Below are 57,120 nucleotides of genomic sequence, written 5' to 3' on the forward strand. Positions count from 1 at the left end.
ATGTCGTTGGTGACGACGGCGAGGGACAGTTCGTCGCGCAGGTCGCGGCAGAGCGCGGCGACGGTCGCGGTCTTGCCGGAACCGACCGGGCCGCCCAGCCCTATGCGCAGGGCGCGGCGGCTTCCGTCGGGACGGTGGGCGTCGGCGGATACGGCGGCGGGGCCGTCGTGGGAGTGGTCGAGGTGCATGCTTCTACTCCTTCAGGTGGTGCCGGTGTTGCCAGTCGTACGGGAGTGGATGAGTCGAGTCGTGTCGCCGCCAGGAAGCGCCGCAAGGACTCGCCGCCAAGACGCGCCGCTAGGACGCGAAGAGCCGCACGGGCCAGGCCGCATGTGCCTCCGCGCTGATCTCCAGGAGCGGCGCGGAGGCCGCGGGCAGCGCGTCGACGCCCTCGTCGACGGCGCGTCTCGCGGCCTCGGCCGCCCGGAGCGCCACGTGGTCGACGTCCGGGGCGAGCCGGGCCAGGACCGCCGTGGCGTCGAAGGGGTCGAGGCTGAGGAGCCGGACGGTGGCGGTCGCGGGGCCGCTGATCCCTTCGTACGCCGAGCAGTACGCGGCGTCCTCGGGACCGAGCCCGGCGGCGCGGGCGGCGAGTCCGAGGACGACGGGCTGGTGCGTCCCCTTGGGGAACTGCTTTGCCAGTGCGTCGAGTTCGGGGTGGGGCCAGGTGGCGCGGGCGGCCCGCGCCATCTGTCTGCCGAGGCGCCGCGCGGCATGGCGCAGCGCGGCCGATGGCGTGCGGGCGTCGGCCGCCGCGTCCAGGTCACCAGGGTCGATGCCCAGGGCGGCGGCCGCCGCCAGTGCGGCCGACACGAGGCCGGAGGTGTGCAGCCGACCCCGGCAGAAGGCCTCCAGGCTGGCCGCGCCGGTGATGCGGCCCGCCTTGACGGCCGCCTCGGCCCCGCCGGAGTGGGCGTGCCCACCGGCGGGGAAGCGGCCGTCGGCCAGGACGAGGAGTGCTGCTCGTGACATGTGATCGTCGCCAGGCTGTTCGGGGCCGTCAGAAGAGGAAGTACCGCTGCGCGAGCGGCAGTTCGGCGGCCGGTGACGGTTCGACGAGTTCACCGTCGATGGTGACGGCGAAGCTGTCGGCGGCGACCTCGACCCGGGGCAGCGCGTCGTTCTCGCGCATGTCGGCCTTGCTGCGGCCGCGGGTGGAGCGGATCGCGGCGAACGGCTTGTCGAGGCCGAGGCGCTCCGGCAGGCCGTCGTCCAGCGCCGACTGCGTCACGAAGTTGACCGAGTTCAGGGCCGGGGCCTTGCCGTATGCCCCGTACATCCGTCGGGGCAGGACGGGCTGCGGGGTCGGGATGGAGGCGTTGGCGTCGCCCATCTGTGCGTAGGCGATCTGGCCGCCCTTGAGGACGAGCTGCGGCTTGACGCCGAAGAACGCCGGTTCCCACAGCACCAGGTCGGCGAGCTTGCCCGACTCGACCGAGCCGAGCTCGTGGTCGATGCCCTGGGCGACGGCCGCGTTGATCGTGTATTTGGCGACATAGCGACGTGCGCGGCGGTTGTCGGCGCGGATGTCTCCCGGCAGAAGGCCGCGGCGCTTCTTCATGACGTGCGCGGTCTGCCACGTGCGCATGATCACTTCACCGATGCGCCCCATGGCCTGGGAGTCCGAGGACATGATCGAGATGGCGCCGAGGTCGTGGAGGATGTCCTCCGCCCCGATCGTGCTGGGCCGGATGCGGGACTCGGCGAAGGCGAGGTCCTCGGGGACCGCCGGGTTCAGGTGGTGGCAGACCATCAGCATGTCGAGGTGCTCCTCGACGGTGTTGACGGTGTGCGGCCGGGTGGGGTTGGTGGAGCTCGGCAGCATGTTGGGCAGCGAGACCGCCGTGATCATGTCGGGAGCGTGCCCGCCGCCCGCGCCCTCGACGTGGAAGGCGTGCAGGGTGCGGCCCGCGACGGCGTCGAACGTGGCGTCGATGAAGCCCGCCTCGTTCAGCGTGTCGGTGTGGACCGCGAGTTGGGCGCCGGTCTCCTCGCAGACGTTCAGACAGGCGTCGATGGTGGCGGGCGTCGCGCCCCAGTCCTCGTGGATCTTGAAGCTGACGGCGCCCGCGCGGAGCTGGGCGTGCATCGACTCGGCGTTGACCGTGTTGCCCTTGCCGAGGAAGCCGATGTTGACCGGGCTGGACTCCAGCGCCGCGAACATCCGGGACAGGTGCCAGGCGCCGGGCGTGATGGTCGTCGCCTTGCTGCCCTCGGCGGGTCCCGTGCCGCCGCCGAAGAGCGTGGTGACGCCGGAGGCCAGCGCCTCGTCGATGATGGTCGGCGAGATGAAGTGGATGTGGGTGTCGATGCCGCCCGCGGTGAGGATCTTGCCGTTGCCCGCGATGACCTCGGTCTCGGGGCCGATGACGAGATCGGGGTGGACGCCGTCCATGGTGTCCGGGTTGCCGGACTTGCCGATGCCGGTGATGCGGCCGTCGCGGATGCCTATGTCGGCCTTGACGATGCCCCAGTGGTCGATGATCACGGCGCCGGTGATGACGGTGTCGGGGGCGCCTTCGGCGCGGGTGGTGCGGGACTGGCCCATCGACTCGCGGATGACCTTGCCGCCGCCGAACACCGACTCGTCGCCGGAGCGTCCGGGGCCGCCCGAGCGGTCCTCCTCGATCTCGACCAGGAGGTCGGTGTCGGCGAGCCGGATCCGGTCGCCGGTCGTGGGGCCGAACAGATCGGCGTACGCGGCACGGGACAGCTCAGGCATCGAGGGCACCTCCGGTCTCGCCGCGCAGACCGGGCACGATGCGCTTGCCGGCCAGCGGGACGAGTTCGACGTCGACAGGGATTCCGGGCTCGAAGCGCACGGCGGTTCCGGCGGCGATGTTGAGCCGCTTTCCGTGCGCGGCGCCGCGGTCGAAGTCAAGCCCCGGGTTGGCCTCGGCGAAGTGGTAGTGGGAGCCGACCTGGACGGGCCGGTCGGCGGCGTTGAGGACGGTGAGGCGGGTGACCTCGCGGTTCTCGTTGAAGGGGACGGGCTCGTCCGCGAAGAGGATCTCTCCGGGGATCAGCCCTCGTCCGGTGCCGTGCGATGCGGCATGCATGAGGCGTGAACTCCCGTCAGACGATCGGCTCGTGGACGGTGACGAGCTTGGTGCCGTCCGGGAAGGTGGCCTCGACCTGTACGTCGTGGATCATCTCCGCGATGCCCTCCATGACGTCGTCACGGGTGAGGATCCGCCGCCCCGAGGACATCAGCTCGGCGACGGTACGGCCGTCGCGGGCGCCCTCGAGGATGTGGGAGGTGATGAGGGCGATCGCCTCGGGGTGATTGAGCAGCAGTCCCCGCGCCCTTCGCTTCTCGGCCACGTCAGCAGCCACATGAATGAGCAGTCTCTCCTGCTCGTGCGGGGTCAGTCGCACGCGTCCCACCTCACAGTCCTCGCTCCGAACCATGCGGGGTCCGGCTGCCGCGGCCACCGCGACGGATATAGATGTAACACACAGCGAATGCGCACGATCTTGCGCACCCCGGATAGAGAAACCGCTGGTGGCGTGGCACGGGAGGGTAGTTGGGAGGAGTTTCAACGAGGTTAACCAGTCATTGACCGTCGCATGACCGTCTACTGGCCTACGCCATACCTTTCGATGCCCTGGGCAACTTTCGATACCCTGGGTGCGGCGCGAGGCACCGACGGATCTCTTACGTGGCGTGGGGACCGCGGTGCTCGGCCGCGATGCCGAACCGCTGCCGCTCCGAAGAGGTGGGCGTCGCGGACCCGATGGAGGTGACCGTGCTGACCGTCCGCTCCTCCGAGGCGTCCGCGAGCGCTTCGAGGCGCTCCAGGTCGGCGGCGGAGACGAGCGCCACGAGCGGCTTGCCGTGCCGGGTGACGACGACGCGCTCGCCGCCGTAGACGACACGGTTGATCAGCTCGGCGAGCTCTGCACGGGCTTGCGTCACCGGAATCTCGTAGGCCATGGATTCAGCTTAAACGCCGCACCTCGCCCCGATCCGGTGGCCGGGGCCTCGCTGAGCAGTGAAGCTGTGCGGCGAACTCCGCGGGAGCGCGCGAGGCCGGGCGTCAACCGGGCGCCATGAAGTCCACCCTGACGAGTTCGGCGACCCGGGACGGAGCAGGGGCTCAGCGCACCGTCCAGATCCAGCCCAGCGGCGCGAGGCCCAGGGTGCGGGCCACCGAGCGGGAGGCGTGGTTGTCGGCCGTGGTGCTGTAGAAGAGCACCTGCTTGTCGCGGCGCGCACGGCGGGACCAGGCGGCGACCGCGGCGGGGGCGAGGCCGCGACCCCGGAAGTCCGCCCGGGTCCAGATTCCAGCCTCCGCCGCGCGGGCGTTGGCGGCCGGGGTGTGACAGATCGACACGGGCGAACCGTCGTGCACGGCCATCGCCCACTCCCCCGCCGCACCGGAGATCAGCTCCGCCCACTCGCCGGGCCGCCAGTTGTCCGGGCGGGTCAACTCCCTTGCGGCAGCGCGCCCTTCCGCATCCGAGAGCAGCAGGGGCAGCGGCGACGGAAAGTCCGCGGCGAGCCGTTCGGGGAAGGTGAAGCAGGGGCCGCCCCGGAGCGAGGCCCGGTCACCGGCGGCCGTACAGGCGGCGGAGATCCGCACCAGGACATCCGGCGGCTCACCCGGCGCGTACGCCTGCCCCATGTCACCAAGATCACCGAATCCGTCGGCAGCACGCAGGACGTCAGGGCCCTCCGCGCCCAGCGCCAGCACACGCGCACCCGGCGACCAGGCCACCACCGCCCGCACCGACGGGTCGGCCACCCTCAGCGCCCCGTCGCCCTCGCCCGGCCCGAGGCCGTGGACGACGTCCACTTCGAGGGCCAGTAACTCTCGCTCGCCGCTGCTCCGTTCCATGCCTCGGAGAGGGTACGCGGCGCCCCGGACGAGAACACATCCCGGCTCCACTCTCCTGACGGAACGTACGTCCTGTACATTTTTTACAGAGACCGGGCCGCACAGCGACCGGAGGAAGAGAGGCGTGCCATGAATCGTCCGTCTGCCCGTTACGTCCTGCCCGAGTTCACCGAACGCACCACGTCGGGGACGCGGACCATGGATCCGTACTCCAAGCTCCTCGAAGAGCGGATCGTCTTCCTCGGCACCCCCATCGACGCCACCTCGGCGAACGACGTGATGGCGCAGTTCATGCACCTCGAATACCAGGCGCCGGACCGCGACATCTCGCTGTACATCAACTCCCCCGGCGGCTCGTTCAGCGCGATGACCGCGATCTACGACACGATGCAGTTCGTCAGCTGTGACGTGGAGACGACCTGCCTGGGCCAGGCCGCCTCGACGGCCGCCGTCCTGCTCGCCGCAGGCACGCCGGGCAAGCGGTTCGCGCTGCCCGGCGCGCGCGTCCTGATCCACCAGCCCGCCATCGGCGAACCGGTCCGGGGCCAGGCCTCGGACCTCGCGATCCAGGCCGACGAACTGCTGCGCACACGGCGCCTCCTGGAAGAACTGCTCGCACGCCACACCGGGCAGAGCCAGGAGCGGATCACCGCGGACATCGAGCGGGACAAGATCCTCGACGCCCCGGCCGCCCTGGCGTACGGACTCGTGGACCGGATCATTCCGAGCCGCAAGACCTCGCTCGCCGCCCGGGACCCGAGGTGACCCGCCGATGCTGCCGCCCGAACTGCCGCCGCTGCCCGCGCTGACCCGCGCCGAGGCGGAGCTGATCGACCGCTATCTCGAAGTCGTCGACCTGCTCGGCCGGATCAATCCGGCCCGCGCCGAGCACACCTACGGCGGACTCCGCGCCGCCCAGGCCCTCGTCGGCCGGGCGAGTGCCCTGCGGGACGCGCTCGCCCTCATGCACCAGCGCGGCGAGAGCGAAGTGCACGCGCGGACCCTCGCCCAGGCGCTGCGCGTCCTCGACGGCGAGCGGCGGGCCGGGCGGATCACCGTGCCGCCCCCGCAGAGCGGCTGAGCCCCCGCCGACCCGCCCCGCCCCGCCCCGTCCCGGACACCGTGACGTCCGGGGCCACTTCGAAACGGACCAGTCGGGCTACCTCGGACGGCGTAGGAAGACGTCGTCGTCCGCACCGACGAAAGTTGCGTCGAGCGAGTAGAGCACCGGCGGAATTATGCATTCCGGTGCTGGTCGAACCGTCGTCGGACCACGTGCCAACGCGACGATTTCGGCAGTGTCCACCTGAACAGGTCAGTCGTGAGGAGCCTCACAAAACGCCGTTTCGGCTCGGTTTTTTGGCCCATGTCGGGTCAAGATCCCTTCCGACGACAAGCCCCCGCCACAGCGGCGGGGCGGTCCGGGCGGACGCCGAGTCCTGCCGCCACCCGGATGACCGGTCGACATCTGTGCAACGGCAGGAGTGGAGGACCCAGGTACGACGGGCCCGTCCGGACAGTCCGGACGACGCCCTTGGGGTGAAGCCGCAGAGCACGACGCGGCCGGGCATCTTCGCCTGCCCGAACCCGACAGGTCATCTTTCACAGGCGGCTGACGAAGGGTTGCGCATGACTGCGCTGAATCATGTTCCGTCGCTGCTCAGCAGGACCGGTGCCGCATCGGTCCTCACGCTCGCCGTCGTAGGCGGCACCGTCCTGGCCCCCGGGCTCGCGTCGGAGGCCCAGGCAGCCACTCACGGGACGAAGGCGCTCAAGATCGCGGCGTCCAAGAAGGGCTCCCCGTACGGCTACGGGTCGGCAGGGCCCAACCGGTTCGACTGCTCGGGGCTGACGCTCTACTCGTTCAAGAAGACGGGCAAGAAGCTGCCGCGCACCGCCGCCGCGCAGTACAACAAGACCAAGCACGTCTCCAGGTCCCAGCGGACCCGCGGCGACCTGGTGTTCTTCCACTCCGGCCGGAACGTGTACCACGTCGGGATCTACGCGGGTAACAACCGCATCTGGCACGCCCCCAAGAGGGGGACCGTGGTCCGCCTGGAGAAGATCTGGACCAAGAGCGTCTGGTACGGCAGGGTCCGCTGACCCACCGCGCCCGGTCCGGCGCGCTCCCCGCTCCGTCAGCTGCCGGTGCTTGGAGCGCGCCCTCGGGGACACCCGTGCGGGATGTCCGACGACTTCAGCCCGCGGTCTCCCTCGCTCGACGCGGTGCAGCGCGGCACCTATGCCACGACGCTGCCCCTAGCGCGGAGAGCGGCACCGCTGACGGTGTCGATTCCGATGGCCCGGCCGGGGCACACCCCGGTCAGTGCGTGGCGTCGCGGTCCTTGCGCCGGACCGGTGCGCGCCACGGCAGCGCGATCCACACGGTCTTGCCCCCCTCGTCGGTGGGACTGACCGAGAGCCTGCCGCCGCACTCGGCGGTCAGCCAGCGGATGATCACCATACCCCGGCCGTTGTCCTGCTGGACGGCCGCGGGGAGGCGCTTGGGGTAGCGCGGGTGGCTGTCGGTGACTCCGATCCTCAGGTGCTCGTCTCGTTCGAGTTCGACGTCGACCGTGAAGGTGGGCGACTGGCCCAAGGTGTGCTGCACGGCGTTGGTCGCGAGCTCGGAGACGATCAGTCTGATCGTGTCGGCCACCTCGGCGTCACCGGGCAGGCCCCATTCCACGAGCACGCGCGAGACGTATTTCCGGGCGGCGGGGACCGAGGCAGGATCGCTCGGCAGGGTGACGGAGGCTTCCTGGTGGTCTGCCATGGCGGCGCTGTCCCTTTCCCACCGGGACTGGTCTCCGACCCGCGGCGGATGACTCGAGGACAGTCCCGGACTGGTGCTTCGCGCCAGCCTGCCACTCCTTGGCCGGTCACGGGTGGCGATCCACCGAGATGTGCATATATCTGTCGCTCGAAGCGGTGAACTCTGCTACGGCAGACCGTATTTGGGCGTGGGACCGGTACTTCCTCTAATCTCGCCTACTGCCCCGCCCCGCCGCCGGGATATCCGACGGCTCCGTCCGGAAGGAGACGGGCATGCAGTACGGCCCCGCGGTGCGCCGTCGTCAGCTCGGTGCCGAACTGCGCGCGCTGCGCTTGAACGCCGGACTCACCAGCAGTGAGGCCGCCGCCAGGGCGGGCTGGCACCAGTCCAAGGTGAGCCGGATCGAGACAGGACGCAGCGGTGTGAAGGCCGCCGACGTGCGGCTGCTCCTGGACGTCTACCAGGTCGAGGACCCGCAGCTCAGCGAGCTCCTCATAGCCTTCACGGGCGCCGACGACCCGGGGGCGGGCCGCCACCACTGGTGGAAGGCGTACCGCGATCTGCTGCCTGCCACCTACCGCGACTTCATCAGCCTGGAGTCACAGGCACGCTGGGTGCGCACGCTCGAAACCACCGTGGTGCCGGGCCTGTTGCAGACGCCCGACTACGCGCGGGCGGTGACCCGGGCCGCGCTCGGCGGGCTGCCGGAGAAGCAGGTCGACGCGCTGGTGGAGGTCCGGCTCGCCCGTCAGGACGTGCTGCGCGCGGATCCGCCGCTGCGCCTGAGCGTGGTCATGGACGAGGCGGTGCTGCGGCGGCCGGTGGGCGGGGAGGAGGTGCTCGCCGAGCAGCTGATCCGGTTGCGACAGGCGACCCTCCTGCCTCATGTCCAGCTGCAGGTACTGCCGTTCGCCGCCGGTGAGCATGTAGGTCTGATCGGTTCTTTCGTTATTTTTTCGTTTCCGGACATTGCTGATCTGGATGTGGTTGTTCTCGACCATTTGACGAGTAGCCTCTACCTCGAACGGAAAGAAGACCTCCAGGCGTACTCGGAGGCCTTCACTTCCCTTCAGGTACAAGCGCTCTCACCCGAGGACTCAACGGAATTCATCGCCGGGCTATGTGACGGCGCGTAAGGAGGCACCATGACCGCAATGCCTCGGTACGTACCTTCCAGCACGAGACTTCAAGGTGCGCGGTGGCAGCGCAGCAGCTACAGCAACGGAATGAACAACTGTGTCGAGACCGCCACACTCGACTCGGGTCCGCTGACCGGCCTGTGCGCCGTGCGTGACTCGAAGAACACCGCAGGGCCCGCCCTGCTCATCTCCCCCGGCCCCTGGGAGTCGTTCCTCAACAGCATCCGGTAAGCGGTTTCCGGCCCTTTTAGGGGCCCGGCACGCTACCGGTGTGCACTGCGGCTGATCACCCGTACGGCACCGGCGATCTGTGCGTCGGTCAGATCCGCGCGGGCGGTCAGCCGCAGCCTTGAGATGCCGTCCGGCACCGACGGCGGCCTGAAGCAGCCCACGGCCAGGCCCGCGGCCCGGCAGTCGGCCGCCCACCGCACGGCCCGCTCCGGCGACGGCGCGCGCACGGAGACCACGGCCGCGTCAGGACGCACCGCCGCAAGCCCTTCTGCCGTGAGCTGCCGGTGCAGCTCGGCCGCGACCTCGCGGGCCCGCGCCGCACGTTCGGGCTCGCGGCGCAGCAGCCGCAGGGCCGCGAGCGCGGCGCCGACCGCGGCAGGAGCGAGACCCGTGTCGAAGATGAAGGTGCGGGCCGCGTTCACCAGGTGCTCGATGACCTTGGCGGGGCCGAGCACGGCACCACCCTGGCTGCCGAGGGACTTGGAGAGGGTGAGGGTGGCCACGGTGTCGTCCGACCCCGCGAGCCCCACGGCGTACGGCGCGCCCCGGCCGCCCTCGCCGAGCACCCCGAGTCCGTGGGCGTCGTCGACGATCAGCCCGGCGCCGAACTCCCGGCAGGCGGTGGCGAGTTCCGCGAGCGGCGCCATGTCGCCGTCCACCGAGAACACCGAGTCGGACACCAGCGCGGCGGGCCCGTCGTGGGCGTCCAGCGTCTTGCGCACCGCCTCGGGGTCGGCGTGCGGCACCACCTGGGTCGTCCCGCGTGCGAGACGGCACCCGTCGATCAGCGACGCGTGGTTGCCCGCGTCGGAGACGATGAGCGTGCCGTGCGGGGCGAGCGCGGTGACGGCGGCGAGGTTAGCCGCGTAACCGGAGGAGAAGACGAGGGCCGCCTCGAAGCCGCAGAACTCGGCCAGCTCGCGCTCGAGTTCGGCGTGCAGCTCCGTGGAGCCGGTGACGAGCCGCGAACCGGTGGCCCCGCCGCCCCAGCGCCGGGCCGCGGCCGCCGCACCCTCGGTGACCTCCGGGTGCCGGGTCAGGCCCAGGTAGTCGTTGCCCGCCAGATCGAGGAGGCCGTCCGGGTCCGCGGAGCGCGGGCGCAGGGTGCGGACGAGTCCGGCGTCCGCGCGCAGCCGCGCCTGCTCGTCGAGCCAGCCGAAGGCCGCGCTCGACGCGGTGTCCGGCGCGGTGGACGGGCCCGTCAGGGGGTGGCTGTTTGTAGACATTGCACAGACCTTAGCCGCCGGACCACCTGGCCAGGGTGTGGCAATACCCACACCTCAAACCGTTTCTGTTGTGCGAACTCTCCTTGGCCGGGGAGGCTGCCGTGCGTAAGGATCAGCGCCATGGACCTGCTGAACACGCTGGTGGAAAAGGGGCTTCGGCGCGAGCTGCCGACCCGCGAAGAGGCGCTGGCCGTACTGGCCACCTCCGACGACGATCTCCTGGACGTAGTGGCCGCCGCCGGGAAGGTGCGGCGGCACTGGTTCGGGCGACGGGTGAAACTCAACTATCTGGTCAACCTCAAGTCGGGCCTGTGCCCCGAGGACTGCTCGTACTGTTCGCAGCGCCTCGGCTCCAAGGCCGAGATCCTCAAGTACACCTGGCTGAAGCCCGACGAGGCCTCGCAGGCCGCGGCGGCCGGGGTCGCGGGCGGCGCAAAGCGGGTGTGCCTGGTCGCCAGCGGCCGCGGTCCGACGGACCGGGACGTCGACCGGGTGGCGCAGACCATCGCGGCGGTGAAGGAGCAGAACGAGGGCGTCGAGGTGTGCGCCTGCCTCGGACTCCTCTCGGACGGACAGGCGGAGCGCCTGCGGGGCGCGGGCGCGGACGCGTACAACCACAACCTCAACACGTCGGAAGCGACGTACGCGGACATCACCAAGACGCACACCTACGCCGACCGTGTCGACACCGTCAAGAAGGCGCACGCGGCGGGCCTCTCCGCCTGCTCGGGGCTGATCGCCGGGATGGGCGAGCGCGACGAGGACCTCGTCGACGTCGTCTTCTCGCTGCGCGAACTCGACCCGGACTCGGTGCCGGTGAACTTCCTGATCCCCTTCGAGGGCACCCCGCTGGCCAAGGAGTGGAACCTCACGCCCCAGCGCTGCCTGCGCATCCTCGCGATGGCCCGCTTCGTCTGCCCCGACATCGAGGTGCGCATCGCGGGCGGCCGCGAGGTGCATCTGCGCTCCCTGCAGCCGCTCGCCCTGAACATCGCCAACTCGATCTTCCTGGGCGACTACCTGACCAGCGAGGGCCAGGCGGGCAAGGACGATCTGGCGATGATCGCGGACGCCGGATTCGAGATCGAGGGCACGGACCAGGTGACGCTGCCGGAGCACCGTGTCGACGCCGCGGCCGCCGCCGCGGACGCCGGGGGCTGCGGCTCGCACGGGGGCGGCGGCTGCGGTCCCTGCGGGTCCGGTGAGCCCGCCGCGGAGCCCGTGGCCGAGGCCGTGCCGGATGCCAACGCGGCGCGTACGGACCTGGTGGCGGTACGCCGTCGGGGCGCGGGAACGGATCTGGCCCCCAATGCCTGACCTCTCCACGACGGATCTGCTCTCACTCGACCGGCAGCACGTCTGGCACCCCTACGGGCCGATGCCCGGCCGTCAGGAACCCCTGGTCGTCGAGTCGGCGAGCGGCGTCCGGATGCGTCTGGCGGGCGGCGGGGGCGAGCTGATCGACGGCATGTCGTCCTGGTGGTCGGCGATCCACGGCTACAACCACCCGGTCCTCAACGAGGCGGTGCGCGGCCAGCTGGACCGCGTGAGCCACGTGATGTTCGGCGGGCTCACGCACGAGCCCGCCGTCTCGCTCGCCAAGCGCCTCGTCGACATGACACCCGACGGTCTGGAGCACGTCTTCCTCTCCGACTCGGGTTCCGTCTCGGTCGAGGTCGCGGTCAAGATGTGCCTGCAGCACTGGCGCTCGCTCGGCCGCCCCGAGAAGCAGCGGATGCTGACCTGGCGCGGCGGTTACCACGGCGACACCTGGCAGCCGATGGCCGTGTGCGACCCCGAGGGGGGCATGCACGAGCTGTGGCAGGGCGTCCTGCCGCAGCAGGTGTTCGCGGACGCGCCGCCCAGCGGGTTCGACGCGTACGAGGAGTCGTACGCCGAGCACCTCCATGAGCTGATCGGGCGGCACGCCGACGAGCTGGCCGCGGTGATCGTCGAGCCGGTGGTGCAGGGCGCGGGCGGGATGCGCTTCCACTCCCCCGGCTACCTCCGCGCCCTGCGGGAGGCGTGCGACGCCCATGACGTCCTGCTCGTGTTCGACGAGATCGCGACGGGCTTCGGCCGCACGGGCGCGCTGTTCGCGGCCGACCATGCGGGCGTCACACCCGATGTCATGTGCGTCGGCAAGGCCCTGACCGGCGGCTATCTGTCGATGGCGGCGACGCTGTGCACGCCCCGCGTCGCCGACGGCATCTCGCAGGGCGAGGTGCCCGTCCTGGCGCACGGCCCGACGTTCATGGGGAACCCGCTGGCCGCCGCGGTGGCCGGTGCCTCGATCGACCTGCTGCTCGGGCAGGACTGGCAGACCGAGGTCAAGCGGATCGAGACGGGGCTGCGCAACGGCCTGGCCGAGGCGGCCGACCTTCCTTCGGTCCGGGAGGTCCGTGTCCTCGGGGCGATCGGCGTCGTACAGCTGGACCACCCGGTGGACATGGCCGCGGCGACCCGGGCGGCGGTGCGCGAGGGCGTGTGGGTGCGGCCGTTCCGCGACCTGATCTACACGATGCCGCCGTTCATCACGGGCGACGACGACGTGGCACGGATCGCGCGCGCGGTGTGCGCGGCGGCGAAGGAGGGCTGACGTGACGGTGATCGTGGTGTCCGGTACGGGCACGGAGATCGGCAAGACGGTGACGACGGCCGCCGTGGCCGCCGTAGCCCGTGCGGCGGGGCGCAGCGTCGCGGTGCTCAAACCGGCACAGACCGGGGTGGCCTCCGGCGACCCGGGCGACGTCCAGGAGGTGCTGCGGCTCGCGGGCGGCGACCTCACCACCCATGAGCTGGCCCGCTACCCCGAGCCGTTGGCGCCCGACGTGGCCGCGCGCCGGTCCGGCCGCGCCCAGGTCCACCCGCAGGAGGTGGCCGACGCGGCGACGGCGCTCGCGGCCGAGCACGACCTGGTCCTGGTCGAGGGGGCGGGCGGTCTGCTCGTGCGTCTCGATGACGAGGGCGGCACCCTCGCGGACGCCGCCCGGCTCCTCGGCGCGCCGGTTCTGGTGGTGGTGTCGGCGGGCCTCGGCTCGCTCAACACGACCGCCCTGACGGCGGAGGCGCTGCGGGCCCGCGGCGTGCGCCAACTGGGTCCGCTGGTCGGCAGCTGGCCTGCCGTCCCCGACCTGGCGTCCCGCTGCAACCTCGCGGACCTGCCGAAGGATGCGGGCACACCGCTGGTCGGCGCCATCCCCGAAGGGGCCGGGGCGCTCGACGGCTTCGACTTCCGTGCTGCGGCGAGGAGCTGGCTGGGGCCGGAGCTCGGCGGCACGTGGGACGCGACGTCCTTCGCCGAACGGGAGGCGCCAGGGACGCTGGTGCACTGACGGGGCGCACCGACGGAGTGCGCAGGACAGCGGGGCGGGCAGCCCAGGGGCGCGGCGGCGAGCCACGTCCGGCCTTCCGGGTCGCCCGCCCGCCGCCGGGGCACCATGACGGGTAACCGTCCGATCCGCCGAGGAGCTCCGCCGAGGAGGGCCCATGTCGCCGCGCTCCGCCAAGCCCGTGTCCCGGGACGTCGTGCACCACCCCGTTTTCGCCCGCTTCTACGCCCGGCAGAGCGTGGCCGCCGAGTCCGTGATCGGCGTCCATCGCCGGGAGCTGCTCGCCGGTCTCTCCGGCCGGGTCATCGAGGTCGGGGCGGGCAACGGGCTCAACTTCGCGCACTACCCGGGCGCGGTCTCCGAAGTGGTGGCGATCGAGCCGGAGCGGCTGCTGCGGCGGCTTGCGGTGTCCGCGGCCCTGCGTGCGGATGTGCCGGTGGACGTCGTGCCGGGCGCCGCAGAGGCGCTCCCCGTCAAGAGCGAGGCGTTCGACGCGGCGGTCGTCTCGCTGGTGCTGTGCAGTGTGCGGGATGTGCCGCGGGCGCTCGGCGAGCTCCGAAGAGTGCTCAGGCCCGGCGGTGAGCTGCGGTTCTTCGAGCACGGCAGGGCGCCGGGGAAGCTGATGGCGGGCGCCCAGCGCGTCCTGGACCGCACGGTGTGGCCTCCCCTGTTCGGCGGCTGTCACGTCGCGCGGGACACGGTCGGGGCGCTGCGCGAGGCGGGTTTCGAGCTCGGTGCGCACCGGCGGCTGCTGGTGCCCGCGAAGGGCCCGCGCCTGCCGACGTCGTACTGCGTGCTCGGTACGGCGTACAGCCCCGACGCTCCCTGACGTGCCGGTCTCAGCGCCAGGCCCGTGACGGGCTCACAGACTCCACTGGCGCAGTTGGTCGGCGATGGCGTGCACGCTCGCGCCGCCGTCCTTCACCAGCCGGGCGAGGTCACGCACCTGCTCGGGCGAGGTGACGACCTTCAGGCCGCTGGAGACGAGGTAGGCATAGGCGACGGAGGAGGCGAAGAGGGCGTTGGAGCGTTCGAGCGCCGGGATGTGGAGCAGGATCTGGAGGAGCGCGGCGGCGCGGTCGTGCGGCGTTTCGTAGACGGGCGCGCCGAATATCTCCGCCTCGTGTCTGCTCACGGCGGCGACGAGTGCGCCCCAGTCGGTGACCTGGGGGTCTCCGGGCGTCTTGTGTTCGGCGATCATCAGGAGCCAGGCAAGGTCGATTCTGAGGTTCAACGGCTCAGCGACGACCTTCACGCAGCGGGCGGCTGCCCTCGCGCTCGACGCCGAACTCCTCGGCGAAGACGGATTCGTACTGCTTCATGAAGTCGGCGGCGGACTCCACGAAGCTGTGTCCGATTTCGCCTGCGTCCTGTTTGACCAGTTCTTCAATGTAGCGATTGACGCTCATTCCTCGGGCCAGGGCGCGCTCCCGCGCGGCCCGGGCGGTGTCCTCGTCCACCCGCACGTTCAGCTGAGTCTTCGCCATACCGTCAAGCTAGCGCCGGAGTGCTAGCACGACAAGACCGCCAGGACCATGCCCCTTACATACGTTCCGGGGCCCGACCTCGGAGGGATACCGGACACCCGGGGAGCCCCACTACTCTCGGCGGCAATACGGGAGTTGGAACGGCCACAACCCAGGAGGCCGCCTTGTCCACACCTGCTTCGGCACCGTTCACGGACAGTTCGGAGCCCGCCGGGATCGCCGCGCGTGCTCGCGGCCTCACCAAGGCGTACGGCTCCGGCGAGACGACCGTCCTCGCCCTCGACTCGGTCGACGTGGACATCGCACGCGGGCGCTTCACGGCCGTCATGGGCCCTTCCGGGTCGGGGAAGTCCACCCTGATGCACTGCCTGGCCGGGCTCGACAGCGTGTCGGCGGGCCAGGTGTGGCTCGGCGACACCGAGATCACGGGCCTGAAGGAGCGCGAGCTGACCCGGCTGCGGCGCGACCGCATCGGCTTCATGTTCCAGTCCTTCAACCTCATCCCCACGCTCAACGCCCTGGAGAACATGACGCTCCCGATGGACATCGCGGGACAGCGGCCCGACCGCGACTGGCTGGAGCACGTCATCGACACGCTGGGCCTGCGGGACCGGCTGAAGCACCGCCCGGCGCAGCTGTCCGGCGGTCAGCAGCAGCGGGTGGCCTGCGCGCGGGCGCTCGCCGCGAAGCCCGAGCTGATCTTCGCCGACGAGCCGACGGGCAACCTCGACTCGCGGGCCGGTCTCGAGGTCCTGGGCTTCCTGCGCGACGCGGTGGACCAGCTCGGCCAGACCGTGGTGATGGTGACCCACGACCCGAGCGCGGCAGGCCACTCCGACCTGGTCCTCTTCCTCGGCGACGGGCGGATCGTGGACGACATGGCGCGGCCGACGGCGGATGCGGTCCTGGAGCGCATGAAGCGGTTCGACTCCTTGCACACGGCGGCGCCCGACGCACCCGAGAAACCAGCGCACGCACCCGCCGACCGCCCGTCCGAGCAGAGCTGAGCAGGGGGCCGCGGTGCTGAAGGCGACGCTCAGGAGTTTCCTCGCGCACAAGGGCAGGCTCGCGCTCTCGGCGCTTGCCGTCATCCTCTCGGTCGCGTTCGTCGCGGGCAGCCTGATCTTCTCGGACACGGTCACCCGCACCTTCGACCGCCTGTTCGCCTCCACCTCCGCCGATGTGACGGTGGAGCCGAAGGAGGACCTCGACGAAGCAGTGCCCTCCGGGCAGACACCGACGGTCCCGGCACGCCTCAAGGAGCAGGTGTCCGAGGTTCCCGGAGTCGCGGCGGCGCACATCGACGTGTCCGTCGACAACATCACCATCGTGGACCGCGACAACGAATCCGTGGGTTCCACGACGGGCGCTCCCACGATCGCCACGAACTGGTACCCCACCGACCGCAGCCCCGTGGAGCTCACCTCGGGCCATGCCCCGCGCGGCGGCGGCCAGGCGATGATCGACGCGGACACGGCCGACAAGAAGGACGTGGAGATCGGGGACACGCTCACCGTCCTCGCACGCCCCGGCTCGTTCAAGGTCGAGGTCGTCGGCATCGCCACCTTCACCACCACCAACCCCGGGGCCGCGCTCGTCTTCCTGGACACCGCGAGCGCCCAGCGCGAGCTGCTCGGCTCGAAGAGGGTGGCGACGAGCATCGACGTGACCGCCGCCGACGGCGTGAGCGACACGACGCTCAAGCGCCGCATCGGCGCCGAACTCGGCTCCGGTTACGACCTGAAGACCGCCGACGAGCAGGCCGAGTCCGCGGCGTCCGAGCTCGGCGGCTTCCTGGACGTCATCAAGTACGTGATGCTCGGCTTCGCCGGTGTCGCCGTGCTCGTGGGCATCTTCCTGATCGTCAACACCTTCTCGATGCTCATCGCGCAGCGCACCCGCGAACTGGGCCTGCTGCGCGCGCTCGGCGCCGACCGCAGGCAGGTGCGCCGGTCGGTGCTCATCGAGGCGCTCCTGCTGGGTCTCGTCGGCTCGACGCTGGGGCTCGCCGCCGGGATAGGGCTGGCCCTCGGCCTGATCAAGCTGATGGGCCTGCTCGGCATGAACCTGAAGTCCACGGAGATGGTCATCGGGTGGGCGACGCCTGTCGCCTCGTACGTCGTCGGGGTCGGCGTCACGTTCGTCGCGGCGTACCTCCCCGCCCGGCGGGCCGCGCACGTCTCGCCGATGGCCGCGCTCGCGGACGCCGAGATCGCCGGTGTGGGGCGGCCGTTGAAGGTACGGGCGGTCGCCGGCGCCCTCGTCGGGGCGGCCGGTGCCGCCGCGCTCGTGGGCTGCGCGAACGCGGAGAAGACCTCGTCCGCGGCGTCGCTCCTCGGCCTCGGCATCGTCCTGACCCTGATCGCCACGGTCATCGCGGGGCCGCTCCTGGTGCGCCCGGTGATCCGGGTCCTCGGCGGCGTCTTCCCCGCGGTCTTCGGCTCCGTCGGCCGGATGAGCCAGCGCAACGCGCTGCGCAACCCGCGCCGCACGGGCGCCACCGCGGCCGCGCTCATGGTGGGGCTCGCGCTGGTCGGAGGCCTCTCGGTGGCCAGCGCGTCGATGACGAAGTCGTTCGACCGGCAGATCGACAAGACGCTCGGCGCGGACTTCGTCGTGCAGAACAGCAACTTCATGCCGTTCTCGTCGGAGATCACCGGGAAGGTCGAGGACACCGAGGGCGCGGGGCTCGTCGTACGCCAGCGCTTCACCCCCATCGAACTGGCGCTGCCCGACGGCAAGAACGTCGAGTCGACCGCCGCGGGCTACGACCCGCAGCTCGACGAGGTGGCCAAGGTGACGTACGCGCAGGGCAGTTCACGGGCCGCGCTCGCCGCGGGGCGGATCGGCATGGACGTGGACTACGCGAAGAAGCACAAGGTGCGCATCGGTGACGTACTGGAGGCGACGTTCCCCGGCGGGCGCGGCACGAAGCTGACCGTCGGCGCGCTCACCGACCAGGACTCGCCCGAGGGCTTCGGCGTCGAGGGCGGGCTCTTCATGGGGTTCGGCACGGTCGAGAAGTACGTGCCGGGCGGCCAGGACTCCGCGCTGTACGTCAACGCGGCGTCCGGCACGGACGCGGACACCCTGCGCGCGCGCCTGGACAAGAGCCTCGACCCGTATCCGCAGGTGCAGGTGCGCGACCAGGCCGACTACAAGGAGCTGATCCGGCAGCAGATCGCCGTGATGCTCTACCTCGTCTACGCCCTGCTCGGTCTCGCGATCGTCATCGCGGTGCTGGGCGTCGTGAACACCCTGGCCCTGTCGGTCGTGGAGCGCACCCGGGAGATCGGACTGCTGCGCGCCATCGGGCTCGGGCGGCGTCAGCTGCGCCGGATGATCCGTCTGGAGTCGGTGGTGATCGCGGTGTTCGGGGCGCTGCTCGGGCTCGCGCTCGGGCTGGTCTGGGGCGTCGCCGTGCAGCAGGTGCTCGCGTTGCAGGGCATGAAGGAGCTGGCGTTCCCCTGGACGACGATCGTCGCGGTGGTGATCGGCTCGGTGGTCGTCGGCCTTGCTGCGGCGCTGCTGCCCGCGCTGCGCGCCTCGCGCATGAACGTACTGGCGGCCATCGCGCACGAGTGATGGACTGGCCCCTCGGAGCACCTCAAGTGCCGTACAGACAAGGGGAGTTCATGACCCGGCCGTTCCGCTTCGGCGTCAACATGGTCACTTCGGCGGGAGGAGAGGAGTGGGCCAAGAAGTGCCGCCGGGCGGAGGAGCTCGGTTACGACGTGATCCTGGTACCCGACCATCTGGGCGCACCCGCGCCGTTCCCTGCGCTCGTCGCGGCCGCCGGGGCCACCGAGCGGCCCAGGGTCGGCACCTTCGTGCTGAACGCGGGCTTCTGGAACCCCGCGCTCCTGGCGCGCGAGGTCGCCACGACGGACGCGCTCACGGGCGGCCGCCTCGAACTGGGGCTCGGCACCGGGTACGTCAAGCCGGAGCACGACGCGGCCGGTCTGCCGTGGGGCTCGCCCGGTGAGCGGGTGGATCATCTGCGGCGCACCATGGAGGAGTTGGACAAGCTCCTCGGCTCGGCGGAACACCAGCCGCAGCCGCTGCAGAAGCCCCGCCCGCCGCTCCTGGTCGGCGGCAACGGCGACCGCATGCTGAGGCTGACCGCCGAGCACGCCGACATCGCCGCGTTCACCGGAGCCAAGGCGGTTCCGGGCGACACGAGCGGGACGCTGCGCCACCTCACGGCCGAGGAGCTGGACGAGCGGGTCGCCGTCTACCACCGGTTCGCGGCGGACCGCGCCGAACCGGCCGAGCTGAATCTGCTGATCCAGCTGGTCGAGGTGACGGACGACCGGCGCGCCACGGCCCGGCCCCTCCTCCAGCACGTCCCGCACCTCACCGAGGAGACGGCGCTGCAGCTCCCGATCCTGCTCATCGGCACCGTCCGCCAGATGGCCGACCAGCTGCGCGCCCAGCGGGAGCGGTACGGCTTCTCGTACATCACGGTCCTGGAGTCCTCCTTCGAGGCGTTCGGCGCCGTCATCGAGGAGCTCGGCGGCAGCTGACGACCGGCCGCCAGGCCCTGCCCTCCACGTCCGCATGCTGGAAATTTCGCGCGCCGGGGCGACGGCCGGTGATGGGATGGCCGCATGAGCGATCTTCGAATACGGGCCGCGGCGGCCTCGGACCTGGATGCGGTGCTCGCCTTCTGGAAGGAGGCCGCCGAGGGCACGAGCATCAGCGACGACCGCTCCGGCGTGGAGCGGCTCGTCGCCCGCGATCCGGAGGCCCTGATCCTCGCCGAGCGCGACGGAGAGCTGGCGGGGACGGTGCTCGCGGGCTTCGACGGCTGGCGCTGCCACCTCTACCGGCTTGCGGTACACCCGGACCACCGCCGCCGGGGCGTGGGCTCGGCGCTGCTCGCCGCCGCGGAGGAGCGGTTCGTGCGGCTCGGCGGGCGCCGCGGTGACGCGATGGTCCTGGACGGCAATGATCTCGCCCACCACGCGTGGCGCGCGGCAGGCTACGCTCCGGAACCGCAGTGGAGCCGCTGGGTGAAGCCGCTGTCCGCGGGTACTCGGTAAATCCCGACAGAGGTTCGAGTGGCTTTGCTGATCCTTTACCATGGACGCACTACTCGTATCCAACTGAAAGGTGTGAGCGTCCGCCCATGGGCGAGCCTCCCAGTACCCGACATCGCGCATTCCTCCTGCCCCTGCCCGATCATGGGACGGAGGTGACCCGATGACCGAAGTGCTTCTGCTCCTCGTGGCGGTGCTGCTCTCGCTGGCGTGCGGTGTGTTCGTCGCCGCGGAGTTCTCCCTCACGACGGTCGAGCGCAGCGAGCTCGAGCGGGCAGTCGAGCGCGGCGAGCGCGGCGCCGCCGGTGCCCTCAAAGCCGTAAAGAACCTCACCTTCCAGCTCTCGGGCGCCCAGCTGGGCATCACCGTCACCAACCTGGTGGTCGGCATGCTCTCCGAACCGTCCATCGCCGCGCTGATCGCGGGTCCGCTGCGCGACCTCGGCATACCGCGGTCGGCGGCGTCCTCCGTCGCCCTGGTGATCGGGACGGCCCTGTCCACGGTCTTCCTGATGGTCATCGGCGAGCTGGTGCCCAAGAACTGGGCGATCTCCTCGCCGCTCGCGGTCGCCAAGCGCGTGGCCACGCCGCAGCGCCTGTTCAGCGCCGCGTTCCGGCCGTTCATCGCGCATCTCAACAACACCGCGAACCGTTCCGTACGCCGCTTCGGCATCGAGCCCGCCGAGGAGCTCGCCTCCGCGCGCGGCCCCAAGGAGCTGGTGGCCCTGGCCCGCCACTCCGCCAAGGCGGGCGCCCTGGAGGCGGACACGGCCGAGCTGTTCATGCGCACGCTGAACCTCGCCGACCTCACCGCGGAGAACGTGATGACGCCCCGCGTGCAGGTCATGGCCCTCGACGTGCACGCCACGTGCGAGGACGTCGCGAACGCCACCCGCGCCACCGGCCTCTCCCGCTTTCCCGTGTACCGCGGAAACCTGGACACGGTCGTCGGCGTCGCGCACATCAAGGACGTGCTCGCCGTGCCCGCGGAGCGCAGGCAGCGGGTGCCCGTCGCCGAGCTGATGCGCGAGCCCCTGCTCGTGCCGGAGACGCTCACCGTCGACCGGCTCCTGGACCGGCTTTCGGGCAAGCGCACGATGGCCGTGGTCATCGACGAGTACGGCGGCACCGCCGGGGTGGCCACCCTGGAGGACATCGTCGAGGAGGTCGTCGGCGAGGTGCGGGACGAGCACGACCCGCACGAGACGCCCGACATCGCCCACGCGGGCACCGATGACGACGGCAGGACGCTCTACTCCGCCGACGGCGCGGCACGCACCGACCAGCTCGCGCGGGTCGGCCTGCGGGCGCCCGACGGGCCGTACGAGACGCTCGCCGGACTCGTCGCCACGGAGCTCGGCCGCATTCCCGCCGTCGGCGACAGCGTCGAGGTGGGCGGCTGGCGGCTCGACGTCGTCGACGCGGCCGGGCGCCGCGCCGCCCGCGTCATGCTGCACGCTCCGCTCGCCGCCGACGACCACGAGGAGGATGTCCGATGATCGCCGTTCAGTTGCTGATCGGTCTGGCGACGCTCGTCGTCAACGCCTTCTTCGTGGGCGCCGAGTTCGCCCTGATCTCCGTGCGCCGCAGCCAGATCGAGCCGCACGCGGAGGAGGGGAACAAGCGCGCCAAGAGCGTGCTGTGGGGCCTGCAGCACGTGTCGGCGCTGCTCGCCGCGGCGCAGCTGGGCATCACGCTGTGCACCCTCGTCCTCGGTATCGTCGCGGAACCGGCGATCGCACATCTGCTGGAGCCCGCGTTCGACGCGGTGGGCGTGCCGCACGGCCTGGTCCACCCGATCTCGTTCGTCATCGCGCTGGCCCTGGCCACGTATCTGCACATGCTGCTCGGCGAGATGATCCCGAAGAACATCGCGCTCGCGGAGCCCGTGCGCTCCGCGCTGGTGCTCGGCCCGCCGCTGGTGGCGCTCGCGCGGGCGCTGCGCCCCGTGATCTTCGCGATCAACGCGTTCGCCAACGGGCTGCTGAAGCTGATGCACGTCGAGGCCAAGGACGAGGTGTCGGCGAGCTTCTCCGACGACGACCTCGCCCGCATGGTCAAGGACTCCGGGGACGCGGGTCTGATCGACAACCGTGCGCAGGAGCGGCTGCACGACGCGCTCGAACTGGGCCGCCGCCCGGTCAGGGACGTGGTCCTGCCCCTGGAGGACGTGGTCTACGCGCGCGTGGGCGTCACTCCGGAGCGGCTGGAGCAGCTCTCGGCCGAGTCCGGGTTCTCCCGCTTCCCCGTGGTCGACGACGGCCGCCGGATCGTCGGCTATCTGCACGTGAAGGACGCCCTGGACCGGGCGCCGCGCGATCTGCCGTTCCGGGTGCCGGACATGCGCAAGATCGCCCAGGTGCGCGAGGAGACACCGCTGGACGACGTCCTGACCGCCATGCGCGGCAGCCGCACCCATGTGGCGGCGGTGCTCGGCTCGGACGGGCGGCTCGCCGGGATGGTCACGATGGAGGACGTCCTGCAGAGGCTCTTCGGCCAGCCGGTGTGAGCCGGTAAGGGGTGGGACCGGGCCGGGGCGGCGTCTTCGTGGCCCCGGCCCGGTCCCACGCTCAGACCGCGGGCTCGCCCGCCGTCTTCGGCTTCTTCGGGGTCTTCGGCTTCTTTGCCTTCGTGGTCGGCTGCTCGGTGATGCCGGGTCCTGCCGCCCCGACCTCCGAGGTGCCGATCGCCGTCAGGACCGCAAGGACCGCGGCAAGACCCGCCGTCGCGAAGGCCGCGCCCCATTCGACGTCCAGCAGGCTGGTCGCCCCCGCCACCAGCACGGCGGCCAGCGCCTGCGCGAAGGTGCGGATCGCACGTTCCGTGGTGGCCTTCCAGAAGGCTGCGGTCCACATGGCGGCTCGCTCTCTCGTGACGATGGCGTGCCTATGACATACCGCCGTCGGGCCGCGCTGCCCAGATCCGCCGCACCGCCCCGCCGGACGCCCCGGCGGGTTACGATCACTTTCGCCATGCAGATGAATGTCAATTACACCAGTCTCGTCGCGGTGGGCGACTCCTTCACCGAGGGCATGTCGGATCTGCTGCCCGACGGCACCTACCGCGGGTGGGCCGACCTCCTCGCCGCCCGGATGGCCGCGCAGAGCCCCGGCTTCCGCTACGCGAACCTCGCCGTGCGCGGCAAGCTCATCGGCCAGATCGTCGCCGAGCAGGTGGACGTCGCGGCCGCGATGCAGGCCGACGTGGTCACCCTGGTGGGCGGCCTCAACGACACCCTGCGCCCCAAGTGCGACATGGGCCGGGTCCGCGGTCTGCTCGAGGAGGCCGTCGAACGGCTCGCCCCCTCCTGCAAGCAGCTCGTCCTGATGCGCAGCCCGGGGCGGAACGGCCCGGTGATGCAGCGGTTCCGCCCGCGCATGGAGGAGCTCTACTCGTACGTCGACGACCTGGCGTCCCGGCACGACGCGATCGTCGTGGACCTCTACGGCGCGGCCGTCCTCGGCGACCAGCGCATGTGGGACGTGGACCGGCTGCACCCCACCGCCGAGGGGCACCGCAGGATCGCCGAGGCGGTGTGGCAGGCGCTCGGCCACGCCCCGGAGGACGACTGGCGGACGCCGCTGCCCGCCGCCGTGCCGCCGGGCTGGGCCACGCGCCGCATCGCCGACGCCCGGTTCGCCAGGCAGTACCTCGGCCCCTGGATAGGCCGCCGCCTCACCGGCCGCTCGTCCGGCGACGGACGCGCGCCGAAGCGCCCCGACCTGCTCCCCTACGACGGCCCGCTCCCCTAGCCGCGACCGCGCGGCACCCGCGCGGCACCCGCGCGGCACCCGTCGAAAGGGCGCTCTAGAACACCGACCAGCCCGTCACCGTGGTGAAGTGGTCGAGCGCGGAGACGCCCGCCACGGAGTTGCCGTACGTGTCCAGGCCCGGGCTCCAGACGCACAGCGTGCAGCGCCCCGGGATCACCGCGACGATGCCACCGCCTACGCCGCTCTTGCCCGGCAGACCGACGCGGTAGGCGAAGCTGCCCGCCGCGTCGTACGTACCGCAGGTGAGCATGACCGCGTTGACCTGCTTCGCCTCGCGCGCGGGCAGCAGGCGGGTGCCGTCGCCGCGCAGTCCGTGCCGGGCCAGGAAGGCCCCCGCGAGGGCGAGGTCGCGGCAGCTCATGCGGATCGCGCACTGCCGGAAGTAGTGCTCAAGGACCGTGGAGACGGGGTTGTCGAGGTTGCCGTAGCTCGCCATGAAGTGCGCAAGGGCCGCGTTGCGGTCGCCGTGCTCGGCCTCGGAGGCCGCCACCACCGGGTCGAAGGCGACGTCCGGGTTGCCGCTCTCCGCGCGCAGGAACTCCAGCATCGTCGTGCCCGCGTCTCCGGTGAGGCTCTGCAGCCGGTCCGTGACGACCAGCGCACCGGCGTTGATGAACGGGTTGCGCGGGATGCCGCTCTCGTACTCGAGCTGGACGAGCGAGTTGAAGGGGTTGCCGGACGGCTCCGTGCCGACCCGGTCCCAGATCCGCTCGCCGCCCTCGGCGAGCACGAGCGCGAGGCTGAAGGCCTTGGAGATGGACTGGACGGAGAACGGCTCCTCCCAGTCCCCCACCCCGTGCACCTCGCCGTTGACGTCGGCGACCGCCATGCCGAAACGCTCGGCGTCCACGTCCGCGAGCGCCGGGATGTACTGGGCCACCTGGCCCCGGCCCACCAACGGCCGGGCATAGGCGGCGACTTCTTCGAGAACGGCCTGGTAGTCCACAATCTGAGCTTTCTGCCTGTATGACGCGACCGTTTCCTCCTGAAAAGCCGCTGGATACAGGGCTTTGTCATCGGTCGCGGCCACAGGATAACGCCTGGCCGAGATGGGCCCTCGTCCGGGATGTCGTGCGTGCCGGAAACTTGGTCGAGCGTCGGAGGCCAACGGGGGGAAGCCATGCTGCGCATCCATTTCACCGGCGACGACTTGGCGAACGTACGACTTGCCCGGCATCCGGATCCGCTGTGGGAGATCGTATGCAGCCTGTGCCGCTTACAGACACGCGAGGGCGCCCTCGCGTTCGCGCCATGGCGGCGGATGGCCGGTGGGCTGGTCCGGCAGGGGCGGGCGGGCCGAGGGGTGGCATCGGCGCTGTGCAGTCTGGTGCCGCGTGCGGCCTACTTCCCCGACTTCCTCACCCCGCCCGTCGAAGGCGGGCCCCATGAGCTGCGGGACGGCATCGACCGGGTGCTCGCGACGCCGCGCCGTCGGCTGCGGCACGAGCTGTCCCTGCTGTCGGCGGGCGGTGGACGCCCCTGGGCGGGTGCGGAGTTGGCGCGCGGTGACAGGGCGGCGATGACCGCGCTCGGCGGGAGCCTCCGCACCTACCACCGGGAGTTCATCGCACCGGTGTGGAAACGCATCGACACGGCCACGGCCACGGACCGGGCCCTGCGCACCCGCGCCCTCATGGACGGCGGGACGCGGGCCCTGTTGAACAGCCTGCGGCCGATGGCCGTGTGGGAGCCGCCGGTGCTGACGGTCGACTATCCGGTCGAGCGCGACCTGTACCTCCAGGGCCGGGGCCTGCTCCTGATCCCGTCGTACTTCTGCTGGCGACGCCCCATCACCCTGGCCGACACCCAACTGCGGCCGGTGCTGATCTACCCGGTCGACAAGACCCCGTCGTCGCCTGCCGCCTCCCCGGCGCCGCTGACCCGGCTGCTGGGGCCGACCCGCGCCGCGCTCCTGTACGAGACCGCCATGCGGACCTGCCCCACCACCTCCGAACTCGCCCATGCGACAGGGGTTTCCCTGCCGAGCGCGAGCCAGCAGCTCGCCGTGCTGCGGGAGGGAGGACTCATCGCGTCCCGACGCAACGGAAAGCGGGTCCTGCACACCGCGACCCCCTTGGGCCTCCGGCTGCTCGCCGGTCGCTGAGGCCACTCCCTTCCCGACGTTTCGGCCGGAGCCAAAACCACGGGCGCTCCTCTCCCCGGCCCGCCCAGGCTGTGCGCGAAAGGCACGCACCACGCCGGACGCAACCGAGGGAGTTCGAGCCCATGCCGATCAAACACTCCGTACTCGCCACAACCGTCGCCCTGGCCGCCCTGTCAGGGGCCCTGGTGGCCACCCAGGCCCAGGCCGGTGAGCCGGTGTCGCCGCTTCCGGTGTCACCGACGGTCTCCCCCGAGCCCAAGAGGATCTATCACACGACGGACGGACTGAGCTCCTGTCGGAGCGGCCGCTTCTGCACCGAGACCTGGGACAAGGTGGAGAAGAGCTGGAAGATCCACGTGTTCTGGAAGTGCGGCACCTACAAGCTGTCCAACTGGGAACAGGTCGGGGCCTACATCAACAACCAGGACGGCGCGAACGCCAAGGTGCTCAACGCGGACAAGAAGCTCGTGTGGCCGGAGATTCCACCGAACAACAAGAAGGGCTGGGGCAACTGGTCGGACGCCTGGTACATCCGTCCCTGCTGACGGGCCGCACGGTCCCGGGCACAGGTGTGCCCGGGACCGTGCTCTCTTGTGGCTCTCTTGTGGTTACTCAGGAACCATAGGAGAGTCAGCACCGACCTGGAAGAACGCGCTTTTCGGCGACTGGGGAACCTGATGGGGACCAAACTGCAGCTCAATGGCCTGCCCGAGGATGCCGACCTGCGGCGCGCGGACTCCCTCGCGCGGGAGATCTTCTCGGACGTCGCCAACAAGTGGGCGCTCCTGATCATCGAGGCGCTCGGCGAGGGCACCCTGCGCTTCAGCGAGCTGCGCAACGAGGTCGACGGCATCAGCCACAAGATGCTCACCCAGAACCTGCGCATGCTGGAGCGCAACGGCCTGGTCGACCGGAAGGTGCACCCCACCGTGCCGCCACGGGTCGAGTACACCCTCACCGAACCGGGCCGGGCCCTGCGCGCCGCGGTCGACGTCATCTGCGGCTGGACCCAGCAGCACCTCGGTCACATCGAGAACGCCCGAGGCCGTTTCGACTCCTGACGGGCCCGCCGTTCCCGCCGATTCCGCCGATTCCGCCGTTTCCGTCAGGCCACGAGCAGGCGGAGGCCGAGCTCGGCCGCGTCGAGGGCGACGAGGTCGCGGTTGCGCTCCGCCCACCGTCCCGAGGAGAGGTCGTCGCCGAGCCGGTCCACCGCGCGCTGTTCGGCCTCCGGGCCGACTCTGGTCCACACCGACACCGCGCGGCGCACATGCTCTTCCAGATACGCCTCGGGACGGCGCCAGTAGGCCTCGAAGAAGCCGTCGGCGCAGTCCCACGGGATGAGCACCGGTTCCGCGCGGCCCTCGATCGCACGGGCCAGGTCGGCCAGTGAGGGCCAGTCGGTGAGCAGGCCCGCGAACTCGGGCAGATAGTCGCGGGTGAGCCAGAAGCGCTGACGCCAGCCGGTGTCACTCGCGTCGTACGTGAACACGACCACGCGGCGGGCCACGCGCCGCATTTCACGCAGCCCGGCGACCGGATCCGGCCAGTGGTGAACAGTGCTCACCGCCATCGCGGCGTCGAAGGACTGATCCTCGAACGGGAGGCTCTCCGCTGCGGCGGCCACGCACGGCGCCGCGCCCGCCGGACGCTGCGCCCGCATGACGGCCGACGGCTCCACCGCCGTCACGTCGCGGTCCCGGGGCTCGTAGGAGCCGGTGCCCGCCCCGACGTTCAATACCGTTTGCGCGTCTCCGAGTGCGTCCCAGATCCGCTCGGCGATCCGCGGCTCGGTGCGCCGCGTCGCCGGATAGGCGGATCCGATGGTGTCGTACAACTGCGTTCCGAACACCTTCAACTGCTCCTCCGGCGTCGTCCTGATCCCCATGGCCCGTGCCTCCAGCTCGCGGTCGATGGCGGCCACCGTGGCGGCGGCGCGATCTCGTTGCTCAAGGAGCAGGCCGCGCATCCGGCGCAGGTGCGCGACCGCGTCGGTGGCCGGGTCGTCGACCAGGCCCGCGATCTCGCGCAGTCCGAAGCCGAGTCGGCGGTAGCCGAGCACTTCCCGCAGCCGCTCGACGTCGCCCGCGGAGTAGGCCCGGTACCCGGCCTCGGTCCGCGCGGACGGCCGCACGAGGCCTATCTCGTCGTAGTGGTGCAGCGTGCGGACGCTCACGTCGGCCAGCTCGGCCACACGCCCCACGGTCAGGTGCTCCTCCATGGCACGGACTATCCGGCATCACGTCACGTGAGGGTCAAGTGCGCCCGTTCGGGGCGGGACGCGCGGCGCCGGTGCCCGAAGGGCACACCTCGATGCCCGGGTTGCTGCCCGGACTGCCCAAACGGGCAGCAATCGGGGCACAGGCGCCCGTTGACACAGTGAAGAACCGGGACGAATGATGGTGGCTGGCCGGACCCCCTGACCCTCTGACCAGGTCTGACAACGGCCCGCGAGGCGACCCCGCCGCCCACACAGACCATGTCCAGTCGCCCGGGCCCCCGTCGGCATCGATCGTTCACCTCACGGCAGAAGGACCGCTCCTTGACGGCGATACGCACCCCCCTCCCCGTTTCCTCCTCCGCACCGGAATCCGGCACGCGGCCGCTCGCCTCCCTCGGCCAGCAGCGTCTGTGGGCGCTCGCGCAGACCGAGGGCTCCCACGCCGCGTACAGCGAGCAGTTGGCCCACCTCATCGAGGGAGACCTGGACCCGACCCTGGTCGCGCGCGCCCTCGACGCCGTCGCCGCACGGCACGAGACACTGCGCACCCGGTACGTCGAGGTGGCGGGCGAGGCACGGCAGGACATCGCGCCACCAGAGGCCGGATTCGCGCTGCGCTCGGAGGACCTGTCCGGCCGGCAGGACACCGAGGAACTCCTCCTCGCCCGGCAGCGCGAGGAGTGCGAGACCCCCTTCGACCTGGCCGCCGGACCGCTCGCCCGCGGCCGGCTCCTCACGCTCGCGCCGGACCGGCACGCCCTGCTCCTGACGCTGCATCACTCCATCTACGACGGTCTGTCGATGAGGATCGTGCTGACGGAACTGAGCACCCTCTACGCCGCCCTGCTGCGCGGTGAGCCCGACCCGTTGCCACCGCTGCCCGCGCAGTTCGCCGACCACGCCGCGCGCCAGCACGCGTGGGTCAAGGGCGAGGAGGCCGCCGCGCAGACCGCTTACTGGCGGGAGCAGCTGGCGGGTGCCCCCGCACTGCTCGCCCTCCCGGCCGACCGGCCGCGGCCGCTGCGCCAGGACCACTCCGGCGGCCGGGTCCCGATCCGTCTCTCCCCCGCGCTGACGGAGGAGTTGCAGCGTGCCGCGCGAGCCCAGGACGGCACGTTGTTCAGCGTCGTCCTCACCGGCTGGCACATCCTCCTCGGCCTGCTCTCCGGGGAAGCGGACACGGTCGTCGGCATTCCGGTCGGGGGGCGGCGTCGGCCGGAGGACGAGCCCCTGATCGGCTTCTTCGCCAACTCCCTCGCACTGCGGGCCGATCTGTCCGGCGACCCGACGGGCGCGGAGGCGATCGGCCGGGTGCGCGAGGTGCTCCGCGAGGCTCTCGACCACCAGGACCTGCCCTTCGAGCGGGTGGTGAACGCGGTGAACCCGCAGCGCAGTCTCGCCCACAGCCCGCTGTTCCAGACGATGTTCTCGTGGGGCATCACCTTCCACGGTTGGCTGCACCTGCCCGGCGCCCGGGTCGAGGCGCTCGACATCCCGCACGCCCCCGCGAAGTTCGACCTCACGTTGTTGCTGCACCGGCACGACGACGGCGTCGCCGGGCACCTCGACTACGCCCGCGCCCTGTTCGACCACGACACGGCCGAGCGGTTCGGCCGCTACCTCACGCGCGTCCTGGAGCAGTTGGCCCGGCACCCCGAGCGCGAGATCACCGCGTACGAGCTGCTCGACGCCGAGGAACGGGCCGAACTGCTGGCGGAGGGGCGGGGGCGGGTCACCTCGGGCCCGGTCGTCGGGCCCGTCGAGCGTCTCGCCGAGCAGGTGCGTCTGAGGCCCGACGAACCGGCTCTGGTCTGCGGCGGTACGCAGCTGAGCTACGCCGAACTCGACCGGCGGGCCAACCGGCTCGCGCACGCCCTGCACGCCCGGGGCGTGGAGCCCGGTCAGGTCGTCGGCCTGCACTGCGGGCGTACCGCCGAGTTCGTCGTCGGCATGTGGGGCGTCCTGAAGGCCGGTGCCGCATACCTGCCGCTGGACCCCGGCCAGCCGCACGGGCGGCTCCGGGCCATCGTCGAGGAGGCCGAGCCCGTGCTGGTGCTCGGCGACGTGGCGGACCCGCCGGAGCCGTGGCTGTCCCTGGCCGAGGTGGAGGCCGAGGGCGTTCGCGACGACGCGCCCCAGCAGCTGCCCACGCCCTCGCAACTCGCTTACGTCATCTACACGTCGGGCTCGACGGGACGCCCCAAGGGCGTGGCGGCGACCCACGGCAACATCGCCAACCTCCTCGAGAACTGGCTGGCCGCCTATGGCGCCCTGCCCGGCGAACCGTCCTCCGCCTGGGCCAGCTTCGGCTTCGACGCGTCCGTGCACGAGCTGTTCCTGCCGCCGACCACCGGCGGCGTGCTGCATCTCGTGCCCGACGACCGCCGGGGCGACCCGGAGGTGCTGCTCGACTGGATGCGGGAGCACCGGATCGCGCACGCGTGGCTGCCCGCCGCGTACATCAACTGGATCGACGAGGACCCGGGCGCCCGCCTGCAAGGCCTCGCCCTGCGTCAACTGGCCACCGGTGCCGAGCCCTTGCCCGAACAGGCGCTGTGGCGCCTGTGCGAAGCCCTGCCGGGCCTGCGTGTCTGCTACGTCTACGGACCGACCGAAACCACTGTCTACAGCATCACCCACAACGACCCGCAGGACATGGACCGGCGCTCCCCGATCGGGCGGCCGGTCGACAACACCCGGATCTACCTGCTCGACCGGCGCCGCCAATTGGTGCCTCCCGGGGTCGTCGGTGAGGTGTACATCGGCGGGGCCGGTGTCACTCAGGGCTATCTCAACCGGCCCGACCTGACCGAGGAGCGCTTCCCCGCCGACCCGTTCGTACCGGGCGAGCGGGTCTACCGCACGGGTGACCTGGCGCGCCGACTGCCCGACGGGAAGTACGAGTTCGTCGGCCGGGCCGACGACCAGGTCAAGCTGCGCGGGTTCCGCATCGAGCCCGGCGAGGTCGCGGCGGCCCTGCGCGAGCTGCCCGGGGTACAGGAGGCCGCGGTCCTCGCCGACCGGGACGAGACCGGGGAGCTGTGCCTGGTCGCGGGCATCGGACGGGGCGAGGCTCCGGACTCCACGCCCGCGCAGTGGCGTGCGGCGCTCGCCGAACGGCTGCCGGACTACATGATTCCGTCGCTCTTCGCCGAGTTCCCGCGGCTGCCGCTGAACCGGAACGGAAAGCTGGACCGCAAGGAAGTCCTCGACCGTGCCCGCGCATCGCGGTCCGACCAGGTCAACGCCCTGGCACCGCGCGACCGGGTCGAGATGGCGCTGTACCGAATATGGCGGCAGGTGCTGCTGCACCGCGACATCGGCATCACCGACGACTTCTTCGCGGTGGGCGGCACCTCGCTCTCCGCCATCAAGGTGGCCCACCTGATCCGGGAGGAGTTCGGCCGGACGCTGCCGACCCGCGACGTCCTGCAGTACCCGACCATCGAGCGGCTCGCCGCGCGGCTGCGCGACCGAACACCGGTGACACCTGACAACGGTGTCGTCGAGATCAAGGCGGGCGGGAAAGGACGTCGGGTGGTCTGCGTCCACCCGGCGGGCGGCACCGCCTTCTGCTACCTCCCCCTCGCGGGCGCCCTGCCGGACGGGATCCACGTGCAGGGAATCCAGGCACGAGGCATCGACCCGGGCGAAGAACCGCTGCCCTCGGTGGAGGCGATGGCGGAGCACTACCTCACGCTGCTGCGGCCCGCACCGGGCGAAACCCTGGTGATCCTCGGGCTCTCCTTCGGCGGACTCGTCGCACACGAGATGGGGCGACGGCTCGTGTCGGCCGGGCACCGCGAGGTGTCCGTGGTCCTGCTGGACACACACGGGACGGACGACCCGGTGGAACGGCAGAGGCTCGCGCCGGTCGACGCCGCGGAGTTCCGCGACAAACTGGTCCGCTTCAACGGCATGTATCCCGGGATCGACGACGCACAGATCGACCGGTACTTCCAGATCTACAACCTCAACCGGGAGGCGGCCCGCGACTACGTGCCGGAGCCCTCGGACGCCCCGCTGCTCCTCGTACAGGCCACCGAGGTGGAGGTCGCCGCGGGCGGCGACCCGGTGGCAGCGGGTGAGGCGCTGCGGACGTTCTGGCGCGAGCGCACCCGTGCGGGTCTCACCGTGGAGATGGTCGACGGCGGCCATTGGGACGTCCTGGAGGGCGAGCGGATCCCGCGGATCGCCGACCTGGTCACCGAGCGGCTCGGCGGAGCTCCGGACGTCACCCCCACTGCGCCCACCGCATCCGCTACGACCGCCACGACCGAGGACTGATGCACACCTCTTCCCCTTCCGTCGGCCTGGCCCGAGCGGTACACGAACAGAGCCTGCGGACCCCCACAGCCCCTGCCGTCGTCGACGGCGACCTGACCTTGAGCCACGCCGTGGTGGACGCGTCGGCCACTGCCGTCGCGACCGGTCTGCGCGCACACGGGATCGGCCCCGGCGACGCGGTCGCCGTGGGACTCCCCCGGTCATGGCAGCTCGTCTGCGTCATGCTGGGCGTGCTCAGGCTCGGTGCGAGGGTCGTCCCCGCCGACCGGCTGAGCCCCGCCGACCGCGTCGGGCACATCCTCGACGACTCCGGTGCGCGACTCCTGGTGCACGACGGAACGTTTGCGTCCGGCATGCCCGCAGGGGTCACCGCCCTGCATGCGGACGCGCTGCTGACATCGCCGGTGGGGACGGCGGACGGTCCGTCGCCCGTCATGTCCGCGCCGGTCTCCTTCACCTTCTACACCTCCGGCACCACGGGTCGCCCCAAGGGCGTGGAGGTGCGCGACGCGGGCATCCTGCGCCTGGCCGACCCCGGGTTCCTCCCGGACTCGCGGGGCGCCCGCTTCGCCTGCCTGTCCAATCCGGCCTTCGACGCGCTGAGCTTTGAGGTGTGGGTGCCCCTGCTGACCGGCGGATGCTGCGTGGTCCTCGCCGACGAGGACGTGCAGTCCCCCGAGCGGCTGGCCTCGGTGCTGCGGCGGGAGCGGGTCCACACCGCCTTCGTCACCACTGCCCTGTTCAACGCCGTGGTGGACACGGAGCCCGGCTGCTTCTCCGGTCTGACGGTGCTGCTGGTCGGCGGCGAGCAGCTCAACGCACCGCTCGTCCGGCGCTGGTACCACCACAACACCACCCCCGGAAGCCACACCCGCCTCCACAACATCTACGGCCCCACCGAGTGCACGACGTTCGCGCTGCACCACCCGATCCCGCGGGACTTCGACGCGTCCGTCGTGCCCCTCGGGCGGCCGCTGCCCGAGACCGGCGAGCTGCTCGTCGCGCCGGGCACCACCCGGCGGGCCGCGCCCGGCGAGGACGCCGAACTGCTCCTTTCCGGCACAGGGCTGGCAGCGGGGTACCGGAACCTGCCGGAGGAGACCGCCCGCCGCTTCGTGACGCTGCCCGGCGACGACGGCACGCCCACCGCGTACTACCGCACCGGCGACCTCGTGCGGCGCTCCGCCGACGGCACCCTCACCTACGTCGGCCGCGCCGACCGACAGGTCAAGGTGCGCGGCTTCCGCATCGAGCCCGGCGAGGTGGAGCGGCACATCGCCGAGCACCCCGCCGTGCGACAGGTGCACGTGTGCGCCCGCAAGGACGAGCGGGGCGGTCCGGCGGAGCTGCTCGCCTACCTCGTCGCCGAACCCGCCCTGACCTGGGCCGGGTTCGAGGAACACCTGGCTGCCGGGCTGCCCGGCTATATGCGCCCGCACCACCTCTACCGCGTCCCCGCCCTCCCGCTCACCGCCAACGGCAAGGTCGACGAGGCGGCACTCCGCGCGAGCGGTGCCGCGCCGTGGCGCCCCGAGGCCGCGAGCCGCCCGACCGACACCGCTCAGGAGCCTGCGGACGAACCGCTGCGCGTGGTGCTCGACCTCGCGGGCGAGATCCTGGGAGTTCAGGGGGTCCGCCCCGAGGACCGGTGGATCGCGTGCGGTGGCGACTCGTTGAAGGCCCTGCGGCTGCGGTTCGGGATCCGTCGCCGCCTGGGCTGCGAGGTGCCCGCGCACCGCGTGCTGCACGGCGACCTGGCGGGTGTCGCGGACGCCGTGCGCGACGCGCTTCGCGAGAGCGCTCCCGCGCTTCCACAAGCCACCGCTGCAGGGACTCTGTCCGGCCCCGCCACCGGCGAGCAGGAGCGTCTCTGGTTCCTGCAGCAGCGCTCCCCCGACTCACGGGCCTACGACGTCCGGCTCGCCTTCGCCGTCACGGGCCCGGTGGACCGGGACGCCCTGCGGACGGCGCTCGCCGCGCTGGTCACACGCCACCCGGCACTGCGCACAGGGTTCACGGCAACGGCCGAGGGACTGTGGCAGCAGGTGGGTGAGCCGTACGACCCGTGGACGGCCGAGCCCGTGGCCGCGTCGGACGGCGCGGCCGGGGCCGGGCGGTTCGACCCTCAAGAAGCCTTCTTTGCCATGCCCTTCGACCTGTCGTCCCCCAGGATGCTGCGCGCGTGCTGGCTGCCGTCGGAGGACGGCGGCACGCTGCTGCTGCACCTGCACCACGTCGCCGTGGACGGCTGGTCGGTCAACGTGCTGCTGCGCGACCTGTCCGCCGGGTACTCCGCGGCCGTCTCCGGCGGCGCGGCACCGACGTCGTCCGACGGGACGCCCACGACGCTCGACTTCGCCGACTGGCAGCGCCGTTGGCACACGAGCCCCGGGTACGCGGCACAGCGCGACGAGCTGTCGGCCCTGTACGCCGCGACCGCCGCCGACGCCGCGGACTCCGCCGGAGCACAGGAGCTCCCGCTGCCCCGTCCAGGACACGACGCCGGGGGACGGCTGCTGTGCGACGCGCTCGACGCGTCGGGCCGCGCCGCTCTGGACCGGCTCTGCGGCGACCTCGGGCTGACGCGCTTCGAGCTGCTGGCCGGTGTCTACGCCTGGGCGCTGTACGGCGTGACCGGCCGGACCCTGCTGCGCGTGGCGGCGCCGGTCGCGCACCGGCCCGTGCGGGAGTTCTCGGACAGTGTCGGCATGTTCGCCAACACCGTGCTCCTTCCGCTGTCCGTGGACCCGCGGGCGACCGTGCGGGACGAGGTGACGCGGACCGGCTCCGCTGTAAGGGAGTTGATGGAGCGTCAGGACGTCGCGCTCGCCGATGTGCTGACCGCGCGCCCGCACGGCGCCGCGGACGACGCGCCGTTCGACTTCCTCCTCGTACTGGAGAACACCGACTACGACTCCCTCGCGCTGCCCGGATGCGCCGCGCGGCCGCTGTGGCCGGTGGCCGCGGAGGCCAAGTGCCCGGTGACCCTGACGGTCGTCGACCGCCCCGAGGGCCTGGAGTGTCTCTGGGAGTACGCCGACGACCGCCTCGACGCCGACCAGGCCGCCGCCTTGGCATCCCTGTTCCGACAGGGGCTGACCGCACTGTCCGGAGCCCCGGACACCACACCGGCGGAACTGGTTGGGCCGTACCGCGGCTCGCTGGCCGAGCCGGGCCGGGGCGCGTCCGCCGAGCTGCCGTGGACCACCGTCGCCGAGGGCTTCGCCCGCCAGGCGGCCCGGACCCCGGACGCGCCCGCGCTGCGGACCGCGACGGGCACCCTCTCCTACGCCGCGCTCGACGGGCACGCCGCCGCGCTCGCCGCGGAACTCGCCACGACGCTGCGGCTGCCGGACGCGGACGAAGAGAGCCACGTCGCGCTGTTCCTCGAACCGTCCGTCGAGCACGTGGTGGCGCTCCTCGCGCTGGCCCGGCTGAACCTGACGGCGGTGCCGCTCGACCCCTCCTACCCGGCGGCGCTGCTGCGGCAGGTGCTGGAGCAGACCGACCCGCTGTGCGTCCTGCTCCCGCCGGGCGACGGGGCGGCCTTCGACCGGCTCGACCCCGGTGACGTACCACGCCTGCACATCGCGCTGTCCGACGCCGGTCCGGACGCAGGAGCCGCCACCGACGGGCCGTCGCTCCCCGCGCACCGCGCCACCCGGCCGCTGTACACCCTCTTCACCTCCGGCTCCACGGGCCGCCCCAAGGGTGTGCGGGTCTTCGACCGCACGCTGAGCAACCTGGTGCACTGGCAGGCGGGCCCCGGCGGCCTGGGTGCGCCCGCGCTGACCCAGCAGTTCGCCATGCTCTCCTTCGACGTCTCCTTCCAGGAGATCTTCGGAACCCTGTGCACCGGCGGCTGTCTGCGGCTGATCGATCCCGCCCTGCGACGGGACGTCCCCGCGCTGCTCGACCAGCTGGAGTCGGAGGGCGCCGAACGGCTCTTCCTGCCGTACGTGGCCCTGCAGTTGCTCGCCGAGCACGCCGTGCACCTGGGCCGATACCCCGCCCGGCTGCGCGAGGTGGTGACCGCGGGCGAACAGCTCGTCTGCACCGGCGCCATCCGCCGGTGGTTCGCCGGGATGCCCGGCTCACGGCTGTTCAACCACTACGGCCCGACCGAGACGCACGTCGTCAGCGCCCTGTGCCTGGACGGCGACCCGGCCGACTGGCCGGACCGCCCGGCGATCGGGCACCCGGTGGCGGGCGCGGTGCTGCGCGTCGTCGACGAGGCCGACCTCCCGATGCCGCCCGGCGGCGCCGGAGAACTGCTCATCGGCGGCGTGCCGGACGAGCCCTGCTACCTGGGCGAGACCCCGCTGAACCGCGAACGGTTCGTCCGGCTCCCCGGCGACGGGCTCTTCTACCGCAGCGGCGACCGTGCGCGCTTCGACCACGACGGTCTGCTGCACTGCCTCGGCCGCGCGGACGACCAGATCAAACTGAGCGGCCACCGGCTGGAGCCGGGACAGGTCGAGGCCGCGCTGATGCGCCACGACGCCGTCCTCGGCGCCGTCGTCGCCGTCGAGGGGGCCTCGCTGGTCGCCTGCCTCCAGTGCCGCGGTGACGCGCCGACGCCCGCGGAGCTGCGCGAGCACCTGGCCGGGCTGCTCCCCGGGCACATACGTGTGGAGCGCTTCCGTCTCCTCGAACGGCTGCCGCATACCCCGAGCGGCAAGCTCGACCGGGCCGCCGCACTGCGCGCACCCGGCCTGGATCTCGGGGGCGCTCCCAGCGGGAACACTGCGGCGCCGCCGTCCGCGCGGGAGGCTCAACTGGCCGCCGTGTTCGAGGAGGTGACCGGCCTGCCCATCGCGCCGGACCAGACCTACTTCGCGGCGGGCGCCTCCAGCCTCGGCCTGATGCGCTTCCACCTGCGCTGCACCGCAGGGCTCGGGCTTGGCTTCACCGTCGCCGACCTCTTCGAACACGTCACTCCCAGGGAGCTGGCGGGATTCCTCCAGCGCACGGACCCGGTGGCAGACGCGGATACGACCAACTCCCCCACCGCGGCGGACGACCCCATCGCCGTCATCGGGATGGCCGTCCGCGCGCCCGGCGCAGCCGACCTCGCGGCCTTCTGGGACCTCGTCGTCTCCGGGCGGAGCGGCATCGAGTACTTCGACGCGCCGGACGGCATGGTCGGCGCGCGCAGCCAGCTGGACGGGATGCTGGACTTCGACCCCGCACGGTTCGGCATCAGCCGTCAGGAAGCCCGGCTGATGGACCCGCAGCAGCGCCAGCTGCTCATGACCTGTGTCGAGGCGCTCGCCCACGCGGGCATCGCCGATCCCGGCGCGCTGCGTACCGGTCTGGTCGCGGGCGCGGGCGAGAACACCTACTTCCGGGCGATGCTCCGCGACACCGATCCCGACGCGCTGCCCGACGACTTCCAGCTGGCCCTCCACCACGAGAAGGACTTCCTCGCCACCAAGGTCGCCTTCCATCTGGGGCTCACCGGACCTGCGTTCGCGGGCCAGACGGCGTGCTCCAGTTCGCTCGTCGCCGTGCACCTCGCGGCGTCCCTGCTGCGGCTCGGCGACGCCGACGTGATGCTCGCGGGCGGTGTGCTCGTCGACCCGGAGCTGACCGACGGATACCGCTACCGTCCCCAGCACATCTTCTCCCCCGACGGCCACTGCAGGCCCTTCAGCGACGACGCGGGCGGCACCGTCGGGGGCAGCGGCGCAGGGGTGCTCGTGCTCAAGCCGCTCGCCCGCGCGCGCCGCGACGGCGACACCGTCTACGCGGTGCTCAGCGGCTCCGCGGTGAACAACGACGGCGCGGCCAAGCTCAGCTACAGCGCCCCGTCCCTCGCGGGTCAGCGCGAGGTGATCCGCAGCGCACTGACCCGCAGCGGCCGCACGGGCTCCGACGTGGCGTACGTCGAGGCGCACGGCACCGGTACCCGGCTCGGCGACCCGGTGGAGGCAGGAGCGCTGCGCCAGGCACTCGGGGTGGACGAGCCGGACCACTGCGCCCTCAGCTCGGTGAAGAGCCAGATCGGTCATCTGGGCGCGGCCGCCGGAGCCGTGGGGCTGATCAGGGCCGTGCTCGCGGTCCACCACGGCCGGATTCCGCCGACCCGTGACTTCCGCGCGCTCAACCCGGAGATCGGTCCCTCCCCGGCGCCCTTCTACGTACCGACGCAGGCGCTGCCCTGGCCGGAGGGCCGGGAGCGGGTCGCCGCGGTGAGCAGCTTCGGCATCGGCGGCACCAATGCGCACGTGATCGTGGAGGCGGCGGCTCCGTCCGCGGTCCCGGTCGCGGAGGAGGTCACGGGCTCCGAGGCGGTGCCGCTCGTCGTGCTCTCGGGTGTCGGCGAGGCCCAACTCGCCGCGGACGCCGCGCGCGTCGCCGACCACCTCACACGGCATCCCGACAGCTACACCCGCACGCTCCGGCACCTTCAGGCGGGGCGGCCGCAGGGCCCGCTGCGTGCGGCCGCCGTCTGCCCGGACGCGGCGACCGCGGTCGCCTGGCTGCACACGGCGGCCGCGGCCGCGGCGCGTCCCGAGCCCGTACCCGGTCCCGCTCTGGAGACCCGTGGCCGCCCGGCAGCGGAGCTGGCCGACGTCTGGCTGGCGGGCCGCGCACTGGCCTGGCCGGACGGCCCGGCGCAGCCTCCGTGGGACTTCCCCGCCCCGGCGTTCGACCTCGCCCCTTACGGCCTCCCGCGCGCGGCGACCCCGTCGACGGGCGGGGAGGCCGCGTCCGACGTCGTGGCCGTACCGGTCCGACTGCCCGAGACGGAGTGGCTGCACCAGCCGCAGTGGACCCGGCTGCGGCGGGCCGCGGCGGGCCCGGCCGTCGCGCCGTGCGCGCGGACCTTGGTCGTCGTGGCCGACGGCCCGCCGGACGGCGCCGCACCGGCCGTGCTCGCCGCGGGCCACCGCCGCGTGGTGTGGGTCAGGGCGGCGGAACACTTCGCCCGCCCCGAGCGCGACCGTTTCGAGGCCGACCCGGCCGACCCGGAGCAGCTGCGGCGCGTCCTGCACGCGCTCGCCGAGGAGGGCTGCGCGGAGGTCGACTGGCTGCACACGCTCCCGCTCGGCATCGACGGGCCGGTCGGCGACAAGTCGCTCGACCGGGCGGTCTGGGCCTGCCTGGACACCCCCGCCGCCGTGGTCCGCGCCCTTCAGGGGGCGCCGCGGGAGCTGACGGTGCGGCCGTGGTGGCTGTCGTGCGGGGCCCGGCCGGTGCTCGGCGCGGTCACCCGCCCGGAGGCGGCGCTGCTCGCCGGTGTCACCGAGGTCGCGCCGCAGGAGGGTGCCCCGGACGGGCACTGGGTGGACGTCGAGGACCCGGACGGCTGGGCGCCGCAGCTTTCGGCGCTGCTGGTCGCGTCGGCCTCCGCACCGCCGCCGCGCCATCTCGCGCTGCGCGAGGGCTACTGGTGGGAGCAGCTGATGCTGCCCCTGCGCGGGGCGGCTCCGGAGGGCGCGGCGGCGCTGGCCGCGGCGGCTCCGGCGGGCGGCGACCACCTGGTCCTCGGGGGCACCGGCGGCCTCGGCACCGGGCTCGCGGCCTGGCTGCTCCAGCACACCGAAGGACGTGTGCTGCTGCTGTCCCGGCGGCCGCGGCTGCCCGAGGAGCTGGCCCGCTGGGCGGACCGCGTCGATCTCGTCGAGGCGGATCTCGCCGTCACGCCGCCGAAGGAAGTGGCGGCCCTGATCGCCACCCGCACGGCGGCACTGGCCTCCGTGGTGCACGCCGTCGGGGTGCCTGCGGGCGGTCTGCTGTCCCTGCGTGAGGCGGGCTCCGCACACGTGGCGCACGCCGCCAAGGTGCGCGGCGCCCTGCTGGTGGAACTCCTCGTCGAGCAGTTCCTGCCGGACGTCGCGGTCTACTGCTCCTCCATGTCGGCGCAGCTCGGCGGCGTCGGCCAGTACGACTACGCGGCGGCCAACGCCCTGCTCGACGCCTTCGCCCAGTACGGCGGCGACGGGACGGGGCGGACCGCGCGGACCTCGCGGATCGGCATCGGCTGGGACGTGTGGCGGGAGGCAGGCATGGCGGTGCGCGGACCGCGGAGCGACAGCAGGCACCAGGCGCACCTGGAGGTGGGCCTGACCGCGGCCGAGGGAGTGCGCACGTTCGCGCGGGCGCTCGAACTCCGGCTGCCGCACGTGCTCGTATCCACCACCGACCTCGACCGGTCCCGCGCCTTCTACGCCGGTCCGGTGCCCGGCACGCCGCGTCAGGGCAGCGCGCCCGTCGAACAGCCCGCCGAGGAGCAGCGGGAGCCCGGCGAGCTGCTGGCCGAGTGGACGCGGACCGCGCTGGACGTCGACGACCTCGCCCCCGACGCGTCGCTCTACGACCTGGGGGCCGACTCGCTGACCCTCCTGGACCTCATCGAGAAGATCGACCGGCACTTCGGGGTGGAGCTGGACCTGGCCTCCTTCAGCCACCGGGCCAGCCTCGCCGAGATCGTGGCACTGCTGGCCGAACAGCGCGGCGAGCCGACGGGTCCGGCGGACACCCGCACGGAGACCGACACCGACGAGGTCGCCCTGGAGGTGTGGCAGGAGGGCACAGGCACCGACGTGGTGTGCCTGGTCCACCCGGTCGGCGGGGACATCCAGTCCTACCGTCCCCTGGTCGCCGCGCTCGACCCGGGCCTGTCCGTCGTACTGATCGCCGACCCCGGCCTGCGGCAGGCAGCCCCACCCGGCTGGACGCTGCGCGACCGCGCCCGGCGGTACGCGGCGGCACTGCGGGCCCGCTTCCCCCAGGAGGCGTGGCGCTGGCACCTTACGGGCTGGTCCTTCGGGGCCTGGGTCGCCGCCGACATGGCGGCCGAGGCCGAAGCGGCCGGGCACCCGGCCCGCTCGCTGCACCTGGTCGACCCGCCGCCGCCCGGCAGCGGCACGGTCTTCGAGGGGTACGACGACACCCAGCTCAGCGCGGTGTTCGCCGCCGAACTCGGCATCGCGGGGGACGGTGCGGCGGGGCAGCAGGCCCGTGCGTACGCCGACCGGCTCGCCCGCTGCTGCCGGGCCAACCTGCGCAGCATGGCCGCCCACGACGTGCCCCGGATCACCGCCACCGCCACCCGGCTCTGGCAGGCCGAGCGGCCGTTCGCAGGGCTCCCCGCGCTCGGCAGCCCTGCGGAGCAGCGCGCCCGCTGGCGTGCCCAGCTGCCGGAGACGCTGGAGTGGGGCGTGCTGGCCACGGACCACTACGGCATCGTCCGGCCGCCGCACGCCGGAACGGTGGCGGAGGCGATCAACATCGCGAGCCACGCCGCACCGCACCGCCCCTGACACACAGTCACCCCGGGGCCGCGCCACGGCCCCGGCACCTGTGCACCACCCGGACACCCCGACCCCCCGCAACCCCAGGAGGACCCTGTGGAGCAGTACGAGCTTGACGCCCTCGAAGCCATCACGACCAGGCCGCCGAGGGACTACCAGGAGATATCCGTCGCTCCCCTGACCCCCGTCATCGGCGCCGAGATCTCCGGCGTGGACCTCGCCCGGCTGTCCGAGACGCAGCTGGCCGAGGTCAGGACCGCCTTCCTCGACCACCACGTCCTGGTCTTCCGCGACCAGGAGATCACCGACGAGCAGCACAAGCGCCTCGCCGGGCACTTCGGCGAGCTGCGCCCGGTGAACCCCCCGCCGCCGGAGGGCGACCCGTACGTGCTGGAGATCAAGACCAGTTCGGCGGCGGCGAACGTCGCGGGCAACGCCTGGCACGCGGACGGCACCGCGGACGCCGAGCCCTCCCTCGGCTCGATGCTCTACATCACCGAGACGCCGGAGGGCGGGAGCGGTGGCGACACGCTCTTCGCCAACATGCACCTGGCCTACGAGATGCTCTCCCCCACCTGGCGCGGGCTCCTCGACGGCCTGACCGCCGTGCACGACGGCCACCAGAGCTTCCGGGGCTACACCGTGCCGCCGAACTACGAGGTCCCGGTCAACGAGCACCCGCTCGTGGTCCGGCACCCCGAGACCGACCGCCCGATCCTCTATGTGAACCAGGCGTACACCTCCCGCATCCCGCAGCTGTCGGAGGACGAGAGCCGTGCGGTGCTCGACATGCTCTTCGCCCTCGTGCCGAACCGCGCGATGCTCACCTGCCGCGTCCGCTGGGCCCCGAACACCCTGGTCTTCTGGGACAACCGGTGTGTCCAGCACCATGCGACGTACGACTACTACCCGCTGACCCGCTACGGCCGTCGCGTCGCGATCAACGGGGGCCCGCTGAAGGGCTGACCGTCGTGCACCGGGCCGCCCACGGGCGGCCCGGGCGCCGAAGCGGCGATCCAGGCGCCTCTGACCTGGAGGTTCCTACACATGCGGATGGTTCGGAGCCTGTAGGGACGCCCGGTAAACTCCGTACACGTGACTGCCGCGCCCGCAAAGCCCCGTATCCCGAACGTCCTCGCCGGACGTTATGCCTCCGCCGAGCTCGCCACCCTCTGGTCGCCCGAGCAGAAGGTGAAGCTGGAGCGTCAGCTCTGGCTCGCCGTGCTGCGCGCCCAGAAGGACCTCGGGATCGATGTTCCCGATGCCGCCATCGCCGACTACGAGCGCGTGCTCGACCAGGTCGACCTGGCCTCGATCGCCGAGCGCGAGAAGGTCACGCGCCATGACGTGAAGGCCCGCATCGAGGAGTTCAACGCCCTCGCCGGGCACGAGCACGTCCACAAGGGCATGACCTCGCGCGACCTGACCGAGAACGTGGAGCAGCTGCAGATCCGGCTCTCCCTTGAGCTGATCCGCTCCCGTACCGTCGCGGTCCTCGCCCGGCTGGGCAAGCTCGCCGGTGAGTACGGCGAGCTGGTCATGGCGGGCCGCTCCCACAACGTCGCCGCGCAGGCGACGACGCTGGGCAAGCGCTTCGCGACCGGCGCCGACGAGCTCCTCGTCGCCTACCGCCGCCTGGACGACCTGCTCGGCCGCTACCCGCTGCGCGGCATCAAGGGCCCGGTCGGCACCGCCCAGGACATGCTCGACCTGCTCGGCGGCGACGCCGCCAAGCTGACCGACCTGGAGCAGCGCATCGCCGGGCACCTCGGCTTCGACAGCGCGTTCACCTCCGTCGGCCAGGTCTACCCGCGCTCGCTCGACTACGAGGTCGTCACCGCCCTGGTGCAGGTCGCCTCCGCGCCCTCCTCGCTGGCCAAGACGATCCGTCTGATGGCGGGCCACGAACTGGTCACCGAGGGCTTCAAGCCGGGCCAGGTCGGTTCGTCCGCGATGCCGCACAAGATGAACACCCGCTCCTGCGAGCGCGTCAACGGCCTCACCGTCATCCTGCGCGGCTACGCCTCGATGACCGGCGAGCTGGCGGGCGACCAGTGGAACGAGGGCGACGTCTCCTGCTCGGTCGTCCGCCGTGTCGCCCTGCCCGACGCGTTCTTCGCGCTCGACGGTCTCCTGGAGACCTTCCTGACGGTGCTCGACGAGTTCGGCGCCTTCCCGGCAGTCGTGGCGCGCGAGCTGGACCGCTACCTCCCCTTCCTCGCCACCACCAAGGTCCTGATGGCCTCGGTGCGCGCGGGCGTCGGCCGCGAGGAGGCCCACGAGGCCATCAAGGAGAACGCGGTCGCCTCCGCCCTTGCGATGCGCGAGCAGGGCGCCGAGCGCAACGAGCTGCTCGACAAGCTCGCCGCGGACGAGCGGATCCCGCTGGACCGCGCCCAGCTGGACGAACTGATGGCCGACAAGCTGTCGTTCACCGGCGCGGCGAGCGACCAGGTCGCCACGGTCGTCGGGCACATCGAGGCCCTGCTGAAGGAGCACCCGGAGGCCGCGGCTTACACGCCGGGCGCGATTCTGTAGCTCCGGAGCCGATGGCCCGCATCGAGATGGCCCGGCCCGCCCACCGTTCGGTGGGCGGGCCGGGCCATTTCGTGTGCCGGGGCCCGGGTCAGGCCGCCCGGACCGCCGGTGACCCGTGGTCGGCCTCGGCGCGGACCCGGGCGCAGCTGCGGCTGATCAGGCGCGAGACGTGCATCTGGGAGATGCCGAGCTCCTGCGCGATCCGGCTCTGCGTCATGTCCTCGAAGTAGCGCAGGTACAGGATGGTCCGCTCGCGCTCGGGCAGCTTTCGCAGCCCCCGCTTGGCCGCCTCCCGGTCGGTGACGACGTCGTACGCCGCGTCGTGTGCCCCCAAGGTGTCGGCGAGGCTGAACCCGTCGGCGTCCGCGGACGAGATCTCGGCGTCCAGCGACAGGGCGCTGTAGCCCTCCATGGCCTGCATGCCGTCCCGCACCTCGTCCTCCGTCAGCCCGGCGTGCGCGGCGATGTCGGCGGTGGCGGGCTCGGGGCCGCCGCCCGGCATGTCGCGGAGTTCGCGGCGCGCGACACGGACCTTGTTGCGCAGGTCCTGGACGCGCCGGGGAACCCGTACGTCCCACATGCGGTCGCGGAAGTGCCTGCGCAGTTCGCCGGTGATGGTGGGCACGGCATAGCTCTCGAAGGCGCCGCGGCCGGGCTCGTACCGGTTGACGGCCTTGACCAGGCCCATCGCGGCGACCTGCCGCAGGTCTTCCAGGCTCTCGCCCTTGTTGCGGTAGCGGGCGGCCAGCCGGTGGGCCATGGGCAGCCATGCTCCGACGATCTCCTCACACAGGACTTCCCGCTCCGGCCCGTCCGCGAGGGCGGCGAGCCGGGCGAACTCCTCGGTGGTGTCGGGTGCGTCGTGGTGGGAGTGCCGGACCGCCGTGCGGCGGCGGGGCGAGTATTCAGTGAGGTTCGTGAGCATCAGTTCGCTCCTCAACGGTGCGCCGACATGGACCGCGAGAAACGGGGCGCCCCGGCATCAGGCATCCACCAGGAGCAGACACACCGCTCCCGCGAACGCGCCTCCGGTCCGAAGCACGACATTCGCCTGCCCTTGCGATCCGGCACCAAACAGGTGTCCACACAAGGCAGTCGGGAACGCCCCCGCATCACGGTGCGGTCGGCCCGCCGCAGCACTCCCCTCACCTGGTGCGGGCCGCTACAGACCCACGTCCCTGCTCCGGAAGTCCTCCAGCGACTCCCGGCGGACCAGCAGCCTGGCGTGCCCGTCGGCCACGGCGACCACGGGCGGGCGGCCGACGAGGTTGTAACCGGAGGCCATCGACAGGTGGTACGCCCCGGCGGCGGGGACACCGAGCAGGTCCCCCGGCCGTACGTCGCCGGGCAGCGGGACGTCCGAGGCGAGGATGTCACCGGCCTCGCAGTGCCGTCCGACGACGGTCACCGCGGCGGGCTCGGCCGTGGAGCGCCGTCCGACCAGCCGGGGCACGTAGCGCACGCCGTAGAGGGCCGGACGCGGGTTGTCGCTCATGCCGCCGTCGACGGCGACGAAGGTGTGCCTGACGGTGCGCTTGACCGCGAGGACCCGGTAGAGCGCCACTCCCGCCGGGCCCGCGATGGCCCGCCCCGGCTCCACGATCAGGTGGGGCACCGCCAGACCGGCCACCGCGCAGCTCTCGACCAGCTCGGCCCGCACCCGGCGGGCGAGCGCGGGAATGTCGAGCGCGTCCTCGCCGGGCCGGTACGCGATGCCGTGCCCGCCGCCGAGGTCCAGCTCGGGCAGCGTGAGCCCGTGCTGGTCCTTGATGCGGGCCATCAGCCCCACCATGCGGCGCACCGCGGCGAGGAAGGGCTTCTCCGTGGTGATCTGCGAGCCGAGGTGGCAGTGCAGGCCCACCAGTTCGAGCGTCGGCTGGCCCAGGATGCGGGCGACTGCGTGCTGGGCGGAGCCGTCCGCGAGCGAGAGGCCGAACTTCTGGTCGTCGGTGCCCGTGCGGATCTTGGCGTGTCCACCGGCTGCGATGCCGGGCACCACCCGCACCATCACCTTCTGGCGGCTGCCCGGCGGTACGGCCGCGGCGAGCCGGGCGATCTCCGACGCGCTGTCGATGACGATCCGGCCCACGCCGAGCCGGAGGGCGGCCTGGAGGTCGTGCGGGCTTTTTGCGTTGCCGTGCAGCACTATGCGCTCCGCGGGGAAGCCCGTGGTGACGGCGAGCTCCAGTTCACCGGCGGAGCACACGTCGAGGCCCAGTCCCTCCTCCTCCATCCAGTGCGCCATGGCGCGGCACAGGAACGCCTTGGCGGCGTAGAGGACTTCGGCGTCCGGGAAGGCCTGCCGGTAGGTGCGGCAGCGGGTGCGTACGTCGGTCTCGTCGATGACGTACGCGGGGGTGCCGAAGCGCTCGGCGATGTCGGTGAGCGGGACACCGCCGACGGTGAGGTCGCCGTGGGCCGGTGCCATGGTGGTCGTGGGCCAGACGGACAGTTCGGCGTCGGGCAGTTCGGCGTCGGGCAGTTCGGCGTCGGGCGGGGTGACGGGGGCGGGGACCGGGTCGGGGACAGGGCGCGCGGCGGGGGCCGGGGCCGGTGCCGGGAACGGGGGTACGTGCAGTGTGGTCATGACAGCTTCTCTCTTCGCCTCGTCTTCGTCCTCAGCCGTTCCGCGAGGGCAGGGCGCCCACCAGGGCGGACCTGCCGGTGGCCCGCGGGGCGCCCGTCGGCTGCGGGTCCGGGGTCCGTCGGACGACGGTGGTCGCCCGCGGCGGGGCGACGGGGTGGGCGGCGAGCCGCGGGTCGACGGTGACCTCGCTGACGCCGAGCGGCTCGGCGAGGGAGCGCAGCGCAGGTTCGGAGAGCCTGATCCACGCCTGTCGGGGGCCGAGAGCCGCACTCAGGCGGCGTGGAGTCGTGAAGGCGACGGCGGTGCGCCCGCCGACGGGGGTGCGGAACAGGCGGGCGACGCAGCCCGCGGGTCCCGGCCGGACGGGGACGAACAGTGGTCCGGCCGGGCCGGGTTCGCAGGGCTCGGGGTCCTCGTCGCAGAGATGCTCGACCATGGGTTCCTCCGGTGGGAACAGCAGGGAAGGAATGGGACACCGCGGGTTCGGTCGGAAGCCGACGGCATACGGTGACGTTATGCCCGGCACCGGGTGTCAACCGACCCTCCATGACGAGACGTTGACGGAACTGTGCCGCCCTCTGACGCGTTGCTGGCGCCGGAGCCCGCCCGGCCGTCAGGGAAACGTCGAATCCACCGGTGCGCTCTTGAGCGAACGGTCCCGGCCCAGTTGGATGTGGGACAGAACGGGAACCCGGCGCCGAGGCAGCCGGTCACCGGCCGCGTTCCCGCGGACCGGTGCACCCGGTTCACTCGAAGGCCTCACTCCGAAGGAGCGTCTGATGATGCAACTTCCCCCGCACCACCTGCCCGCCGTGCCCCGCTGGTTCGCTCCCGACTCTCCCGGGCCCGCGTCCCTGCCCGAGCACGTCGCCGCCACCGGCATCGGCCGGTGGTGGGCCGACCGCGCCCTGGATCCGCGGGCCGTGGCGGTCTCGTGCGCGGGCCACGTGCTGCTGCGCGGGGATCCCGGCAGTGTCGCGCCGGACCTGCTCGCTCCCTTCGCGCACAGCCACGTCGAGGCGCCCGCCCGCTTCCTCCCGGTGCTCGGCGCCGCCTTCGACCGCCTCGTACCGGCCGAGCGCATGGTGTACGTGCATCGAGAGCCGGTGCCCGCGCCGCGCACTCCGCGGGGAGTGACCGTGCGCCGCCTGACGCCTTCGGACGCGCCCGCGCTCGCCGCACTCCCACCGGAGTCGGCGTGGATCCATGACAGTTGGGGCGGGCCCGAGGGACTCGCCGCGTCCGGGCACGGCTGGGCTGCGGTGGACCGGGGCGGCCAGGTCGCCGCCGTGGCCTGCGGCTACTTCACCGGACAGACGTACGAGGACGTGGCCGTGCTCACCACACCCGAGCGCCGTCGCGAACGCCTCGGTCTCGCCTGTGTCACCGCCCTGTGCGCGGACATCACCGCACGCGGCCGCACCGCGAGCTGGTCCTGCAGCCGGGACAACCGTCCCAGCCGCCTGCTGGCCTGGACGGCGGGGTTCCGGCTGCAGCGGGAGTACGTGCAGTACGTCACTGGAAAGGCGCTCGCCCCGCCCCGGGCCTCCACCGACGTCCCGGCCTGACACACCGCTGCCGCGATATCTGCTGCGATGCCCGACTTGGTGACCGGTTCGATGCCTGCGGCAAGCAATAGCCGTCCGCTCGTTCGAGATCAAGAGCGACCGGAAGAGGGCAAGGTCACAGCCATTCATGGCACCGCGTGCCAGGGGTTGCGCCCTAGCATCGGGGCATGACGGTCCTGCCTGACGACGGGCTTTCGCTGGCCGCCGAGTTCCCTGATGCGACCCATGAGCAGTGGCACCGCCTTGTGGAAGGCGTGCTGCGCAAGTCGGGTAAGGACGTATCGGGCACGGCCGCAGAGGAAGCGCTGTCCACCACCCTCGAGGACGGGCTCATCACCCGCCCCCTGTACACCGCGCGCGACGCCGCGCCCGACGCCGGTCTCCCCGGCTTCGCCCCGTTCGTCAGGGGGTCCGTTCCCGAGGGCAGCACCCCGGGTGGCTGGGACGTCCGGCAGCGGTACGCGAGCGCCGACCCCGCGCGCACCAACGAAGCCGTCCTCACCGACCTGGAGAACGGCGTCACCTCCCTCTGGCTGACCGCGGGCCCCGCAGGCCTGCCGGTCTCCGGCCTCGAGCGGGCCCTCGACGGCGTCTACCTCGACCTGGTGCCCCTCGCGCTCGACGCAGGCGACCAGACCGAACCCGCCGCACGAGAGCTGCTGCGCCTGTACGCGGCCGCAGGGGTCGCCGACGACGCGGTGCGCGGCACGCTCGGCGCCGACCCGCTCGGGCACAAGGCCCGCACCGGGGAGAAGGTGACCTCGTTCGAGGGCGTCGTCGACCTGGCCCGGCTGTGCGGCGAGCGCCATCCCGGCCTGCGCGCCCTGACCGTGGATGCCCTGCCGTACCACGAGGCGGGCGCCTCCGCCGCGCAGGAGCTCGGCGCCTCGCTCGCCACGGGTGTCGAGTACCTGCGCGCGCTCCACGACGCCGGTCTCGGCGTCGGCAAGGCCTTCGCGCAGCTGGAGTTCAGGTACGCGGCCACCGCCGACCAGTTCCTCACCATCGCCAAGCTGCGCGCCGCGCGCCGCCTCTGGGCGCGGGTGGCCGAGGTGTCCGGGGTCCCGGCGGCCGGGGCGCAGCGCCAGCACGCGGTGACCTCACCGGTGATGATGACCCGCCGCGACCCGTGGGTGAACATGCTGCGGACCACCGTGGCGTGTCTCGCCGCGGGCGTGGGCGGCGCGAACGCCGTGACGGTGCTGCCGTTCGACCACGAGCTCGGCCTGCCGGACGCGTTCGCGCGCCGCATCGCCCGCAACACGTCGACGATCCTCCTGGAGGAGTCGCACCTGGCCCGCGTCATCGACCCGGCGGGCGGCTCCTGGTACGTGGAGCGGCTCACCGACGAACTGGCGCACGCCGCCTGGGAGTTCTTCAAGGAGATCGAGCGCGCGGACGGCCAGGCCGCGGCCCTGCGCTCCGGTCTGGTCGGCGACCGGATCGCCGCGACCTGGGCCGAGCGCAAGAAGAAGCTGGCCCGGCGCCGCGAACCGATCACGGGCGTCAGCGAGTTCCCGCTGCTGGCGGAGCGCACGGTCGAGCGCGAGCCCGCGCCGGCCGGACACACCGGCGGCCTGCCCCGGGTGCGCCGCGACGAGGCGTACGAGGAGCTGCGCGCCCGCTCGGACGCCCACCTCGACACGACCGGCGCCCGCCCCAAGGTGTTCATCGCCGCACTCGGCCCCGCCGCCGCGCACACCGCGCGGGCGACCTTCGCCTCGAACCTCTTCATGGCGGGCGGGGTCGAGGCCGTGCACGACCCGGTGTCGGTGGACGCGGAGTCGGCCGCCGATGCGTTCGCGGCGAGCGGTGCCACGGTGGCGTGCGTCTGCTCCAGCGACGCGCTCTACGCCGAGCAGGCCGACGCGGTCGCGCGGGCCCTGAAGTCGGCGGGCGCACTGCGCGTGTTCCTCGCGGGACGCGGGGAGTTCACCGACATCGACGAGTACGTCTTCGCCGGCTGCGACGCGGTCGCCGTGCTCACCTCCACCCTCGACCGCATGGGAGTGGCGTAATGCGGATCCCCGAGTTCGACGACATCGAGCTGGTCCCGGCCGACGGCCCGGCCCCTTCGGCCGAGCAGTGGCACGCCGCCGTGAAGGAGTCCGTGGGCAAGTCCGAGGCGGACCTGCTGTGGGAGACGCCCGAGGGCATCGCGGTCAAGCCGCTGTACACCGGGGCCGACGCGGAGGGCCTCGACTTCCTGGGGACGTACCCGGGCGTCGCGCCGTATCTGCGCGGCCCCTACCCGACGATGTACGTGAACCAGCCCTGGACGATCCGGCAGTACGCGGGATTCTCCACCGCCGAGGAGTCCAACGCCTTCTACCGCCGCAACCTCGCGGCCGGGCAGAAGGGCCTGTCGGTCGCCTTCGACCTGCCGACCCACCGCGGCTACGACAGCGATCACCCGCGCGTCACAGGTGACGTCGGCATGGCGGGCGTCGCCATCGACTCGATCTACGACATGCGTCAGCTGTTCGACGGCATTCCGCTGGACAAGATGACGGTGTCGATGACGATGAACGGCGCGGTCCTTCCGGTCCTCGCGCTGTACATCGTGGCGGCGGAGGAACAGGGCGTACCGCCCGAGAAGTTGGCCGGGACCATCCAGAACGACATCCTCAAGGAGTTCATGGTCCGCAACACCTACATCTATCCGCCGAAGCCCTCGATGCGGATCATCTCCGACATCTTCGCGTACACCTCGCAGAAGATGCCGCGCTACAACTCGATCTCCATCTCGGGCTATCACATCCAGGAAGCTGGTGCGACGGCCGACCTGGAGCTCGCGTACACCCTCGCCGACGGCGTGGAGTACCTGCGCGCGGGCCAGGAGGCGGGCCTGGACGTGGACGCGTTCGCGCCGCGGCTCTCCTTCTTCTGGGCGATCGGCATGAACTTCTTCATGGAGGTCGCCAAGCTCCGCGCGGCGCGCCTGCTCTGGGCGAAGCTCGTCAAGCAGTTCGACCCGAAGAACGCCAAGTCCCTTTCGCTGCGCACCCATTCGCAGACGTCGGGCTGGTCGCTGACCGCGCAGGACGTGTTCAACAACGTCACGCGCACGTGTGTCGAGGCGATGGCGGCGACGCAGGGCCACACGCAGTCCCTGCACACGAACGCCCTGGACGAGGCGCTCGCCCTGCCGACCGACTTCTCCGCGCGCATCGCCCGCAACACCCAGCTCCTGATCCAGCAGGAGTCGGGGACGACCCGGACCATCGATCCGTGGGGCGGCAGCGCGTACGTCGAGAAGCTCACGTACGACCTGGCCCGACGCGCCTGGCAGCACATCGAGGAGGTCGAGGCGGCGGGCGGCATGGCGCAGGCCATCGACGCCGGTATCCCGAAGCTGCGCGTCGAGGAGGCCGCGGCCCGTACGCAGGCCCGCATCGACTCGGGCCGCCAGCCCGTCATCGGCGTCAACAAGTACCGGGTGGACAGCGACGAGCAGATCGACGTCCTCAAGGTCGACAACTCCTCGGTGCGCGCCCAGCAGATCGCCAAGCTGAAGCGGCTGCGCGAGGAGCGCGACGAGGCGGCCTGTCAGGACGCGCTGCGCGCGCTCACCGCGGCCGCCGAGCGCGGCCCCGGCCAGGGCCTAGAGGGCAACCTGCTCGCGCTCGCGGTCGACGCGGCCCGTGCGAAGGCCACGGTCGGTGAGATCTCCGACGCACTGGAGAGCGTGTACGGGCGGCACGCGGGCCAGATCCGTACGATCTCCGGTGTGTACCGCACCGAAGCAGGCCAGTCCCCGTCCGTCGAGCGCACCCGCACGCTCGTGGACTCCTTCGGCGAGGCCGAGGGGCGCAGGCCGCGCATCCTGGTCGCGAAGATGGGCCAGGACGGCCACGACCGCGGCCAGAAGGTCATCGCCACCGCCTTCGCCGACCTGGGCTTCGACGTCGACGTCGGCCCGCTGTTCCAGACCCCGGCGGAGGTCGCGCGCCAGGCCGTCGAGGCGGACGTGCACATCGTGGGTGTCTCCTCGCTGGCCGCCGGTCACCTCACGCTCGTGCCCGCGCTGCGCGAGGAGCTCGCCGCCGAGGGCCGGGACGACATCATGATCGTCGTGGGCGGTGTCATCCCGCCGCAGGACATCGAGGCCCTGCACGACGCGGGCGCCACGGCGGTGTTCCCGCCCGGCACGGTGATCCCCGACGCGGCGTTCGACCTGGTGCAGCGTCTGGCGGCCGATCTCGGCCACGAACTGTGAGCCGGTGAGTGGCGACCCCATGGCTGTGAAGATCGACATCGATACGTATGTGAAGGGCGTCCTCGACGGGAAGCGCGCGTACGTCGCGCGGGCCATCACCCTCGTCGAGTCGACCCGTCCGCAGCACCGGGCGCTGGCACAGCAGTTGCTGACCGAGCTCCTCCCGCACAGCGGGCGGGCCCGGCGGGTCGGCATCAGCGGGGTGCCGGGCGTGGGCAAGTCCACGTTCATCGACGCGCTCGGCACGATGCTGACCTCGCTGGGGCACCGGGTCGCGGTGCTCGCGGTCGACCCGTCCTCGACGCGCACGGGCGGCTCCATCCTGGGCGACAAGACCAGGATGGAGCGGCTCTCGCTGGATTCCGCCGCTTTCGTACGGCCGTCTCCCTCCGCCGGGACGCTCGGCGGGGTCGCCAAGGCGACGCGCGAGTCGATCGTGGTCATGGAGGCAGCGGGGTACGACGTGGTGCTCGTGGAGACCGTGGGCGTCGGGCAGTCGGAGACGGCAGTCGCGAACATGGTCGACACGTTCCTGCTGCTGACCCTCGCCCGCACCGGTGACCAGCTGCAGGGCATCAAGAAGGGCGTACTGGAACTCGCCGACGTCATCGCAGTGAACAAGGCGGACGGACCCCACGAACGGGACGCGCGCTCGGCAGCCCGGGAACTGGCGGGCGCCCTGCGCCTCATGCATCCGGCGGACGCCGCATGGACCCCGCCCGTGCTGACCTGCAGCGCCCGCGAGTCGAGCGGCCTCGACACCCTCTGGGAGCGGATCGAGCAGCACCGCGCGCTCCTGGACTCGGCGGGGCGCCTCGCCGCCAAGCGCCGTGACCAGCAGGTCGACTGGACCTGGTCGATGGTGCGGGACGAACTCCTGGGCAGGCTGCGCGGCCACGCGGAGGTGCAGCGGCTCTCCCCCGGCCTCGAACAGCGCGTCCGGGAAGGCACCCTGACGGCCACGTCCGCCGCCGAGCAGATCCTCGACGCCTTCCAGGGCGACCGCCCCTGACCACGCCCCACGTGAACGGAGCCACCCGCACCATGAACGCCACGCCCGACGCCCCCGCCGACGCTCCCGCCGACACTGTCGCCGACTCCCCCGTCCTGCTCCGTCAGGAAGGCCGCGCCGGGCACATCGTCCTGAACCGGCCCCGGGCCATCAACGCCCTGAACCACCCCATGGTCCGGATCATGGCGGACGCCCTGGACGCCTGGGAGCGGGACGGGTCGGTGGCGACGGTGGTGCTCACCGGCGCCGGGGAGCGCGGGCTGTGCGCGGGCGGCGACATCCGCTCCATCCACGACGACGTCCGCGCGGGCGGCGTGGCGGCGTCGGCCGCGTTCTGGCACGACGAGTACCTCCTGAATGCGCGCATCGCCCGCTTCCCGAAGCCGTACGTGGCCGTCATGGACGGCATCGTGATGGGCGGCGGTGTCGGCGTCTCGGCGCACGGCGGGGTGCGGGTGGTCACCGAGCGGTCCAAGGTGGCGATGCCGGAGACCGGCATCGGCTTCGTCCCCGATGTGGGCGGCACGTATCTGTTGACGCGGACGCCCGGTGAGCTCGGCACGCATCTCGCGCTGACGGGGACGCCGGTGGGCGCGGGTGACGCGCTGCTGTGCGGTCTTGCGGACCACTACGTTCCGTCGGAGCGGCTGGCGGAGTTCACCGGGGCGCTCGCCGACGCGGACGTGATGGATGTGGTGCGGGAGTTCGCGGACGCGGCACCGGCCGGTGAGCTGGCGGCCCACCGCGAGTGGATCGACCACTGCTACGACGCGGATTCCGTCGAGGAGATCGTGGACCGGCTGCACGCCAGTGGCGACCGGCACGCGAAGGAGGCGGCCGAGACGATCCTCGCGAAGTCCCCGACGTCCCTGAAGGTCACGCTGGCCGCGCTGCGCCGGGCGCGTGCGCTGCCCACTCTGGAAGCGGTCCTCGAACAGGAATACCGCGTGTCCTGTGCCGCCCTGCGCTCGCCCGACCTGCCGGAGGGCATCCGGGCCCAGGTCGTCGACAAGGACCGCAGGCCGCGCTGGTCGCCCTCGGAGCTCTCCGGAGTGACGGAGGCGGACGTGGCCCGCTTCTTCGAGCCGACGGGCGCGGTACCGCTCGGCCTCATCTGACGGACTGCACTCGTCGTCGCCTCAGGGCGGGTCCGTCTCCGTGACCACGGCGAGCAGTTGGAACGGCTGTTCCTTGTCCCACTGGGCGACGCCGAGGGCTATCCATCGTCCGTCCACCCGCCACAGGTGGAGGTCCGGCACGCAGGAGCTCAACTGGGCCCACGGCTCCGGTATCTCCTCGTCCGCGTCGCCGAAGTCCACCGCCACGGTGCGCTCGAAGAGGCTCGCCAGGCTGAACTTCTGCGGTGGTCCCCAGCGGTCGGCGAGGAGCACGGTCAGGGCGTCGCGCTCCGCGTCGTACTCCTCCTCGATGAGCTGCCACCGCGTGCCGTCGTCCTCCCAGAACGCCTCACTCGTCAGTAACTCCGCGATGTGGAACCCGGGCCCCTCGGAGCCACGCTCGGACCTGCCGTGCTCCGCGGGAAAGTCCCGGGAGCGCAGCAGGTCGATCGCGGCGAGATGCTGTGCGCTGCTCATGACGTCCAGTAAAGCGGGCGCCACTGACAACGCGTCACGCGTCACGCGTCGTGCGTCACGCGTCGCGGCGGCGCACCGCCCACCAGCCGGCGAGCAACACGACGGCCGTCCACGCCGCGCTCACGGCGAGCCCGGACAAGGGGCCGACGCTCCCGGTCGGGTTCTCGTGCAGCACCTGCTGCCCCGCCTTGTCCGGCAGGAATCCGGCGGCACCGTCCGCCACGTCGCCGACCACGAACGAGACGATGAGCGTGAAGGGGATGAGGATGCTGAGCACGGCGACTCCGCTGCGCAGCACCGCCGTCAGGCCCGCCGCGAGGAGCGCCATCAGTGCCAGGTAGATGCCGCCGCCGACGCAGGCCCGCACGGCGCCCGGGTGGCCGAGCCCGATCGCATGGTCCCCCATGAAGGCCTGGCTGGTCAGGAAGGTGGCGAAGCTGGTGACGAGTCCGGCGAGCAGGGCGAGGCCGCCGATGACCAGCATCTTGGAGCCGTAGAAGAGCCCCCTGCGCGGCACGGCCGCGAGCGAGATCCGCAGGGCACCGCTCGTGTACTCGGAGGAGACGGCGGTCGTCCCGAAGCTGATCGCCGCGATCTGGCCGAAGTTGATGGCGTAGAAGGCGTCGAAGAGAGGTTCCGCGTCGGCGTTGTCCGCCTCGGCCTGGCCGACGGTCGCGAAGGCCAGTGCGGTGATGGCGAGGGTCGCCACGAAGACGATGACGAGCGAGACCAGGCTCGACCGCAGCGACTTGATCTTGATCCACTCTGCGTGGGTGACGGGCAGTACGGCGGAGTTCGCCATGATCAGGCCTCCTGACGGGTGCGGGACGCGGTGCCGGTGGGTGCCCGGAACTCGGCCTCGTCGGCCGTCAGGGCGAGATATGCCTGTTCCAGGGAGGTCTGTTCGTCGGCGAGTTCGAGCAACTGGACCCCGGCGCCCGAGGCGATCGCGCCGATCTCCTCCGCCTTCGCCCCGTCGACCGTCCAGCGGCCGTCGACCGGCTCCCCGAGGGCGTACCCCCGGCCGGACAGCAGTTCGCGGAGGCGGTCCGGGTCCGTCGTGCGCACGCGGACCCGCGCCTGGCTGTGCGACGCGATGAACGCGGTCATGGGGTCGTCCGCGAGCAGCCTGCCGCGGCCGAGGACCACGAGGTGGTCGGCGAAGGTCGCGGTCTCGTTCATGAGGTGGCTGGAGACGAGCACCGTGCGGCCCTCCTCGGCCAGGCGCCGCAGCAACTCGCGGATCCAGATGATGCCTTCGGGGTCCAGACCGTTGGAGGGCTCGTCCAGCATCACGACCTCGGGATCGCCCAGGAGCGCGGCGGCGATGCCGAGGCGTTGCCGCATGCCCAGCGAGAACGTCTTGATCCTGCGCCCCGCCACGGAGGCGAGACCCGACTCGTCCAGGACCTCGTCCACCCGCCGCGCGGGGATGCGGTTGCTGACCGCGAGGGCGAGGAGATGGTTGCGTGCGGTGCGCGAGCCGTGGGCCGCCTGGGCGTCGAGGAGCGCCCCGACGTGGCGCAGCGGTTCGGCGAGTTCGGTGTAGGGGCGGCCGCCCACCGTGGCCGTGCCCGAGGTGGGGCGGTCCAGGCCCAGGACGAGTCGCATGGTGGTCGACTTGCCGGCGCCGTTGGGGCCGAGGAATCCGGTGACCCGGCCGGGGCGGACGCTGAACGTGAGGGCTTCCACGGCGCGGGTCGTGCCGTACTCCTTGGTCAGGTCTTTGACGTCGATGCTGGTCATGGGCATCAGCCTGGCCGTTGGCGGCCTGCCGGGTCTTCCCCCGCCCGGGGAGATCGTCTCCCCCTCACGGGGGAGTCGTGCGGTGCGGGTGACCTGGCACGATGGCGCAATGCCCGGCTTCCTGAGACCCCTGA

Annotated in this window: 49 protein-coding genes and 1 riboswitch (1 of these 50 only partly in view); of the genes, 29 read left to right on the forward strand and 20 right to left on the reverse strand. The window is 72.1% G+C overall.

Annotated elements, in window-relative coordinates; all coding sequences use genetic code 11:
- From ABZV77_RS09125 to ABZV77_RS09155, 7 genes are all read right to left on the reverse strand, one after another.
- On the reverse strand, positions 1–188 hold a 188-nt coding region (locus ABZV77_RS09125; protein ID WP_356252459.1), incomplete at its 3' end, for a GTP-binding protein.
- 109 nt (positions 189–297) lie between these two features.
- Positions 298–972: an urease accessory UreF family protein gene (locus tag ABZV77_RS09130; RefSeq protein ID WP_356252462.1), complete on the reverse strand. Its 675-nt coding sequence runs from the start codon at positions 970–972 to the stop codon at positions 298–300.
- Between the two features lie 28 nt (positions 973–1,000).
- Positions 1,001–2,722 (reverse strand): urease subunit alpha, encoded by a 1,722-nt coding sequence (locus tag ABZV77_RS09135; RefSeq protein ID WP_356252465.1) that lies wholly within the window; start codon positions 2,720–2,722, stop codon positions 1,001–1,003.
- Positions 2,715–3,026 (reverse strand): urease subunit beta, encoded by a 312-nt coding sequence (locus ABZV77_RS09140; protein WP_306338787.1) that lies wholly within the window; start codon positions 3,024–3,026, stop codon positions 2,715–2,717. Before ABZV77_RS09140 ends, ABZV77_RS09135 begins: the two co-directional genes overlap by 8 nt.
- Positions 3,027–3,075: 49 nt before the next feature.
- Complete coding sequence (locus tag ABZV77_RS09145) at positions 3,076–3,378, reverse strand: urease subunit gamma (protein ID WP_356252468.1); 303 nt, start codon at positions 3,376–3,378, stop codon at positions 3,076–3,078.
- 280 nt (positions 3,379–3,658) lie between these two features.
- Positions 3,659–3,937 carry a type II toxin-antitoxin system Phd/YefM family antitoxin gene (locus tag ABZV77_RS09150; RefSeq protein ID WP_356252471.1) on the reverse strand — a complete coding sequence of 93 codons (279 nt, stop codon included), beginning with the start codon at positions 3,935–3,937 and terminating at the stop codon, positions 3,659–3,661.
- A 163-nt stretch (positions 3,938–4,100) separates the two neighbouring features.
- Positions 4,101–4,841 carry a GNAT family N-acetyltransferase gene (locus ABZV77_RS09155; RefSeq protein ID WP_356252474.1) on the reverse strand — a complete coding sequence of 247 codons (741 nt, stop codon included), beginning with the start codon at positions 4,839–4,841 and terminating at the stop codon, positions 4,101–4,103.
- Between the two features lie 129 nt (positions 4,842–4,970).
- Here ABZV77_RS09155 and ABZV77_RS09160 point away from each other — a divergent pair, with 129 nt between their 5' ends.
- The 3 genes from ABZV77_RS09160 (at position 4,971) to ABZV77_RS09170 (ending at position 6,944) form a co-directional block, all read left to right on the forward strand.
- Complete coding sequence (locus tag ABZV77_RS09160) at positions 4,971–5,606, forward strand: ATP-dependent Clp protease proteolytic subunit (RefSeq protein WP_356252477.1); 636 nt, start codon at positions 4,971–4,973, stop codon at positions 5,604–5,606.
- Between the two features lie 7 nt (positions 5,607–5,613).
- On the forward strand, positions 5,614–5,922 hold the full coding sequence (locus ABZV77_RS09165) for a hypothetical protein (protein WP_356252479.1): 309 nt from the start codon (positions 5,614–5,616) through the stop codon (positions 5,920–5,922).
- 368 nt (positions 5,923–6,290) lie between these two features.
- Positions 6,291–6,467, forward strand: a riboswitch (cyclic di-AMP (ydaO/yuaA leader).
- Between the two features lie 3 nt (positions 6,468–6,470).
- Positions 6,471–6,944, forward strand: coding sequence for a C40 family peptidase (locus ABZV77_RS09170; RefSeq protein ID WP_356252482.1), 474 nt, complete (start codon positions 6,471–6,473; stop codon positions 6,942–6,944).
- Between the two features lie 220 nt (positions 6,945–7,164).
- Here ABZV77_RS09170 and ABZV77_RS09175 read toward each other — a convergent pair whose 3' ends face one another.
- Entirely contained in the window at positions 7,165–7,617 is a 453-nt protein-coding gene (locus ABZV77_RS09175; RefSeq protein WP_356252485.1) for an ATP-binding protein, read from the reverse strand.
- 272 nt (positions 7,618–7,889) lie between these two features.
- On the opposite strand from ABZV77_RS09175, the gene ABZV77_RS09180 reads away from it, so the two are divergent.
- Positions 7,890–8,753 carry a helix-turn-helix transcriptional regulator gene (locus tag ABZV77_RS09180; protein WP_356252487.1) on the forward strand — a complete coding sequence of 288 codons (864 nt, stop codon included), beginning with the start codon at positions 7,890–7,892 and terminating at the stop codon, positions 8,751–8,753.
- A 9-nt stretch (positions 8,754–8,762) separates the two neighbouring features.
- On the forward strand, positions 8,763–8,987 hold the full coding sequence (locus ABZV77_RS09185) for a DUF397 domain-containing protein (RefSeq protein ID WP_356252490.1): 225 nt from the start codon (positions 8,763–8,765) through the stop codon (positions 8,985–8,987).
- Between the two features lie 32 nt (positions 8,988–9,019).
- Here ABZV77_RS09185 and ABZV77_RS09190 read toward each other — a convergent pair whose 3' ends face one another.
- Positions 9,020–10,213, reverse strand: coding sequence for an 8-amino-7-oxononanoate synthase (locus ABZV77_RS09190; RefSeq protein ID WP_356252492.1), 1,194 nt, complete (start codon positions 10,211–10,213; stop codon positions 9,020–9,022).
- Between the two features lie 120 nt (positions 10,214–10,333).
- On the opposite strand from ABZV77_RS09190, the gene bioB reads away from it, so the two are divergent.
- The 4 genes from bioB (at position 10,334) to ABZV77_RS09210 (ending at position 14,374) form a co-directional block, all read left to right on the forward strand.
- Positions 10,334–11,530 (forward strand): biotin synthase BioB, encoded by a 1,197-nt coding sequence (gene bioB / locus ABZV77_RS09195; RefSeq protein ID WP_356252495.1) that lies wholly within the window; start codon positions 10,334–10,336, stop codon positions 11,528–11,530.
- Entirely contained in the window at positions 11,523–12,812 is a 1,290-nt protein-coding gene (locus ABZV77_RS09200; protein ID WP_356252498.1) for an adenosylmethionine--8-amino-7-oxononanoate transaminase, read from the forward strand. Before bioB ends, ABZV77_RS09200 begins: the two co-directional genes overlap by 8 nt.
- Position 12,813: 1 nt before the next feature.
- A complete protein-coding gene (gene bioD, locus ABZV77_RS09205) occupies positions 12,814–13,548 on the forward strand; it encodes a dethiobiotin synthase (RefSeq protein ID WP_356252501.1) in 735 nt (244 codons plus the stop codon).
- A 154-nt stretch (positions 13,549–13,702) separates the two neighbouring features.
- Complete coding sequence (locus ABZV77_RS09210) at positions 13,703–14,374, forward strand: class I SAM-dependent methyltransferase (protein ID WP_356252504.1); 672 nt, start codon at positions 13,703–13,705, stop codon at positions 14,372–14,374.
- A 33-nt stretch (positions 14,375–14,407) separates the two neighbouring features.
- Here ABZV77_RS09210 and ABZV77_RS09215 read toward each other — a convergent pair whose 3' ends face one another.
- Positions 14,408–14,779: a fic family toxin-antitoxin system, toxin component gene (locus ABZV77_RS09215; protein ID WP_356252507.1), complete on the reverse strand. Its 372-nt coding sequence runs from the start codon at positions 14,777–14,779 to the stop codon at positions 14,408–14,410.
- A 4-nt stretch (positions 14,780–14,783) separates the two neighbouring features.
- Complete coding sequence (locus ABZV77_RS09220; RefSeq protein WP_356252510.1) at positions 14,784–15,032, reverse strand: antitoxin; 249 nt, start codon at positions 15,030–15,032, stop codon at positions 14,784–14,786.
- 164 nt (positions 15,033–15,196) lie between these two features.
- On the opposite strand from ABZV77_RS09220, the gene ABZV77_RS09225 reads away from it, so the two are divergent.
- From ABZV77_RS09225 to ABZV77_RS09250, 6 genes are all read left to right on the forward strand, one after another.
- Positions 15,197–16,039, forward strand: coding sequence for an ABC transporter ATP-binding protein (locus ABZV77_RS09225; protein ID WP_356252513.1), 843 nt, complete (start codon positions 15,197–15,199; stop codon positions 16,037–16,039).
- A 13-nt stretch (positions 16,040–16,052) separates the two neighbouring features.
- A complete protein-coding gene (locus ABZV77_RS09230; protein WP_356252516.1) occupies positions 16,053–18,617 on the forward strand; it encodes an FtsX-like permease family protein in 2,565 nt (854 codons plus the stop codon).
- Positions 18,618–18,667: 50 nt separating this feature from the next.
- A complete protein-coding gene (locus ABZV77_RS09235; RefSeq protein ID WP_356252519.1) occupies positions 18,668–19,558 on the forward strand; it encodes an LLM class F420-dependent oxidoreductase in 891 nt (296 codons plus the stop codon).
- A gap of 84 nt (positions 19,559–19,642) precedes the next feature.
- Positions 19,643–20,077 (forward strand): GNAT family N-acetyltransferase, encoded by a 435-nt coding sequence (locus tag ABZV77_RS09240; protein WP_356252522.1) that lies wholly within the window; start codon positions 19,643–19,645, stop codon positions 20,075–20,077.
- Positions 20,078–20,237: 160 nt separating this feature from the next.
- Positions 20,238–21,572: a hemolysin family protein gene (locus ABZV77_RS09245; RefSeq protein WP_356252525.1), complete on the forward strand. Its 1,335-nt coding sequence runs from the start codon at positions 20,238–20,240 to the stop codon at positions 21,570–21,572.
- The gene (locus ABZV77_RS09250) at positions 21,569–22,582 is read left to right on the forward strand and encodes a hemolysin family protein (RefSeq protein WP_356252528.1); all 1,014 of its coding nucleotides are present in this window, start codon (positions 21,569–21,571) and stop codon (positions 22,580–22,582) included. The genes ABZV77_RS09245 and ABZV77_RS09250 overlap by 4 nt, the downstream gene beginning before the upstream one ends.
- Before the next feature lie 61 nt (positions 22,583–22,643).
- On the opposite strand, the gene ABZV77_RS09255 is transcribed toward ABZV77_RS09250, so the two are convergent.
- Positions 22,644–22,928 (reverse strand): holin, encoded by a 285-nt coding sequence (locus ABZV77_RS09255; RefSeq protein ID WP_356252530.1) that lies wholly within the window; start codon positions 22,926–22,928, stop codon positions 22,644–22,646.
- Between the two features lie 117 nt (positions 22,929–23,045).
- Between ABZV77_RS09255 and ABZV77_RS09260 the strand changes: the two genes are divergently transcribed.
- On the forward strand, positions 23,046–23,825 hold the full coding sequence (locus tag ABZV77_RS09260) for an SGNH/GDSL hydrolase family protein (protein ID WP_356252533.1): 780 nt from the start codon (positions 23,046–23,048) through the stop codon (positions 23,823–23,825).
- Between the two features lie 55 nt (positions 23,826–23,880).
- On the opposite strand, the gene ABZV77_RS09265 is transcribed toward ABZV77_RS09260, so the two are convergent.
- Positions 23,881–24,792, reverse strand: coding sequence for a glutaminase (locus tag ABZV77_RS09265; protein ID WP_356252536.1), 912 nt, complete (start codon positions 24,790–24,792; stop codon positions 23,881–23,883).
- A gap of 174 nt (positions 24,793–24,966) precedes the next feature.
- Here ABZV77_RS09265 and ABZV77_RS09270 point away from each other — a divergent pair, with 174 nt between their 5' ends.
- From ABZV77_RS09270 to ABZV77_RS09280, 3 genes are all read left to right on the forward strand, one after another.
- Positions 24,967–25,950, forward strand: a complete 984-nt coding sequence (locus ABZV77_RS09270) for a DUF5937 family protein (RefSeq protein WP_356252537.1) — start codon at positions 24,967–24,969, stop codon at positions 25,948–25,950.
- Positions 25,951–26,072: 122 nt separating this feature from the next.
- Positions 26,073–26,495, forward strand: a complete 423-nt coding sequence (locus ABZV77_RS09275; protein ID WP_356252540.1) for a hypothetical protein — start codon at positions 26,073–26,075, stop codon at positions 26,493–26,495.
- A 132-nt stretch (positions 26,496–26,627) separates the two neighbouring features.
- The gene (locus ABZV77_RS09280) at positions 26,628–27,011 is read left to right on the forward strand and encodes a helix-turn-helix domain-containing protein (RefSeq protein WP_356252542.1); all 384 of its coding nucleotides are present in this window, start codon (positions 26,628–26,630) and stop codon (positions 27,009–27,011) included.
- A gap of 44 nt (positions 27,012–27,055) precedes the next feature.
- Here the strand turns inward: ABZV77_RS09280 and ABZV77_RS09285 are convergent, their stop codons facing one another.
- Positions 27,056–28,171 (reverse strand): MerR family transcriptional regulator, encoded by a 1,116-nt coding sequence (locus ABZV77_RS09285; RefSeq protein WP_356252544.1) that lies wholly within the window; start codon positions 28,169–28,171, stop codon positions 27,056–27,058.
- Between the two features lie 321 nt (positions 28,172–28,492).
- Between ABZV77_RS09285 and ABZV77_RS09290 the strand changes: the two genes are divergently transcribed.
- The 4 genes from ABZV77_RS09290 to purB all read left to right on the forward strand — a co-directional run bounded on the left by ABZV77_RS09290 (position 28,493) and on the right by purB (position 44,259).
- Entirely contained in the window at positions 28,493–32,458 is a 3,966-nt protein-coding gene (locus ABZV77_RS09290; RefSeq protein ID WP_356252547.1) for an amino acid adenylation domain-containing protein, read from the forward strand.
- Positions 32,458–41,730 carry an amino acid adenylation domain-containing protein gene (locus tag ABZV77_RS09295; protein ID WP_356252550.1) on the forward strand — a complete coding sequence of 3,091 codons (9,273 nt, stop codon included), beginning with the start codon at positions 32,458–32,460 and terminating at the stop codon, positions 41,728–41,730. The genes ABZV77_RS09290 and ABZV77_RS09295 overlap by 1 nt, the downstream gene beginning before the upstream one ends.
- An 87-nt stretch (positions 41,731–41,817) precedes the next feature.
- Positions 41,818–42,687 carry a TauD/TfdA family dioxygenase gene (locus ABZV77_RS09300; RefSeq protein ID WP_356252553.1) on the forward strand — a complete coding sequence of 290 codons (870 nt, stop codon included), beginning with the start codon at positions 41,818–41,820 and terminating at the stop codon, positions 42,685–42,687.
- Positions 42,688–42,816: 129 nt separating this feature from the next.
- Positions 42,817–44,259 carry an adenylosuccinate lyase gene (gene purB, locus ABZV77_RS09305; protein WP_356252556.1) on the forward strand — a complete coding sequence of 481 codons (1,443 nt, stop codon included), beginning with the start codon at positions 42,817–42,819 and terminating at the stop codon, positions 44,257–44,259.
- A gap of 88 nt (positions 44,260–44,347) precedes the next feature.
- On the opposite strand, the gene ABZV77_RS09310 is transcribed toward purB, so the two are convergent.
- The 3 genes from ABZV77_RS09310 to ABZV77_RS09320 form a co-directional block, all read right to left on the reverse strand.
- Entirely contained in the window at positions 44,348–45,184 is an 837-nt protein-coding gene (locus tag ABZV77_RS09310) for a SigB/SigF/SigG family RNA polymerase sigma factor (RefSeq protein WP_356252559.1), read from the reverse strand.
- Between the two features lie 237 nt (positions 45,185–45,421).
- Positions 45,422–46,846 (reverse strand): diaminopimelate decarboxylase, encoded by a 1,425-nt coding sequence (gene lysA, locus ABZV77_RS09315; protein ID WP_356252562.1) that lies wholly within the window; start codon positions 46,844–46,846, stop codon positions 45,422–45,424.
- Between the two features lie 31 nt (positions 46,847–46,877).
- Positions 46,878–47,282 carry an SAV_915 family protein gene (locus tag ABZV77_RS09320; RefSeq protein ID WP_356252565.1) on the reverse strand — a complete coding sequence of 135 codons (405 nt, stop codon included), beginning with the start codon at positions 47,280–47,282 and terminating at the stop codon, positions 46,878–46,880.
- A 343-nt stretch (positions 47,283–47,625) separates the two neighbouring features.
- Here ABZV77_RS09320 and ABZV77_RS09325 point away from each other — a divergent pair, with 343 nt between their 5' ends.
- The 5 genes from ABZV77_RS09325 to ABZV77_RS09345 all read left to right on the forward strand — a co-directional run bounded on the left by ABZV77_RS09325 (position 47,626) and on the right by ABZV77_RS09345 (position 54,763).
- Positions 47,626–48,414, forward strand: coding sequence for a GNAT family N-acetyltransferase (locus tag ABZV77_RS09325; RefSeq protein WP_356252568.1), 789 nt, complete (start codon positions 47,626–47,628; stop codon positions 48,412–48,414).
- A 167-nt stretch (positions 48,415–48,581) separates the two neighbouring features.
- A complete protein-coding gene (locus ABZV77_RS09330) occupies positions 48,582–50,432 on the forward strand; it encodes a methylmalonyl-CoA mutase subunit beta (protein ID WP_356252571.1) in 1,851 nt (616 codons plus the stop codon).
- Positions 50,432–52,633, forward strand: coding sequence for a methylmalonyl-CoA mutase (scpA, locus tag ABZV77_RS09335; protein ID WP_356252574.1), 2,202 nt, complete (start codon positions 50,432–50,434; stop codon positions 52,631–52,633). The genes ABZV77_RS09330 and scpA overlap by 1 nt, the downstream gene beginning before the upstream one ends.
- A gap of 19 nt (positions 52,634–52,652) precedes the next feature.
- The gene (gene meaB / locus ABZV77_RS09340) at positions 52,653–53,645 is read left to right on the forward strand and encodes a methylmalonyl Co-A mutase-associated GTPase MeaB (protein ID WP_356252577.1); all 993 of its coding nucleotides are present in this window, start codon (positions 52,653–52,655) and stop codon (positions 53,643–53,645) included.
- Between the two features lie 32 nt (positions 53,646–53,677).
- Positions 53,678–54,763 carry an enoyl-CoA hydratase/isomerase family protein gene (locus tag ABZV77_RS09345; RefSeq protein WP_356252580.1) on the forward strand — a complete coding sequence of 362 codons (1,086 nt, stop codon included), beginning with the start codon at positions 53,678–53,680 and terminating at the stop codon, positions 54,761–54,763.
- A 21-nt stretch (positions 54,764–54,784) separates the two neighbouring features.
- On the opposite strand, the gene ABZV77_RS09350 is transcribed toward ABZV77_RS09345, so the two are convergent.
- Genes ABZV77_RS09350 through ABZV77_RS09360 form a run of 3 tightly spaced genes read right to left on the reverse strand, consistent with a single transcriptional unit; the run spans position 54,785 to position 56,986 of the window.
- Positions 54,785–55,240, reverse strand: a complete 456-nt coding sequence (locus ABZV77_RS09350; RefSeq protein ID WP_356252583.1) for a hypothetical protein — start codon at positions 55,238–55,240, stop codon at positions 54,785–54,787.
- 55 nt (positions 55,241–55,295) lie between these two features.
- Positions 55,296–56,042, reverse strand: a complete 747-nt coding sequence (locus ABZV77_RS09355; protein ID WP_356252586.1) for an ABC transporter permease — start codon at positions 56,040–56,042, stop codon at positions 55,296–55,298.
- A gap of 2 nt (positions 56,043–56,044) precedes the next feature.
- A complete protein-coding gene (locus ABZV77_RS09360; RefSeq protein ID WP_356252589.1) occupies positions 56,045–56,986 on the reverse strand; it encodes an ATP-binding cassette domain-containing protein in 942 nt (313 codons plus the stop codon).
- Between the two features lie 109 nt (positions 56,987–57,095).
- Here ABZV77_RS09360 and ABZV77_RS09365 point away from each other — a divergent pair, with 109 nt between their 5' ends.
- Positions 57,096–57,120, forward strand: the 5' end (the start) of a protein-coding gene (locus ABZV77_RS09365) for a histidine kinase (protein WP_356252592.1). Its footprint extends 1,193 nt past the window's final position; 25 of the gene's 1,218 nt are visible here — the first part of the coding sequence; it begins with the start codon at positions 57,096–57,098; its stop codon lies beyond the right edge, outside the window.

The sequence above is a fragment of the Streptomyces sp. NPDC004732 genome, from assembly GCF_040609235.1.
In the GTDB taxonomy this organism is placed as follows: Bacteria; Actinomycetota; Actinomycetes; order Streptomycetales; family Streptomycetaceae; genus Streptomyces.

Excerpts from the sequence above, each read along its gene's own strand:
- ABZV77_RS09310 (WP_356252559.1), bottom strand. The coding sequence starts at position 45,184 with ATGCTCACGAACCTCACTGAATACTCGCCCCGCCGCCGCACGGCGGTC.
- lysA (WP_356252562.1), bottom strand. The coding sequence starts at position 46,846 with ATGACCACACTGCACGTACCCCCGTTCCCGGCACCGGCCCCGGCCCCC.
- ABZV77_RS09360 (WP_356252589.1), bottom strand. The coding sequence starts at position 56,986 with ATGACCAGCATCGACGTCAAAGACCTGACCAAGGAGTACGGCACGACC.
- meaB (WP_356252577.1), top strand. The coding sequence starts at position 52,653 with ATGGCTGTGAAGATCGACATCGATACGTATGTGAAGGGCGTCCTCGAC.
- ABZV77_RS09245 (WP_356252525.1), top strand. The coding sequence starts at position 20,238 with ATGACCGAAGTGCTTCTGCTCCTCGTGGCGGTGCTGCTCTCGCTGGCG.
- ABZV77_RS09285 (WP_356252544.1), bottom strand. The coding sequence starts at position 28,171 with ATGGAGGAGCACCTGACCGTGGGGCGTGTGGCCGAGCTGGCCGACGTG.
- ABZV77_RS09325 (WP_356252568.1), top strand. The coding sequence starts at position 47,626 with ATGATGCAACTTCCCCCGCACCACCTGCCCGCCGTGCCCCGCTGGTTC.
- ABZV77_RS09160 (WP_356252477.1), top strand. The coding sequence starts at position 4,971 with ATGAATCGTCCGTCTGCCCGTTACGTCCTGCCCGAGTTCACCGAACGC.
- ABZV77_RS09350 (WP_356252583.1), bottom strand. The coding sequence starts at position 55,240 with ATGAGCAGCGCACAGCATCTCGCCGCGATCGACCTGCTGCGCTCCCGG.
- ABZV77_RS09150 (WP_356252471.1), bottom strand. The coding sequence starts at position 3,937 with ATGGCCTACGAGATTCCGGTGACGCAAGCCCGTGCAGAGCTCGCCGAG.
- ABZV77_RS09180 (WP_356252487.1), top strand. The coding sequence starts at position 7,890 with ATGCAGTACGGCCCCGCGGTGCGCCGTCGTCAGCTCGGTGCCGAACTG.
- ABZV77_RS09175 (WP_356252485.1), bottom strand. The coding sequence starts at position 7,617 with ATGGCAGACCACCAGGAAGCCTCCGTCACCCTGCCGAGCGATCCTGCC.
- ABZV77_RS09190 (WP_356252492.1), bottom strand. The coding sequence starts at position 10,213 with ATGTCTACAAACAGCCACCCCCTGACGGGCCCGTCCACCGCGCCGGAC.
- ABZV77_RS09200 (WP_356252498.1), top strand. The coding sequence starts at position 11,523 with ATGCCTGACCTCTCCACGACGGATCTGCTCTCACTCGACCGGCAGCAC.
- ABZV77_RS09280 (WP_356252542.1), top strand. The coding sequence starts at position 26,628 with ATGGGGACCAAACTGCAGCTCAATGGCCTGCCCGAGGATGCCGACCTG.
- ABZV77_RS09165 (WP_356252479.1), top strand. The coding sequence starts at position 5,614 with ATGCTGCCGCCCGAACTGCCGCCGCTGCCCGCGCTGACCCGCGCCGAG.
- ABZV77_RS09155 (WP_356252474.1), bottom strand. The coding sequence starts at position 4,841 with ATGGAACGGAGCAGCGGCGAGCGAGAGTTACTGGCCCTCGAAGTGGAC.
- ABZV77_RS09260 (WP_356252533.1), top strand. The coding sequence starts at position 23,046 with ATGCAGATGAATGTCAATTACACCAGTCTCGTCGCGGTGGGCGACTCC.
- ABZV77_RS09355 (WP_356252586.1), bottom strand. The coding sequence starts at position 56,042 with ATGGCGAACTCCGCCGTACTGCCCGTCACCCACGCAGAGTGGATCAAG.
- ABZV77_RS09210 (WP_356252504.1), top strand. The coding sequence starts at position 13,703 with ATGTCGCCGCGCTCCGCCAAGCCCGTGTCCCGGGACGTCGTGCACCAC.
- ABZV77_RS09320 (WP_356252565.1), bottom strand. The coding sequence starts at position 47,282 with ATGGTCGAGCATCTCTGCGACGAGGACCCCGAGCCCTGCGAACCCGGC.
- ABZV77_RS09130 (WP_356252462.1), bottom strand. The coding sequence starts at position 972 with ATGTCACGAGCAGCACTCCTCGTCCTGGCCGACGGCCGCTTCCCCGCC.
- ABZV77_RS09345 (WP_356252580.1), top strand. The coding sequence starts at position 53,678 with ATGAACGCCACGCCCGACGCCCCCGCCGACGCTCCCGCCGACACTGTC.
- ABZV77_RS09240 (WP_356252522.1), top strand. The coding sequence starts at position 19,643 with ATGAGCGATCTTCGAATACGGGCCGCGGCGGCCTCGGACCTGGATGCG.
- scpA (WP_356252574.1), top strand. The coding sequence starts at position 50,432 with ATGCGGATCCCCGAGTTCGACGACATCGAGCTGGTCCCGGCCGACGGC.
- ABZV77_RS09275 (WP_356252540.1), top strand. The coding sequence starts at position 26,073 with ATGCCGATCAAACACTCCGTACTCGCCACAACCGTCGCCCTGGCCGCC.
- ABZV77_RS09295 (WP_356252550.1), top strand. The coding sequence starts at position 32,458 with ATGCACACCTCTTCCCCTTCCGTCGGCCTGGCCCGAGCGGTACACGAA.
- ABZV77_RS09220 (WP_356252510.1), bottom strand. The coding sequence starts at position 15,032 with ATGGCGAAGACTCAGCTGAACGTGCGGGTGGACGAGGACACCGCCCGG.
- ABZV77_RS09255 (WP_356252530.1), bottom strand. The coding sequence starts at position 22,928 with ATGTGGACCGCAGCCTTCTGGAAGGCCACCACGGAACGTGCGATCCGC.
- ABZV77_RS09330 (WP_356252571.1), top strand. The coding sequence starts at position 48,582 with ATGACGGTCCTGCCTGACGACGGGCTTTCGCTGGCCGCCGAGTTCCCT.
- ABZV77_RS09170 (WP_356252482.1), top strand. The coding sequence starts at position 6,471 with ATGACTGCGCTGAATCATGTTCCGTCGCTGCTCAGCAGGACCGGTGCC.
- bioB (WP_356252495.1), top strand. The coding sequence starts at position 10,334 with ATGGACCTGCTGAACACGCTGGTGGAAAAGGGGCTTCGGCGCGAGCTG.
- ABZV77_RS09135 (WP_356252465.1), bottom strand. The coding sequence starts at position 2,722 with ATGCCTGAGCTGTCCCGTGCCGCGTACGCCGATCTGTTCGGCCCCACG.
- ABZV77_RS09235 (WP_356252519.1), top strand. The coding sequence starts at position 18,668 with ATGACCCGGCCGTTCCGCTTCGGCGTCAACATGGTCACTTCGGCGGGA.
- ABZV77_RS09185 (WP_356252490.1), top strand. The coding sequence starts at position 8,763 with ATGACCGCAATGCCTCGGTACGTACCTTCCAGCACGAGACTTCAAGGT.
- ABZV77_RS09250 (WP_356252528.1), top strand. The coding sequence starts at position 21,569 with ATGATCGCCGTTCAGTTGCTGATCGGTCTGGCGACGCTCGTCGTCAAC.
- ABZV77_RS09270 (WP_356252537.1), top strand. The coding sequence starts at position 24,967 with ATGCTGCGCATCCATTTCACCGGCGACGACTTGGCGAACGTACGACTT.